General features: G+C 75.2%; 53 protein-coding genes and 1 pseudogene (2 of these 54 only partly in view). 24 read left to right on the top strand and 30 right to left on the bottom strand.

The features are described 5' to 3' along the window. From GCU56_RS17670 to GCU56_RS17660, 3 genes are all read left to right on the top strand, one after another. Positions 1-1,971: the 3' portion of a chemotaxis protein CheW gene (locus tag GCU56_RS17670; protein WP_163483042.1), read on the top strand. 477 nt of this gene lie to the left of the window's left edge; only the last 1,971 of its 2,448 coding nucleotides appear in the window; the start codon falls outside the window, past its left edge; it ends in the stop codon at positions 1,969-1,971. A 1-nt stretch (position 1,972) separates the two neighbouring features. Continuing rightward, positions 1,973-2,431 (top strand): chemotaxis protein CheW, encoded by a 459-nt coding sequence (locus tag GCU56_RS17665; protein ID WP_163483041.1) that lies wholly within the window; start codon positions 1,973-1,975, stop codon positions 2,429-2,431. Positions 2,432-2,733: 302 nt separating this feature from the next. After that, positions 2,734-3,615: a hypothetical protein gene (locus GCU56_RS17660; RefSeq protein WP_163483040.1), complete on the top strand. Its 882-nt coding sequence runs from the start codon at positions 2,734-2,736 to the stop codon at positions 3,613-3,615. Positions 3,616-3,726: 111 nt separating this feature from the next. Here GCU56_RS17660 and GCU56_RS17655 read toward each other — a convergent pair whose 3' ends face one another. Further along, the gene (locus tag GCU56_RS17655; protein ID WP_163483039.1) at positions 3,727-4,908 is read right to left on the bottom strand and encodes a glucose-1-phosphate adenylyltransferase family protein; all 1,182 of its coding nucleotides are present in this window, start codon (positions 4,906-4,908) and stop codon (positions 3,727-3,729) included. A gap of 301 nt (positions 4,909-5,209) precedes the next feature. Between GCU56_RS17655 and GCU56_RS17650 the strand changes: the two genes are divergently transcribed. Genes GCU56_RS17650 through GCU56_RS17625 form a run of 6 tightly spaced genes read left to right on the top strand, consistent with a single transcriptional unit; the run spans position 5,210 to position 8,896 of the window. Then, positions 5,210-6,334 carry a protein-glutamate methylesterase/protein-glutamine glutaminase gene (locus GCU56_RS17650; protein ID WP_163483038.1) on the top strand — a complete coding sequence of 375 codons (1,125 nt, stop codon included), beginning with the start codon at positions 5,210-5,212 and terminating at the stop codon, positions 6,332-6,334. Continuing rightward, the gene (locus GCU56_RS17645) at positions 6,331-7,155 is read left to right on the top strand and encodes a CheR family methyltransferase (RefSeq protein WP_163483037.1); all 825 of its coding nucleotides are present in this window, start codon (positions 6,331-6,333) and stop codon (positions 7,153-7,155) included. The genes GCU56_RS17650 and GCU56_RS17645 overlap by 4 nt, the downstream gene beginning before the upstream one ends. A gap of 1 nt (position 7,156) precedes the next feature. After that, the gene (locus GCU56_RS17640) at positions 7,157-7,540 is read left to right on the top strand and encodes a response regulator (protein WP_163483036.1); all 384 of its coding nucleotides are present in this window, start codon (positions 7,157-7,159) and stop codon (positions 7,538-7,540) included. Next, positions 7,537-8,040 (top strand): chemotaxis protein CheX, encoded by a 504-nt coding sequence (locus GCU56_RS17635; protein WP_163483035.1) that lies wholly within the window; start codon positions 7,537-7,539, stop codon positions 8,038-8,040. Before GCU56_RS17640 ends, GCU56_RS17635 begins: the two co-directional genes overlap by 4 nt. Next, the gene (locus GCU56_RS17630) at positions 8,037-8,399 is read left to right on the top strand and encodes a response regulator (protein ID WP_163483034.1); all 363 of its coding nucleotides are present in this window, start codon (positions 8,037-8,039) and stop codon (positions 8,397-8,399) included. The genes GCU56_RS17635 and GCU56_RS17630 overlap by 4 nt, the downstream gene beginning before the upstream one ends. Next, positions 8,396-8,896 (top strand): hypothetical protein, encoded by a 501-nt coding sequence (locus tag GCU56_RS17625; protein WP_163483033.1) that lies wholly within the window; start codon positions 8,396-8,398, stop codon positions 8,894-8,896. The genes GCU56_RS17630 and GCU56_RS17625 overlap by 4 nt, the downstream gene beginning before the upstream one ends. A 144-nt stretch (positions 8,897-9,040) precedes the next feature. On the opposite strand, the gene GCU56_RS17620 is transcribed toward GCU56_RS17625, so the two are convergent. Together GCU56_RS17620 and GCU56_RS17615 are read right to left on the bottom strand one after the other, a co-directional pair. Beyond that, positions 9,041-9,502, bottom strand: a complete 462-nt coding sequence (locus GCU56_RS17620; protein WP_163483032.1) for an ATP-binding protein — start codon at positions 9,500-9,502, stop codon at positions 9,041-9,043. A 136-nt stretch (positions 9,503-9,638) separates the two neighbouring features. After that, positions 9,639-11,348 (bottom strand): SpoIIE family protein phosphatase, encoded by a 1,710-nt coding sequence (locus GCU56_RS17615; protein ID WP_345771910.1) that lies wholly within the window; start codon positions 11,346-11,348, stop codon positions 9,639-9,641. 222 nt (positions 11,349-11,570) lie between these two features. On the opposite strand from GCU56_RS17615, the gene GCU56_RS17610 reads away from it, so the two are divergent. Further along, on the top strand, positions 11,571-13,343 hold the full coding sequence (locus tag GCU56_RS17610; RefSeq protein ID WP_163483031.1) for a SpoIIE family protein phosphatase: 1,773 nt from the start codon (positions 11,571-11,573) through the stop codon (positions 13,341-13,343). Positions 13,344-13,346: 3 nt separating this feature from the next. Here the strand turns inward: GCU56_RS17610 and GCU56_RS17605 are convergent, their stop codons facing one another. The 3 genes from GCU56_RS17605 to GCU56_RS17595 all read right to left on the bottom strand — a co-directional run bounded on the left by GCU56_RS17605 (position 13,347) and on the right by GCU56_RS17595 (position 16,374). Further along, positions 13,347-14,273 carry an alpha/beta fold hydrolase gene (locus GCU56_RS17605; protein ID WP_163483030.1) on the bottom strand — a complete coding sequence of 309 codons (927 nt, stop codon included), beginning with the start codon at positions 14,271-14,273 and terminating at the stop codon, positions 13,347-13,349. Positions 14,274-14,316: 43 nt separating this feature from the next. Then, a complete protein-coding gene (locus GCU56_RS17600; protein ID WP_163483029.1) occupies positions 14,317-15,072 on the bottom strand; it encodes a ZIP family zinc transporter in 756 nt (251 codons plus the stop codon). A gap of 117 nt (positions 15,073-15,189) precedes the next feature. Then, positions 15,190-16,374 carry an ATP-binding protein gene (locus GCU56_RS17595; RefSeq protein WP_163483028.1) on the bottom strand — a complete coding sequence of 395 codons (1,185 nt, stop codon included), beginning with the start codon at positions 16,372-16,374 and terminating at the stop codon, positions 15,190-15,192. A 141-nt stretch (positions 16,375-16,515) separates the two neighbouring features. On the opposite strand from GCU56_RS17595, the gene GCU56_RS17590 reads away from it, so the two are divergent. The 3 genes from GCU56_RS17590 to GCU56_RS17580 all read left to right on the top strand — a co-directional run bounded on the left by GCU56_RS17590 (position 16,516) and on the right by GCU56_RS17580 (position 23,397). Then, on the top strand, positions 16,516-16,884 hold the full coding sequence (locus GCU56_RS17590) for a phage holin family protein (protein ID WP_163483027.1): 369 nt from the start codon (positions 16,516-16,518) through the stop codon (positions 16,882-16,884). 103 nt (positions 16,885-16,987) lie between these two features. Further along, positions 16,988-21,946, top strand: coding sequence for an NAD-glutamate dehydrogenase (locus GCU56_RS17585; RefSeq protein WP_163483026.1), 4,959 nt, complete (start codon positions 16,988-16,990; stop codon positions 21,944-21,946). A 92-nt stretch (positions 21,947-22,038) separates the two neighbouring features. Then, positions 22,039-23,397, top strand: coding sequence for a glucose-6-phosphate dehydrogenase (locus GCU56_RS17580; protein ID WP_163483025.1), 1,359 nt, complete (start codon positions 22,039-22,041; stop codon positions 23,395-23,397). 10 nt (positions 23,398-23,407) lie between these two features. On the opposite strand, the gene GCU56_RS17575 is transcribed toward GCU56_RS17580, so the two are convergent. Next, positions 23,408-24,031: a TIGR03086 family metal-binding protein gene (locus GCU56_RS17575; RefSeq protein ID WP_163483024.1), complete on the bottom strand. Its 624-nt coding sequence runs from the start codon at positions 24,029-24,031 to the stop codon at positions 23,408-23,410. Positions 24,032-24,073: 42 nt separating this feature from the next. Beyond that, the gene (locus GCU56_RS17570) at positions 24,074-25,495 is read right to left on the bottom strand and encodes an amidase (protein ID WP_163483023.1); all 1,422 of its coding nucleotides are present in this window, start codon (positions 25,493-25,495) and stop codon (positions 24,074-24,076) included. A gap of 218 nt (positions 25,496-25,713) precedes the next feature. On the opposite strand from GCU56_RS17570, the gene GCU56_RS17565 reads away from it, so the two are divergent. Continuing rightward, positions 25,714-27,402 carry a DEAD/DEAH box helicase gene (locus GCU56_RS17565; RefSeq protein ID WP_163483022.1) on the top strand — a complete coding sequence of 563 codons (1,689 nt, stop codon included), beginning with the start codon at positions 25,714-25,716 and terminating at the stop codon, positions 27,400-27,402. 55 nt (positions 27,403-27,457) lie between these two features. Here the strand turns inward: GCU56_RS17565 and GCU56_RS17560 are convergent, their stop codons facing one another. The 5 genes from GCU56_RS17560 to GCU56_RS17540 form a co-directional block, all read right to left on the bottom strand. Beyond that, positions 27,458-30,064, bottom strand: coding sequence for a SpoIIE family protein phosphatase (locus GCU56_RS17560; protein ID WP_163483021.1), 2,607 nt, complete (start codon positions 30,062-30,064; stop codon positions 27,458-27,460). Positions 30,065-30,215: 151 nt separating this feature from the next. Further along, positions 30,216-30,965 (bottom strand): peroxide stress protein YaaA, encoded by a 750-nt coding sequence (yaaA, locus tag GCU56_RS17555; RefSeq protein ID WP_163483020.1) that lies wholly within the window; start codon positions 30,963-30,965, stop codon positions 30,216-30,218. Positions 30,966-31,033: 68 nt separating this feature from the next. Continuing rightward, entirely contained in the window at positions 31,034-32,122 is a 1,089-nt protein-coding gene (locus GCU56_RS17550) for an SPL family radical SAM protein (RefSeq protein WP_163483019.1), read from the bottom strand. Between the two features lie 39 nt (positions 32,123-32,161). Then, complete coding sequence (locus tag GCU56_RS17545; protein WP_163483018.1) at positions 32,162-32,965, bottom strand: exodeoxyribonuclease III; 804 nt, start codon at positions 32,963-32,965, stop codon at positions 32,162-32,164. A gap of 80 nt (positions 32,966-33,045) precedes the next feature. Beyond that, positions 33,046-33,996, bottom strand: a complete 951-nt coding sequence (locus tag GCU56_RS17540) for an acyl-ACP desaturase (RefSeq protein WP_163483017.1) — start codon at positions 33,994-33,996, stop codon at positions 33,046-33,048. 241 nt (positions 33,997-34,237) lie between these two features. On the opposite strand from GCU56_RS17540, the gene GCU56_RS17535 reads away from it, so the two are divergent. Further along, on the top strand, positions 34,238-35,827 hold the full coding sequence (locus GCU56_RS17535; RefSeq protein WP_345771909.1) for an LCP family protein: 1,590 nt from the start codon (positions 34,238-34,240) through the stop codon (positions 35,825-35,827). Between the two features lie 51 nt (positions 35,828-35,878). Here GCU56_RS17535 and GCU56_RS17530 read toward each other — a convergent pair whose 3' ends face one another. Further along, complete coding sequence (locus tag GCU56_RS17530) at positions 35,879-37,477, bottom strand: ABC transporter permease (protein ID WP_163483015.1); 1,599 nt, start codon at positions 37,475-37,477, stop codon at positions 35,879-35,881. Next, positions 37,474-38,403 carry an ABC transporter ATP-binding protein gene (locus tag GCU56_RS17525; protein ID WP_163483014.1) on the bottom strand — a complete coding sequence of 310 codons (930 nt, stop codon included), beginning with the start codon at positions 38,401-38,403 and terminating at the stop codon, positions 37,474-37,476. Before GCU56_RS17525 ends, GCU56_RS17530 begins: the two co-directional genes overlap by 4 nt. Before the next feature lie 89 nt (positions 38,404-38,492). Here GCU56_RS17525 and GCU56_RS17520 point away from each other — a divergent pair, with 89 nt between their 5' ends. Next, entirely contained in the window at positions 38,493-39,014 is a 522-nt protein-coding gene (locus GCU56_RS17520; protein WP_204332297.1) for a GbsR/MarR family transcriptional regulator, read from the top strand. On the opposite strand, the gene GCU56_RS17515 is transcribed toward GCU56_RS17520, so the two are convergent. Both GCU56_RS17515 and GCU56_RS17510 read right to left on the bottom strand, forming a co-directional pair. After that, positions 38,992-39,375 carry a VOC family protein gene (locus GCU56_RS17515; protein WP_163483013.1) on the bottom strand — a complete coding sequence of 128 codons (384 nt, stop codon included), beginning with the start codon at positions 39,373-39,375 and terminating at the stop codon, positions 38,992-38,994. The two genes, GCU56_RS17520 and GCU56_RS17515, sit on opposite strands and share 23 nt — an antisense overlap. Positions 39,376-39,385: 10 nt before the next feature. Next, complete coding sequence (locus GCU56_RS17510; protein ID WP_163483012.1) at positions 39,386-39,661, bottom strand: metalloregulator ArsR/SmtB family transcription factor; 276 nt, start codon at positions 39,659-39,661, stop codon at positions 39,386-39,388. A gap of 53 nt (positions 39,662-39,714) precedes the next feature. On the opposite strand from GCU56_RS17510, the gene GCU56_RS17505 reads away from it, so the two are divergent. Beyond that, the gene (locus GCU56_RS17505; protein WP_163483011.1) at positions 39,715-39,921 is read left to right on the top strand and encodes a hypothetical protein; all 207 of its coding nucleotides are present in this window, start codon (positions 39,715-39,717) and stop codon (positions 39,919-39,921) included. A 71-nt stretch (positions 39,922-39,992) separates the two neighbouring features. Here the strand turns inward: GCU56_RS17505 and GCU56_RS17500 are convergent, their stop codons facing one another. From GCU56_RS17500 to GCU56_RS17475, 6 genes are all read right to left on the bottom strand, one after another. Then, positions 39,993-41,387 carry a hypothetical protein gene (locus tag GCU56_RS17500; protein ID WP_163483010.1) on the bottom strand — a complete coding sequence of 465 codons (1,395 nt, stop codon included), beginning with the start codon at positions 41,385-41,387 and terminating at the stop codon, positions 39,993-39,995. A 1-nt stretch (position 41,388) separates the two neighbouring features. Further along, entirely contained in the window at positions 41,389-41,901 is a 513-nt protein-coding gene (locus GCU56_RS17495) for a SigE family RNA polymerase sigma factor (protein ID WP_163483009.1), read from the bottom strand. 109 nt (positions 41,902-42,010) lie between these two features. Beyond that, positions 42,011-43,222, bottom strand: coding sequence for an acyl-CoA dehydrogenase family protein (locus GCU56_RS17490; protein WP_163483008.1), 1,212 nt, complete (start codon positions 43,220-43,222; stop codon positions 42,011-42,013). A gap of 120 nt (positions 43,223-43,342) precedes the next feature. Then, positions 43,343-43,810 (bottom strand): DUF4383 domain-containing protein, encoded by a 468-nt coding sequence (locus GCU56_RS17485; protein WP_163483007.1) that lies wholly within the window; start codon positions 43,808-43,810, stop codon positions 43,343-43,345. Between the two features lie 180 nt (positions 43,811-43,990). Then, a complete protein-coding gene (locus GCU56_RS25285; protein ID WP_163483006.1) occupies positions 43,991-45,634 on the bottom strand; it encodes a carbamoyltransferase C-terminal domain-containing protein in 1,644 nt (547 codons plus the stop codon). A 143-nt stretch (positions 45,635-45,777) separates the two neighbouring features. Further along, entirely contained in the window at positions 45,778-47,496 is a 1,719-nt protein-coding gene (locus tag GCU56_RS17475) for a RecQ family ATP-dependent DNA helicase (RefSeq protein WP_163483005.1), read from the bottom strand. Positions 47,497-47,631: 135 nt separating this feature from the next. Between GCU56_RS17475 and GCU56_RS17470 the strand changes: the two genes are divergently transcribed. The 7 genes and pseudogenes from GCU56_RS17470 to GCU56_RS17445 all read left to right on the top strand — a co-directional run bounded on the left by GCU56_RS17470 (position 47,632) and on the right by GCU56_RS17445 (position 51,754). Continuing rightward, positions 47,632-48,027, top strand: a complete 396-nt coding sequence (locus GCU56_RS17470) for a TOBE domain-containing protein (RefSeq protein WP_163483004.1) — start codon at positions 47,632-47,634, stop codon at positions 48,025-48,027. Beyond that, complete coding sequence (modA, locus tag GCU56_RS17465; RefSeq protein ID WP_345771908.1) at positions 48,024-48,866, top strand: molybdate ABC transporter substrate-binding protein; 843 nt, start codon at positions 48,024-48,026, stop codon at positions 48,864-48,866. Before GCU56_RS17470 ends, modA begins: the two co-directional genes overlap by 4 nt. Next, the gene (gene modB, locus GCU56_RS17460; RefSeq protein WP_345771907.1) at positions 48,863-49,660 is read left to right on the top strand and encodes a molybdate ABC transporter permease subunit; all 798 of its coding nucleotides are present in this window, start codon (positions 48,863-48,865) and stop codon (positions 49,658-49,660) included. The genes modA and modB overlap by 4 nt, the downstream gene beginning before the upstream one ends. After that, positions 49,636-50,136 (top strand): annotated as a pseudogene (locus GCU56_RS25875) (ATP-binding cassette domain-containing protein); the annotation flags it as partial. The gene modB and the pseudogene GCU56_RS25875, both read left to right, overlap by 25 nt. A gap of 120 nt (positions 50,137-50,256) precedes the next feature. Beyond that, positions 50,257-50,712 carry a TOBE domain-containing protein gene (locus GCU56_RS25870; protein ID WP_440588749.1) on the top strand — a complete coding sequence of 152 codons (456 nt, stop codon included), beginning with the start codon at positions 50,257-50,259 and terminating at the stop codon, positions 50,710-50,712. 53 nt (positions 50,713-50,765) lie between these two features. Continuing rightward, positions 50,766-51,347, top strand: a complete 582-nt coding sequence (locus GCU56_RS17450; protein WP_163483002.1) for a nucleotidyltransferase family protein — start codon at positions 50,766-50,768, stop codon at positions 51,345-51,347. Then, positions 51,344-51,754 (top strand): molybdenum cofactor biosynthesis protein MoaE, encoded by a 411-nt coding sequence (locus GCU56_RS17445; protein WP_163483001.1) that lies wholly within the window; start codon positions 51,344-51,346, stop codon positions 51,752-51,754. The genes GCU56_RS17450 and GCU56_RS17445 overlap by 4 nt, the downstream gene beginning before the upstream one ends. A gap of 3 nt (positions 51,755-51,757) precedes the next feature. Here GCU56_RS17445 and GCU56_RS17440 read toward each other — a convergent pair whose 3' ends face one another. The 7 genes from GCU56_RS17440 to GCU56_RS17410 all read right to left on the bottom strand — a co-directional run. Further along, positions 51,758-52,240: a GAF domain-containing protein gene (locus GCU56_RS17440; protein WP_163483000.1), complete on the bottom strand. Its 483-nt coding sequence runs from the start codon at positions 52,238-52,240 to the stop codon at positions 51,758-51,760. Between the two features lie 71 nt (positions 52,241-52,311). Then, positions 52,312-52,521 (bottom strand): hypothetical protein, encoded by a 210-nt coding sequence (locus tag GCU56_RS17435; RefSeq protein ID WP_163482999.1) that lies wholly within the window; start codon positions 52,519-52,521, stop codon positions 52,312-52,314. Between the two features lie 73 nt (positions 52,522-52,594). Next, positions 52,595-53,620, bottom strand: a complete 1,026-nt coding sequence (locus GCU56_RS17430; RefSeq protein ID WP_163482998.1) for a CNNM domain-containing protein — start codon at positions 53,618-53,620, stop codon at positions 52,595-52,597. Then, the gene (locus tag GCU56_RS17425; protein ID WP_163482997.1) at positions 53,617-55,002 is read right to left on the bottom strand and encodes a hemolysin family protein; all 1,386 of its coding nucleotides are present in this window, start codon (positions 55,000-55,002) and stop codon (positions 53,617-53,619) included. Before GCU56_RS17425 ends, GCU56_RS17430 begins: the two co-directional genes overlap by 4 nt. Before the next feature lie 60 nt (positions 55,003-55,062). After that, entirely contained in the window at positions 55,063-55,314 is a 252-nt protein-coding gene (locus GCU56_RS17420; RefSeq protein ID WP_163482996.1) for a MoaD/ThiS family protein, read from the bottom strand. 5 nt (positions 55,315-55,319) lie between these two features. After that, a complete protein-coding gene (gene moaA / locus GCU56_RS17415; RefSeq protein ID WP_345771906.1) occupies positions 55,320-56,372 on the bottom strand; it encodes a GTP 3',8-cyclase MoaA in 1,053 nt (350 codons plus the stop codon). A gap of 97 nt (positions 56,373-56,469) precedes the next feature. Further along, on the bottom strand, positions 56,470-56,698 hold the final stretch of the coding sequence (locus GCU56_RS17410; protein ID WP_163482995.1) for a hypothetical protein. Its footprint extends 668 nt past the window's final position; the window shows 229 of its 897 coding nt (coding positions 669-897); its start codon lies beyond the right edge, outside the window; it ends in the stop codon at positions 56,470-56,472.

The following is a 56,698-nucleotide window of genomic DNA, read 5'->3' as shown; positions in this document are numbered from 1 at the left end:
CCCGCGGCAGCGGTGGCGTCCCCGGCCGCCGCGCCCACCCCGCGGAAGGCCCCCGCCCGCAAGGCGCCGGCGGCGAAGGCGGCCGCGGCTGCCGTCCCGGTCGCCGAGGCCCTCGTCCCGAGCCCGGCCGTCCCGGTGCCGGCCCCGATCGCGGAGGTGCCCGCACCCGTGTCCCCCGTGCTGCCCTCTCCCCGGTCCGAGCCGATCGTCGAGTCGGCCGAGTCCGACGGCGCCCCTGCCGCCGAGGGTGCCGGCGGCCAGACCCGCCGCGCGGTCGCCGACAGCACCATCCGGGTGGACGTCGACCTGCTCGACGAGCTGATGCTGCTGGTCGGTGAGCTGGTGCTGACGCGCAACCAGATCGTCCAGTACGTCGGGCGCTCCAACGACACCGACCTGCTGCGTGCCTCCCAGCGGCTGAACCTGATCGCCAGCGAGCTGCAGGAGGGCGTCATGAAGACGCGCATGCAGCCGATCGACCACATCTGGTCCAAGCTGCCGCGCGTCGTCCGCGACCTGGGCATGCAGTGCGGGAAGTCCGTCCGGCTGGAGATGGAGGGCCGGGAGACCGAGCTCGACAAGACCCTGCTCGAGGCGGTCAAGGACCCGTTGACCCACCTGGTTCGGAACTCCGTGGACCACGGCATCGAGGCGCCGGCGACCCGCACGGGGGCGGGCAAGGCCGCCGAGGGCGTGCTGACCCTGCGGGCGAAGCACGAGAGCGGCCAGGTCGTGGTCGAGGTGGCCGACGACGGCGCGGGCATCGACCCGGCCCGGATCGGCGCCAAGGCCGTCGAGCGCGGGCTGGTCTCGCCCGACGCGCTGAGCCGGATGAGCCCGCAGGACGTCCTGCAGTTGATCTTCCTGCCCGGCTTCTCCACCGCCGCCGCGGTCACCAACGTGTCCGGCCGCGGTGTGGGCATGGACGTCGTCAAGACCAACATCGAGTCGATCGGCGGCACCATCGAGGTCGAGTCGGTCCCCGGCCGGGGCACCGTCTGCCGGCTGCGCATCCCGCTGACCCTGGCGATCGTCCCGGCGCTGACCGTGGAGTGCGCCGGTGACCGCTACGCCATCCCGCAGATCAGCCTGCAGGAGCTCGTGGCCCTCGACGCCGAGAAGGCCGCCACCGCGGTCGAGGAGGTCGGCGGCGCGCCGGTCTACCGGTTGCGTGGGGAGCTGCTCCCGCTGGTCCGGCTCACCGACGTCCTCGGCCTGACCTCCGACCGGCACGACGGCCACGTCGTCATCGCCGTCCTCCGCTCGGAGGGCCGCCGCTTCGGCCTGGTGGTCGACCGGGTGATCAACACCGAGGAGATCGTCGTCAAGGCCGTCGGGGGCCAGCTCAAGGCGATCGGGCTGTACTCCGGCGCGACCGTCCTCGGGGACGGCGCCGTCGCGCTGATCCTCGACGTGCAGGCCCTCGCCCGCCGCGCGCTGCGCACCGAGACCACCGACCGCCAGGACGCCCGCGAGGGCGCCGCCCTGGCCTCGGCGTCGGAGACCGAGCGGCAGCGGATGCTGCTGGCCTCCATCGGCGGCGGGCGGCGGGTCGCCATCCCGCTGGACACCGTCACCCGTCTCGAGCAGGTCCGCACCGAGTCGGTGGAGCGGGTCGGCAACCGGGAGGTCGTGCAGTACCGCGGGGCGATCCTGCCCATCGTGCGACTCGACCGGCACCTGGGCGCCTACGGCGAGAGCGACCGCGAGGTCCTGGAGGTCATCGTCTACAGCGACCACGGCCGCAGCGTCGCCATCGTGGTGGAGGAGATCCTCGACATCGTCGACGGCGAGGCGGCGGTCCGCAGCGACATCGACGACCTGGGGCTGCTCGGCTCGGCCGTGCTCGGCGACAAGGTCACCGAGCTGCTCGACGTCCGGGCGGCGATCCTCGCGGCCGACCCGGCGTTCTACTCGGCTCCCCTGCCCACGACGCCCGCTGGCGTCCCGGCCCCCCTCCTGGAGGTCTGACATGACCCTCGCTCCCCCGGTCGACGAGGCCGCTCCGGTCATCGGCGGCCAGCTGGCGACCTTCTGGCTGGACGGCGACCTCTACGGCGTCGAGGTGGCGCACGTGCAGGAGGTGCTGCGCAGCCAGGGGCTCACCCGGGTGCCGCTGGCGCCCACCGCCGTGGCCGGCCTGATCAACCTGCGCGGGCAGGTGGTGACCGCGATCGAGCTGCGCGAGCGGCTGGGCCGGCCGCCGCGCCCCGAGGGCACCGACGCGGTGGTGATCGTCGTCCGCCTGCACGGGGAGGCCGTCAGCCTCCTGGTCGACGCCATCGCCGACGTCGTGGACGTCGACCCGAGCGACTTCGAGGCGCCGCCGGACACCCTCGACGGATCGGCCCGGGAGCTGATCCGCGGGGCGTTCAAGCTGCGCGGCCAACTGCTGCTCGCCCTCGACGTGCACAAGGCGGTCTCCGCCTGAAGCGCGAGGGGCGGAGACGGCTCTCCCTGCCCCTCGGTGCGGCCGGACTCCCCCGGCGGCCGCGCCCCCCCTTCGGCCCCCGTCCCGGCCCTCCTCGCGAGGCGCCGAGCCGGGGGCCGACGCGCGTCCGTCCCCCGATGACGGTCACGCAGAGCGACGCTCCGCTGACACGAGCACGCCGGACACGCAGGTGGGGGCGCAGTGCCCTCCAGCGAACGGGTGACGGTCACGTGGCGCTGCCCCGTGATCACGGTCAGCATGGTCTGACCTCACCTCGGGGGACGTGAACGGGAGGCGCTGTCGTGCCCTACTCGCTGGTCAGTGCCGCCACTCTCGGTTTCGACCTGGTCCGGCTGCCCGCCGGTGCCGCCGTCGCCGACGCCCTCCTCGCCGGGCTCGCCGCCGACGCCCCGGCCCTCAGCGCGCTGGCCTCCGTGCACCCCGCGGTGGGTCGCGACCGCGACGACCGAGCGACGCTGGCCGTCCGGTCCCGGCGGGCCCGCGAGCTGGCCGCCGCCGTCCCGCACGTGCGCACCGCCGGCACGGGGCTGCCCGGGACCGACCGCGCCGCCGTGCTGGTCGCCCAGCTGGAGCGCAGCACGATCGGGGACGCCGCCGCCGTCGAGCGGGTGCTCCGCGAGGACGTGCTGGGCGCCGAGCACCCCGCCGTGGCGCTGGTCGACGAGGACACGCTGGCCGCGGCGGCCGACGTACTCGCCGACGCGGCCGTGGGGTCCTGGGCCGCCGCGGTGCTGCCCCCGCTGGTCCGCCGGCAGCTCACCGGCCCGTTCGCCGTCGCCACCGCGGCCGGGATGGTGCCCGCCCCGGCCCTCGACCTCGGCCCCGCCACCGGTGCGCTGACCGACCTGCTCGCCGGCATCCGCGGCCTCGACGGCCCCGGCCGCGACCGGTGGCGGGTGGCGGTCGACGAGGGCCGGGCCGCCCGCCGGCCGTGGGCCACGGCGATGCACGAGGCGTCGTGGGCCGCGCACGTCTCCGGCCGGACCCGCGCCCTGGCCACCGCCCAGCTGCTCGCCGTCCAGGCCTTCCTCGACGGTGGCTTCGACGCCCACGACGGTGCCGCGGGCGTCTGGAACGCGGTCGCCGGGTGCGTGCAGGGGATCGTCATGGGCGACCTGCTCGGCGCCGACTCGCTGGCCGTGCTGGGCGCTCCCCGCGGTTGATCACGGGCTCGTCGCGGGCGACCCGCGCGGACACGGCGCCCGCGCGGACACGCCGCTGGAACCGGCAACGACCCCGTGATCACGGCGGGGAGCGGGCCGCACCGCTGAGGCCTACTCCTCCTCGGGGTCGGGCAGCCGGGCGCCGGCGGCGACCTCGCTGCCGGCGGCCACGGCGGCCTCGCGGCCGACGAGGGTGATGTCGCCGTCCCCGCCGACCGTGGCCCGCTCCCCCACGTCCACCCGGTCGTCGAGGACGGCGCGGGTCACCGTCGCCCCGGCCCGCACGCGGGCCCCCGGCAGCAGCACCGAGTCCACGACCGTGGCACCGGCCTCCACCACGACGCCGGGGGAGAGCACCGAGCCGCTGACCCGGCCGGCCACCCGGGTGCCGCCGGAGACCAGGCTGCCGTCGACCTCCGCCCCGGGGAGCATCCGGGCTGCGCTGTGCCGTCCGCCGCGGGTGTGCACCGCCCACCGCGGGTCGTCGAGATCCAGGGGCGGGTCGGCGGACAGGAAGTCCCGGTGCGCGGCCCAGTACGCCGGGATGGTGCCGACGTCGCGCCAGTACCCGCTCAGCGGGTACGCGCGGGCCAGCCCGTCGGCGGCCTGCGCGGGCAGCAGGTGGCTGCCGAGGTCCTCCACGCCGGCCTCGCCGAGCTCGCCGGCCAGCGCCTCCAGGCGGTCCAGCGTGGGGCCCGGGGAGAAGACGAACACCTCGTTGGTGGCGGTGGTGGTCCGCGGTTCGTCGGGCTTGTAGGCGTAGTCCCGGACCCGGCCGCCGTCGCCGACCTCGACGATCCCGTAGCGGGGGGCGTCGTCCGCCGCGACCTCCGTGGTGACCATCGTGACCTCCGCGCCCGAGCCGAGGTGGGCGTCGACCACCTCGCGGTAGTCCAGCTCGTAGACGGCGTCGGAACTGACGACGACGAGCGCGTCGACCGCGGCGTCGCGGACCAGCGGGGCGTACCGCCAGAGCGAGTCGGCGGTGCCCGACACCCAGCCCTGCCGCTCGGTGCCCCGGTAGGGCGGGAGCATCAGCAGGCCGCCGTGGGTGCGGTCGAGGTCCCAGGGCCGGCCGTTGGCCAGGTGCTGGGACAGCGACGTCGGGTGGAACTGCACCGACACCCACACGTCGGCGATCTGCGAGTGCTGGCAGTTGCTCAGCGGGAAGTCGATCAGCCGGTACACCCCCGCGAACGGGACGGCCGGCTTGGCGCGCTGCTCGGTCAGCAGCTCCAGGCGGCCGCCCGCGCCACCGGCGAGGACGAGGACGAGGACACGGGGGAGAGCCATGTCCCCGGGCCTACCCCCGCCGGCGCCGGTCCACCCCGCCGGTGACCCCTCGTGCCACGGGGAACGTGTCGACAAGGGACCGGGAATGGTCGCCGACCGCCATTCATGATCGCCGGAAGAGGAGCGGGAATTCTCGCCGATCGGCTCAAGCACCGGTGGCGCGGAGCCGAGAACTCCGGGGACAGGCACCGCCCCTCGCGGCCGCCGGACTCCTGGTGGCACCGCGACCCGCGGGACGCCGACGGCCGGCTGCCGACCCGAGGACCACCCCGGTGGGCGGACCCACAGGACTGGAGGACGCATGGACCCGATCCGGGTGATGGTCGTCGACGACTCCGTCGTCGTCCGCAAGATCGTCACCGACGTCCTCTCCGCGGACCCGGCGATCGAGGTCGTCGGCACCGCGGTCAACGGGCGGATCGCCGTCGGCAAGCTCGAGCAGCTCAAGCCCGACCTGGTCACCATGGACATCGAGATGCCGGAGATGAACGGCATCGAGGCGGTGCGGGCCATCCGCAAGGGCGCCGGTGGCCCGGCACGCAGCCGCGTGCCGATCATCATGTTCAGCACGCTGACCGAGCGCGGTGCGGCGGCGACGCTGGACGCGCTGTCTGCCGGCGCGAACGACTACGTCACGAAGCCGGCCAACGTCGGCAGCGTCGCGCAGTCGATGGAGAGCGTCCGCGAACAGCTCATCCCCAAGATCAAGGCACTCACCGGGCGCCCGGTCGGCCTCGGCCCGGCGCGCGCCGCGGCGCCCGCCCCGGCCCGGGTGCGCCCCCCGGCGCCCCGCGTGGGCGCGGTGAAGCAGCCCGCCGTCCTGGTGATCGGCTCGTCGACCGGCGGCCCCGAGGCGCTGGCCAAGGTGCTCCCGGCGCTGCCGGCCACCCTGCCGGTGCCGGTCCTGCTGGTCCAGCACATGCCCCCGGTCTTCACCCGGCAGTTCGCCCAGCGGCTGGACCGGCTGTGCGGCCTCCGCGTCATGGAGGCCGTCGACGGGACACCGCTGGCCCCCGGCACGGTGCACCTCGCTCCCGGCGACCACCACCTGACCATCCGCAGCACCGCCCGCGGGCTGCACACCGCCCTCAGCCAGGGTCCGCCGGAGAACTTCTGCCGGCCCGCGGTCGACCCGCTGTTCCGCTCCGCGGTCGACGCGTTCGACGGCGCCGTCCTCGGCGTCGTGCTGACCGGCATGGGCGCCGACGGCCGGTCGGGCGCCGGGCGCATCCGGGAGGCCGGCGGCGCCGTCGTCGTCCAGGACCAGGCCACCTCGGTGGTGTGGGGCATGCCCGGCGCGGTCGCCGGTGCCGGCCTCGCCGACGAGGTGCTGCCGCTGGACCGGATCGTCGAGGCGATCTCCCGGCGGCTGGCTCCGCCGCGCACCGCTCCCCTCGTCCCGGCTACCGCCGGAGGCCGGCGATGACTCTCACCGCCACCGGTTTCGACTGGGTCCGTCAACTGGTCCACCGGGAGAGCGCGATCGTGCTCGCCCCCGGCAAGGAGTACCTGGTCGAGGCACGGCTGCTGCCGATCGCCCGGCAGATGGGGCTGCCCGACGTCGGCCAGTTCGTGGACTCCGTGCGGACCCGGCCGAGTCCGGAGTCGACCCGGCGCATCGTCGAGGCGCTCACCACCAACGAGACGTCGTGGTTCCGGGACGGCGACCCGTTCACCGCACTCACCTCGACGGTGCTGCCCGCCCTGCTGTCGGCCCGCGGACCGGTGGAGCGGCTGCACATCTGGTCGGCCGCCTGTTCCAGCGGGCAGGAGCCGTACACGATCGCGATGCTGCTCGAGGACGCGATGCCCAACGCCGGGACGCGCGTCTCGATCACCGCGACCGACCTCTCCCGCGAGATGGTGCAGCGCACCCGCGCCGGCCGGTTCAGCCAGCTCGAGGTCAACCGCGGGCTGCCCGCCCCCATGCTGGTCCGCCACTTCACGCGGGCGGGCACCGAGTGGGAGGTCGCGCCGACGCTGCGCCGGATGGTCAGCGCCAGTGAGTGCAACCTCGCCGCTCCACTCCCCCGGATCGGGCCGTTCGACGTGGTGTACCTGCGCAACGTCCTCATCTACTTCGACCTGCCGACGAAGCAGGCGATCCTCCGCCGGGTCCGCGCGCTGATGCGCCCCGACGGCTGGCTCTTCCTCGGCGCCGCGGAGACCACCCTCGGCGTCGACGACTCCTGGGAGCGGGTCGTCATCGGCCGCTGCTCCGCCTACCGCCCGCTGAAGGGGGCCTGACGTGCGTGCTCTGGTGATCGACGACTCACGCGCCATGCGGCGCATCGTGAGCGGGACCCTCGAGGGCTTCGGGTTCGAGACCCGCCAGGCCGGTCACGGTCAGGAGGCGCTCGACGTGCTGCACGAGGGCTGGGTGCCCGAGCTGTGCACGATCGACTGGAACATGCCGGTCATGGACGGGCTGCAGTTCGTCTCCGCCGTCCGGTCCAACCCAGGCTGGCGCGCGGTGACGCTGATGATGGTCACCTCCGAGGGCGAGCACGGGCAGATCGTGCGCGCCCTGGCCGCCGGCGCGCACGAGTACGTCATCAAGCCGTTCACCGCCGACGCCATCCGCGACAAGATCGCCCTGCTCGGCCTGCTCCCCCAGGAGATGGCGCTGTGACCTCGCCCGCCATCACCGAGCTGCTCGACGAGGCGATCGTCCAGGAGATCGCCGACCAGGCGTGGACGGCGCTCGTCGGGGAGGACGAGGTCCTCGTCCCCCTGCCCGGCGAGCTGCCGGCCGACACGCTCAGCGCCTGGGTCGCCGTCGTCGGCCCGTGGACCGGCAGCGTCGTCCTGACCTGCGGGCGCGAGACCGCCGAGCAGCTGACCCGCGCGCTGCTGCGTGAGCACGCGCCCGCGGTCCTCGACGACGAGGACGTCGCCGACGCCCTCGGTGAGCTCGCCAACGTGGTGGGCGGCAACGTCAAGGCCGTCCTCCCCGGACCGTCCGCCCTCGGCCTGCCCGAGGTCGGGGTCGCGCCGCGCGCCGTCGCGTCGGCCGACACCTGCCGCGTCGACGCCCTGTGGCGTGGCCAGCCGCTGACCATCTCCGTCCAGGGCGCCGTCCTGGACGCCGTGAACGCGGACCCCTCGTACGGAAACGGAGTGCCACTGTGAAGATCCTGGTCGCCGACGACAGCCGCGTCATGCGGCAGATCGTCATCCGCACGCTGCGGCAGGCCGGTTACGACGACCACGACATCGTCGAGGCCGAGGACGGCCGCGACGCCTACGACAAGGTCCAGGCCGAGAGCCCGGACCTGGTGCTGTCCGACTGGAACATGCCGAACATGACCGGCCTGGAGTGCCTCCAGGCGCTGCGCTCGGCCGGGTCCGGTGTCCCGTTCGGGTTCGTCACCTCGGAGGGCTCCCCGGAGATGCGGGAGAAGGCCGCCGACGCCGGCGCGCTGTTCCTCATCGCCAAGCCCTTCACCGCCGACACCTTCAGCGAGCACCTGGACGGGGTGATCGCATGACCACCCTGGTGCTGCCCGCGGCCAAGGACGTCCGCGAGATGCTCGTGGGCCTGCTCGGCAAGCCGGTGTCGGTGAACCCCGGCGCGCCGGTGACGCCGGGGGAGGAGCGGCCGGTGTCCGTGGCCGTGTACGTCGACCCGCACCTGGCGGTCAACGCGCTCTGCGTCATGGACCTGCCGCTGTCGGCGTGGACCGGTGGCGCGCTGGCCATGCTGCCCCCCGGCGGTGTCCAGGACGCGGTCGAGGAGGACGGCGAGCTGACCGCCATGCTCACCGAGGCGCTGCACGAGGTCGTGAACGTCCTCTCGGCACTGTTCAACGTGCCGGGGGCCCCGCACTCCAAGCTGTACAAGCTCTACGCCCCGGGCGACGACCTGCCGGCCGACCTCGTCGAGATGGCGGCCGCGTTCAACCGGATCGACCTGGCGGTCGACGTGCCCGGCTACGGCAAGGGCGCGCTCTCGCTGGTCATCCCCTCGGGCGGGGTCACCGCCTGACCCGACGGCGCGGCTCGCCCGCGCCGGCCGAACTGCCCCGGGACGGCGCCGGACCACCCGTTCCCGCCGTCCCGGGCGCACGACCACGACGGCCCCGGGGCATCCGCCCCGGGGCCGTCGTCGTGCGCGGGTCCGGGCGCCGGCTCAGGCGACCGCGGGGTGGCTGACGTCCTGGGCCGCGGGCAGGCAGGCCCAGACGTGCTTGCAGGAGCCGTCCACGTACCAGCCGTGCGCGACCGACAGGCGGGCCACCAGGTAGAGCCCCATGCCCCCCTGGGCGGGGTCGCGGTCGACCGCGGGGGCGGGCATCGTGTGCGGGTCCCTGTCGCTGACGTCGAGCAGCCAGCCGCCACTGCCGGCCACCACGGTCGCCGACACGGGCGACCGACCGTGCCGCAGGGCGTTGGACGCCAGCTCGTCGAACGCGAGGATCAGCCGGTCGGCGGCCTGGTCCTCGTCACCGCCCGCCCCCAAGCCGACGCCGTCGAGGCGGGCACGGAGGTCGGCGCGGGCGCCGGGGAGCTCGGCAACGGCCCCGAGGTCCCAGCGCCACACCTCGCCCCGGCCGTCCGGTAGTGGCCGCACCGGCCACGCGAGTCGACCCACTTGCCCTCACTCCGTCGTGGCTGTCCTCCGGTCGAGGACTGAGGTGCCCACCGGGTCCGGTGCTCAACCGTGTTCGGGGCGTTTCCGCCCCCGGGGAGTGACGAGGGTCTCGGCACCCGGTCGGCGCGTCCCCTGGTCAGCCGGCGTCCTCGTCGGCCGGTTGGAGGCAGACGGCCAGCAGGGCGACGTCGTCCTCCGGCGTGCCGGGCAGCATCCGCGCCAGCAGCTCGTCGCACAGCCGGTCCAGCGGCGACCCGGCGAGCTCCGCGAGGTGCCGCTGCAGCCGCTCCAGGCCCTCGTCCACCCCGCTGTCGCGCCGCTCCACCAGCCCGTCGGTGTAGAGCAGCACGGTGGCCCCCGGCGGCAGCGGCGCGGTGAACTCGCGGCGCTCGGTGGCCGGGTCCACCCCGAGCAGCAGGTCGCCGAGGCCGCGGGCCAGCACCGTCACCGTGCCGTCGGCGGTGACCACGACCGGCGGCGGGTGCCCGGCGTTGGCCCACCGGAGCACCGTGCCCCCGCGCTCGAGCCGGGCGATGGTGGCGGTGGCCATCGTGTCGGGGTGCATGTGCGCCATCGCGGCGTCCAGCCCGCGGAGGACGTCGGCCGGCCCCCCGCCGCCGTGGTGGGCGATGCCGCGCAGCAACCCGCGCAGCTGGCCCATCTCCGCGGCCGCCTCGGAGTCGTGCCCGGCGACGTCCCCGATCACCACCACCGGGTCCCCGTCGGGGTGCAGGAAGGCGTCGTACCAGTCGCCGCCGACGCGGACGGCCTCGGCGGCCGGGACGTAGCGCACCACGACCCGGGCGCGGTCGATGGCCGGGGGATCGGTCAGCAGGCTGCGCTGCAGTCCCTCGACCAACCGCGCCACCTGGCTCTGCCGGTGCACGCGGTCGACGGCCCGACCGGCCTGGACGGCGATCTGCCGAGCGGCGGCGAGGTCCTCCGCGGAGTGGGTCCGCCCCGGGTCCAGGTAGAGGGTGAGGACGCCGACGGGGCGGTGCTCGGCGGTCAGCGGCAGCACCACCGCCGACTCCGGGCCCAGGGCGGACAGCAGGTCCCGGGCGGGGCCCGGTGCCATCAGCCCCAGCACCGCCTCGGCCGACTCCCGCGCCGCCGTACCGTCCCGGAGGGCGCGGGCGACCGGGGAAGCCGCCGGCAGCGTGTCCAGCCGCACCTGCGCGTACCGGGCGAGCAGCTCCCGGCGGGCCGGGTCGGTGTGCCACGAGCTCACGTCACGGGGCCGTCCGTCCCGGTCGATGACGGTGACGATGCAGGCGTCGGCCAGCCCGGGCACCACCAGCCGGGCCAGCCGGCGCAGTGCCGTCTCGCCGTCCAGTGCTCCGGAGAGCTCGTCGGTCACCGTGGCGAGCAGGGCCATCAGGTCACCGGCCCGGTCGGCGTCGCGGCGGGCGCGCTCGGCGGCCTCCTGCGCCCGGCGGCGGGCGGTGACGTCGACGAGGGTGAACGCCGCTCCGACCGGGCCGCGCCAGGCCTGCAGCTCGAGCCAGCCCCCGCCCACTCCCGGTGACGGGATCTCCGCGGTGACCTGCCCGCCGGTGCGCAGGGCCTCCCGGCAGGCGGCCCGGACGGTGACGCCCATCCCGGCCGGGAGGACGTCGTCCACCGGCAGGCCGACCAGCCCGCTCGCCGGCCGGCCGAGCAACCGCGCAGCCGCCCCGTTGGCACTGGCGACCCGCTCGGCGACGTCGAGGCACACCAGCGCCGTGGGCATCGTCATGAGCACCTCGGCGGCCAGCCCACCGTCGGCCGGTGCACCGGCGGGCGGTGCAGCGGCCGCCGGGGCGGGCCACTGCGGGGGTTGCGGGTCGGCTCGCCGGTCCTCCACGCCGAACACCCCTTCGTCCGGTGCGCGTGACGCCCCTCTGCTGGAGCGCTCCTCCCGTCATCGGACCGGGACCGGGGAGGATCGTGCGGATCGTGGCAGCGGGGGGCGGGCGCTGCCAAGGAGCCGCGCCACGAGCCGGCGGCCGACCGGCGCGTCGTCCGATCCGGGGTGCCCCGTCCGCGGGGCTCGGGGGCGCGCCGGCGATGAGGCAGAGTGATCAGCATGACCGGGGACGCCACGGGCGCACCGCTCCACGACCTGCTCGTGCAGGCCGTGGAGGGCATGGACCGCCCGCTGTTCGTCCTCGACGACGACTGGCGGTTCCGCTACATCAACCCGGCGGGCGCCGCGGTGCTGGGCCGCACCGTGGCGGGGCTGCTCGGCCGGGAGGTGTGGGCGGAGTTCCCCGAGGCCCTCGGCGGCCCGTTCGAGGCCCTCTACCGGCGGGTGCGGGCGACGGGGGAGTCCGGCAGCACCGAGGCGTTCTTCACCCCCCTCGACCGGTGGTTCCGGGCCGACGCCTTCCTCACCGACGCGGGTCTGGTGGTCAGCTACGACGACGTGACCGCCCGGCGGCAGGTCGAGGACGACCGCGCCACCGCGGTCGCCGCCCGCGAGGAGGCGGCCTCGGCAGCTGCGGTGGCCGCGGCGAACGCCGAGCGGGCCGGTCGGCACCTCATGCTGCTGGGCGACATCAACCTGGCGATGACGTCCACCGTCGACGTGGACGAGGCCGTCGGCCGGTTCGCCCAGCTCGTCGTCCCCACGCTGGCCGACTGGTGCGTGGTCAGCGTCGTCGACCCCGACGGCACCCGCCGGGACGTCGGTCGCGCGCACCGGGACCCCGCGATGGTGGGCGTCATGCACCGCTACGCCGACGCGCGGGTGCGCACCAACGACGTCAGCGCCCCGGTGCCCACCGCCTTGCGCAGCGGCAAGCCGGTGGTCATCGGCGAGCTGACCGCCGCGCACCTCGACCAGATGGTCGCCGACCCGGCCACCCGTCAGGTCCTCGAGTCGCTGCGCCCGGCGGCGGTGGCCACGTTCCCGCTGCTGGCGCGCGGGGAGCAGTTCGGCGCGCTGACACTGGTCAACGGCCCCGAACGGGGCCCGCACACCGAGGCCGAGCTCAGGACGGCGGAGATCGCGTCCCGGCGGGCCGCGCTCGCGCTGGACAACGCCCGGCTGGCCGCGGCCAACCAGCAGGTCGCCGAACGGCTGCAGCTGAGCCTGCTCTCCCCGCCGGTCCAGCCCGACCGCCTCGAGCTGGCGGTGCGCTACCGGGCGGCGACCCGCGGCGTGGCCATCGGCGGCGACTGGTACGACTCGTTCCTCCAGCCCGACGGGGACACCGTCGTCGTCATCGGCGACGTCATGGGCCACGACATCGAGGCGGCCGCGGCGATGGGCCAGGTCAAGACCCTGGTCCGCGCGATCGCCTTCGACCGGCTGGAGGAACCGGCCGGTGTGCTGCGCCGGGTCGACCACGCCCTCGTGGGCCTCTCGGTGCCCACCATGGCGACGGCGCTGGTCTGCCGGATCGAGCAGACGCCGGCCGACCGGGCGGCGGGGCGGCGCCGGCTGCGCTGGTCCTCGGCCGGTCACCCCGATCCGCTGCTGCTGGGCCCCGACGGCTCGGTGAGCGACCTGTCCGCGCCGGTGGGGCCGCCGCTCGGCATCGGCTGGCGCGGCCCACGGGCCGACGGCGTCGCGCCGGTCCCGGACGGCGGCACCGTGCTGCTGTTCACCGACGGGCTCTTCGAGCGGCGCGGGGTCCCCCTCGACGAGGGCCGGGACCGGGTGCGCCGGCTGCTGGCCGCCTCCGTCGACGAGTCGCTGGACGCGCTGTGCGACCGATTGCTGGCCGAGATGCTCGGGGACGGCGTCGAGGACGACGTCGCGGTGCTCGCCGTCCGCGCCCATCCGGTCGGCTGGCAGCGACCGCCGTCCACCGCCCCGGTGCTGCACCAGCCCGTGGCCGGGCGCCCGGTCTGACCCTCAACCGCCCGCCGCGGCCTCCCGGACGGCGGCGGAGATCGCCTCGACGCCCTGGGAGGCCCACAGGATCGAGTAGTGGTTCGTGTCCGGCACCTCCCGCGTGGCGATGCCGGCCGGTTCCAGCCCGAGCTGGGCCAGCCGGAACTCGTCGTAGAGGCCCGGCGTCTGGTCGAACGTGCCGCGGGTCGCCCACAGCAGGGTCGCCGGCACCGGGAGGTCGGTGAGGGCCTCCAGGACCCGCTCGTTGAGCAGGACGTCACCGCCGTCCACCCGGACCGCCTCCGGGACGCAGGAGCTGCGCAGCGCGGGCGGCTCCCCGGTCACGTCCCGCGCCAGGTAGGCGGCCACCGAGGGGACGTCGACCCACGGGCCGACCGCCGGGTGCCGTGACCAGAACTCCCGCACCGCGGCCAGGTCGGGGAACGTCATGGACAGCCGGTCGAGGGCCGGGCCGAGGACGGCGGCGAGCATCGCGTCGACGTCGGCCCCGGGCGGCTGCGGGAGCGCCGGTCCACCGTCGACGAGCACCAGGCCGTGCACCCGGTCCCGCGCCGTCCCGGCGGCCGCCAGCGCGGCGACGAAGGCACCCATCGAGTGGCCGACGACGACGGTGGCTTCGGCGCCGCGGTCGGCGTCGGCCCCGAACCGGTCCAGGAGGGCGGCGAGGTCGGCGGCGTGCGCATCCAGGCCGTAGGGCCCCGGCAGTCCCGCGGAGGCGCCGCGGCCCCGGAGGTCGGGCGCGAGCACCTCGAACTCCCCGGCGAGCGCGCCGGCCACCCGCGCCCACGCCATCGCGTTGGCCGTGATGCCGTGCACGAGGACGGCGATCGGCGCGCCCGGGGAGTCCGCCGGCCAGTGCAAGGCGGCGAGGTCACCGCCCTCGACCGGGACGGCGATCTGCACGGGGTCGCGGACTGTGTCGGTCACCTCGCCCACCCTGCCCGGGGACCGGTCCCGGCGCAGCGCGGACTCAGGAGCCGGCGCGCTCGACGGCGAAGGCGACGAGGAAGCCGAGGGTGGTGATCACGCCGGTCCACGTCCGCGTCTGCTCGAACGCCTCGGGGATCATGGTGTCGGCCACCATCGTGAGGATCGCGCCGGCCGCGACGGCGGTGATGACCGCGATCGCCTCCGGGGGCGCCCCGCCGAGCGTCGCGTAGCCGACCAGCGCCGCCAGCCCGCTGGCCACCGCGATGCCGCCCCAGACGCCGAACACGTAGCGCGCCGACCGGCCACCGGCCTTCATGCCCGCCGCCGAGGACAGCCCCTCGGGCACGTTGGAGATGAACACCGCGGCGAGGACGGAGGCGCTCACGCCGCCACCGCCCAGCAACCCGAGGCCGAGCACCACCGACTCCGGGATGCCGTCCAGCAGCGCGCCGATCGCGATCGCCGCCCCGCTGCCGGCCTGCTCGCCCTCCGTGGGCTGACGGCGCCCCGAGCGCTTGCGGTGCCGTGCGCCGCGGCGGGCCAGCGCGGCGTTGGCCGCCAGGTAGGCCAGGGCTCCGCCGACGAAGCCGATCGCCGCCGGGAGCAGGCCGCCGGTGTCGGCGGCCTCCGTCATCAGGTCGAACGCGACCGCGGAGATGAGCACCCCCGAGCCGAAGGCCATCACCGAGGCGATGACCGTCTGCGGCACCCGGACGAACCAGGCCACGAGCGCGCCCAGCACCAGCGCGGCGCCGCCCAGCAGCCCCCACAGACCCGCCTCCACGACCACCGGCACGAGCCGATCGGTGCCCGACGCAACGGTCCCCGAACCCCGGCCCCGCCCGGCCCGTCCACAGGCTCGCCGCGAGCTCGCGAGCGGGGAGGGGGACGGCGTCCTCCCGGGGGTCCTCTCTCAGTCGGGGTGGGAGAGGAGGTAGCGGCCGAAGTGGGGGACGGTGAAGGCGATCTGGCCGCGCTCGGCGGAGTAGACCAGCCCCTTCTTGATCAGCGAGTCGCGGGCGGGGGAGAGGGACGCCGGCTTGCGGCCGAGGGACGTCGCCACCTCCGACGTCGCCACGGCCGCCCCGTGCGGACCGCCCAGCTCGGCCATCGCGTGCATGTACTCCCGCTCGGCCGGGGTGGCCCGGTCGTAGCGGGAGCCGAAGAAGCCGACGGCCAGCTCGGCCTCGGCGACCGGTGCGGCCATCGCGACGTCGGCGGCCGTGACGGGGGAGGCCGCCGCGACGTCCCAGGTGACCTTCCCGTAGGCCTGCACGAAGTACGGGTAGCCGTCGGCGGCCGCGTAGAGCGCGTCGAGGGCGGCGGGCTCGAAGCTGACGTCCTCGCGCTCGGCCGGGGCCAGCAGGGCGCGGTCGGCGGCCACGCGGTCGAGCCGGTCGATGCGCAGGTAGCGGAACAGCCGCTCGGAGTAGCTCTTGGACGCCGACAGCACCGCGGGCAGGTGGGGGAGTCCCGCGCCGACGACGATCAGCGGCGCGCCCTGCTGGGACAGCTCGTGGCAGGCGGCGCAGATCGCCGAGACGTCGTCGGCCTGCACGTCCTGCATCTCGTCGATGAACAGCGCGATGCCCCGGCCGACGTCGGCGGCCAGGCCGGCGGCGTCGCTGAGCAGTTCGACCAGGTCGATCTCCATGTCGCCGGAGTCCGCGCGCCCGGTCGTGGCCGCGACGTCGATGCCGGGCTGCCAGCGGTCGCGCACCTTGGCGTCGACCGTCTGCCGGAGCGCGAAGGCCTTGAGCACGCCGAGGACGGCGTCCATCGACTCCTGGTCGGGGTGCCGGAGCTCTCGCAGCGCCATGTGCAGCGCGGAGGAGACGGGGCGGCGCAGGGACTGGTCGGGGCGGGCCTCGATCTTGCCGGTGCCCCACCCGTGACCGATCGCCGCCGAGCGCAGCTGGTTGAGCAGCACCGTCTTGCCCACCCCGCGCAGCCCGGTGAGCACCAGCGAGCGCTCGGGGCGGCCGTGGGCGATCCGCTCCAGCACGACGTCGAAGGCCGAGAGCTCGGCGTCCCGGCCGGCCAGCTCCGGCGGGCGCTGGCCGGCGCCGGGGGCGTACGGGTTCCGCACGGGGTCCATGTCGAGCACGCTATGCCGCCGTCTAGCCACCCGCGTAGACATCCGTAGAACCGGGTAGCGCGTGTCCCGCCAGCACGACCGCGGACGAGGGCGGAGCGGCGCGTACAGGGAAACGTGATCTTCGGGCACTAGCGTGGGCGCGTGATCAGGTTCCTGCTGAAGGTCGTCCTCCTGGCCGGCGTCTTCTACGGCGTCGCCTACCTGCTGGACGGCATCGAGGTGATCCCCAACCCCGACGGACCGCTGGGCGAGCCGGGCACCTACCTGTGGATCGCGCTGATCTTCGCGGTGATCAACGCCGTCGTCGGGCCGATCCTGCGGCTGCTGTCGCTGCCCTTCGTGCTGCTGACGCTGGGCCTGTTCCTGCTCGTCGTCAACGCGGCGCTGCTCGGCATCACCGCGGCGCTCACCGACCGGCTCCAGGTCGACGGCTTCGGTGCCGCCGTCCTCGGCGGGCTGCTGCTCGCCGTCGGCGGCTGGATCGCCGACCAGCTGACCGAGAAGCGCTGAGCGCCGGAGCACGACAGGGGCCGCGCGCCGTCCCCGTCCGGGGGCTCGCCGCGCGCCCGTGAGCGGTGGGGAGGACCGGGTCGGTCGACTAGCGTCAGGCGGCATGGTCAGCACCACCGGCACGGTCCCGGCCACCCCGGGACCGGCCGCAGCGGACGACGACATCCCGGCCGCCGCGACTGAGCTGGCCGCCCTCGAGGCGGCTCGCGACGAGAAGCGCCGGCTGCTGGAACAGGCCGCCGCCGCGGCCCTCGACTCCGGCGCGGGGCTGCCGACCGGCTGCACCCCGGCCGACGTGCCGGCCCTGCTGCGCCGCTACTACTGGAGCGAGCCGGCGGCGGAGGTGCTCGACCACGACCTCGCCGACCTCGCCGACCTCGCCCTGGGGCACCTCCGGCTGGCCGAGGTCCGGCCGCAGGGCTCGGCCACCGTGGACGTGCAGCAGCTCCGGGCGCACGGCGACTCCGGGCCGCGCTCCATGCTGCTGGTGGTCACCGACGACATGCCGTTCCTCGTCGACTCCGTCACCGCCGAGGTGGTCCGGCAGGGGTTCCGGATCGAGCACGTCGTCCACCCGGTCCTGGTCATCCGCCGTGACCTGGCCGGCCGGATCCGCGCCTTCTGCGACAGCGCCGAACCCGGCGGCTGCGGCCCCGACGCCCTCGCCGAGTCCTGGATGGCCGTGGTGCTCGACGGTCCGCTGGACGACGAGGCGGCCGGTGACCTGGCCGCCGGGCTGCGCACCGTGCTCGCCGACGTCCGGGCGGTCGACGAGGACGCCGGCCGGATGCGCGACCGCGCGCTGGACCTCGCCGACCGGCTGGAGCGCATCGCGCTCCCGTCCGGCGCGGCCGCCGGCGACCCCGCCGGCGACCCCGCCGAGGCCGCGGCCCTGCTGCGGTGGCTCACCGAGGGCAACTTCGTCTTCCTCGGCGCGCGCGACGTCGAGCCGGCCGCGCAGCGGGGGCGGACGTCGTCCCGGCCGGTCCCGGGCAGCGGCCTGGGCGTGCTGCGCAGCGACGCCGGGGCGGGCGGTGCGCCGGAGGGGGCCGCCGCCTCGGGGACCGCGCTGGTCACCGTCACCAAGGCCGACAGCCGGTCGAGCGTGCACCGCCGAGCCTGGCTGGACCTGGTGACGGTGACGCTGCCGACCGACGAGGGCGGGCCGGCCCGCCAGCACCGCCTCGTCGGGCTGTTCCCGACCGCCGCCTACGCGCACGGCGTCCGCGACGTCCCCCTGGTGCGGCGGAAGGTCGCCGAGGTCGTCGACCGCTCCGGCGTGCCGGCCGACAGCCACACCGGCAAGGAACTGCTCGACGTCCTGGAGACCTATCCCCGCGACGAGCTCTTCCAGGTCGGCACCGACGAGCTGCTGCCGGTCGCCCTGGCCGTGCTCTACCTGCAGGAACGCCGGCAGACCCGGCTGTTCCTCCGTGGCGACCCGGGCAACCGGTTCTGGTCCGCGCTGGTCTACCTGCCGCGGGACCGGTACACGACCGAGGTGCGGCTGGACATCCAGCAGCTGCTGCTGGAGCGGCTCGGGGGCTCGAGCATCGAGTACACGGCGCGGATCACCGAGTCGGTGCTGGCCCGGCTGCACTTCGTCGTCCGCCCGCCGGTGGCCCGCCGCGGGCCGCCGACGCTGCCCGACGTCGACGTCCCGTCGCTGCAGGCCGCCCTGGCCGCGGTGGCGCGCAGCTGGACCGACGACCTCGCCGACGCCCTCGCCGTCCGCTACGGGGCCGACGCCGAGCGCCGGCTGGCCCGGGCGGGGGACGCGTTCCCGGCCGTCTACCAGGAGGACTTCCCCGCCTCGGCCGCGGTCGAGGACCTGGAACGGCTCGACGCGCTGGGGGAGGGGGAGATCGGCCTCGTGCTGCGCCGCGCGGCGGGGAGCTCGGCCACCGAACCCCGCCTGGCGGTCTACCGGGTGGGGGAGCGGCTGCTGCTCTCCGACGTCCTGCCGATGCTGCAGCACATGGGCGTGGACGTCATCGACGAGCGGCCCTACGAGATCGACCGGATCGGGGCGCCGCTGGCCTGGATCTACGACTTCGGGCTCACCTCGCCCGGCGGTGAGCTGCCCTTCCCCGGCTCGCTGCCCGAGCGGTTCACCGACGCACTGTCCGCCGTCTGGCGCGGCGACGCGGAGGACGACGGGCTGGGCGCGCTGGTGCTGCTGGCCGGGCTGAACTGGCGGCAGGTGTCGGTGGTCCGCGCCTACGTCCAGTGGCTGCGCCAGGCCGGGCTGCCCTTCGGCCAGCGGTACGTGGAGACGACGCTGGCCGCGCACCCGGACGTCGTCGCCCGGCTGGTCGCCCTGTTCGAGGCGCGCTTCTCGCCCGGCCGCGACGCCGGACGGGACGACCGCCAGCGGGTGCTGGTCGAGTCGCTGCGGGAGGCCATCGGCCGGGTGGAGTCCCTGGACGCCGACCGCGTGCTCACCGCCCTGCTGGCCGCCGTCACGGCCACCCAGCGCACCACGTACTACGTGGGCGGCCCCCTGGCGCTCAAGCTCGACCCGCACGCCGTCCCTGACGTCCCCGAGCCGCGGCCGGCCCGCGAGGTGTGGGTCAGCTCGCCGCGGGTGATGGGCGTGCACCTGCGCTTCGGCGCCGTCGCCCGGGGCGGGCTGCGCTGGTCCGACCGGCACGAGGACCTCCGCACCGAGGTGCTGGGGCTGGTCAAGGCGCAGATGGTGAAGAACACCGTGATCGTGCCGACCGGCGCCAAGGGCGGCTTCGTCGTCAAGAACCCGCCGGCTGTGACCGACCCCGCCCACCCGGCCTCCCGTGACGCCGTCCTCGCCGAGGGGCAGGCCTGCTACCGGCTCTTCATCGGCGCGCTGCTGGCGCTGACCGACAACCTGGTCGACGGCGAGCTGGTGCCCCCCGACCGCGTGGTCCGGCACGACGGCGACGACAGCTACCTGGTCGTCGCCGCCGACAAGGGGACGGCGACCTTCTCCGACCTGGCCAACTCGGTCGCGCTCGAGCGCGGGTTCTGGCTGGGCGACGCCTTCGCCTCCGGGGGGTCGGTCGGCTACGACCACAAGGCCATGGGCATCACCGCCCGGGGCGCGTGGGAGTCGGTGACCCGGCACTTCCGCGAGCTGGACCTCGACGTGCAGCGCCAGGACTTCACCGTGGTCGGGGTCGGCGACATGTCCGGCGACGTCTTCGGCAACGGCATGCTGCTGTCGCCGCACATCCGCCTGGTCGCCGCCTTCGACCACCGGCACGTCTTCGTCGACCCCACGCCCGACGCGCCCACCTCCTACGACGAGCGGCGCCGGCTGTTCGACCTGCCCCGCTCGTCGTGGGCGGACTACGACGCGTCGCTGATCAGCCCGGGCGGCGGCGTGTGGCCGCGGACGGTCAAGTCCATCCCGGTCAGCGAGCCGATGCGCGCGGCCCTGGGGCTGCCCGACGACGTCGAGGCGCTGCCGCCGGTCGAGCTCATCCGCGCCGTGCTGCTGGCCCCGGTCGACCTGCTGTTCAACGGCGGCATCGGTACCTACGTCAAGGCCGCGGCCGAGAGCGCGCTGGACGTCGGGGACAAGGCCAACGACGCGGTGCGGGTGGACGGCCGTGACCTGCGGGTCCGCGTGGTGGGGGAGGGCGGCAACCTGGGGCTGACCCAGCGCGGCCGGGTGGAGTACGCCCTGGCCGGCGGCAAGGTCAACACCGACGCCATCGACAACTCCGCGGGCGTGGACACCTCCGACCACGAGGTGAACATCAAGATCGCGCTCAACCGCGTGGTGGACGCCGGCGAGCTGGACGCCGGGAGCCGCGCCGAGCTGCTGGGCCAGATGACCGACGAGGTGGCCGCCGCCGTCCTCACCGACAACCACGCGCAGAACGCGACGCTGGCCGCCGAGGTGACCGCCGCCCGCAGCCTCCTCGACGCCCACCAGCGGTTCCTCCGCGCTCTCGAGCGCTCCGGCCGCCTGGTGCGCAGCGTCGAAGCCCTGCCCGACGACCGGGCTCTGGGCGAGCGGCGCCGCGACGGGCACGCCCTCACCGGTCCGGAGCTGTCGGTGCTGCTGGCCTACGCCAAGCTCGAGACGGGCGACGCCGTCCTGGCCGGTGACCTGCCCGACGACCCGGCGCTGGAGGGGCTGCTCGAGGCGTACTTCCCGACCGAGCTGCGCCGGCGCTTCCCGTCCGCTGTCGTGAGCCACCCGCTGCGCCGGGAGATCGTCGCCACGGCGCTGACCAACCGGGCGGTCAACACCGCCGGGGTGACCGGCCTGTTCCGGCTGGTGGAGGAGACCGGGGTGCCGCTGGCCGGGGTGGTCCGGGCGCACGCGGTGGCCCGTGCCGTCTTCGAGGTGGACCGGCTGTGGGACGCCGTCCGCCCGCTGGACAACCAGGTGTCGGCCGGCACCCAGGTGGAGCTGCGCACCGAGGCCACCCGGCTGGCCGAGCGGGCCACCCGGTGGCTGCTGGCCCTCCCCGAGCTGGCCGCGGACCAGGCCGCCCGGATCGGGGAGGTGACGGACCGGTTCGCCGCACCGGTGGCCGCGGTCCGCGACGGCCTGCCGTCGTGGCTGCTCGGCGCGGAGGCCGCCGGCTACTCCGAGCGCGCGAGCCGGCTGGAGAGGTCCGGTGTGCCGGGGCCGCTGGCCGCCGAGGTGGCCGCCGCACCGCTGCTGCCGGCCGCCCTCGACCTCGCCGTCGTCGCCGAGCGCACCGGCGCGCCGATCGACCTGGCCGGCCGGGTGCAGCAGTGCCTGGCCGAGCGGCTGGCGCTGGTGCCGCTGCGCGAGCTCGTCATCGCCCTGCCCCGTGATCGCCGGTGGCCCTCGATGGCGCGAGCCAGCCTGCGCGACGACCTGGCCACCGAGCAGGCGGCGCTCACCGCCGACGTGCTGGCCGGCCGGCGCGGCGACGCCGAACCCGCGGACGAGCTGGTGGCGCGCTGGGCCGGTGGCTGGGACGGCACCCAGCAGCGGGCTGCGGCACAGCTGGTCGACATCGCCTCAGGGGACCGCCAGGAGCTGGCCGAGCTGCTGGTCGCCGTCCGGACCCTGCGCGGCCTCCGACGGCGCACCTAGCCGCGTCTGCGGTTCTCTGGCCTGAGCACTAGAGAGCCGTAGACGCCGGCAGAGCGGTTTGCGGGCCGGTGCCGACGGGGGAGGGGAGGGCCATGACCCGTCCCCTCGTCGTCCTCGGCGGATCCGGCGACCTCACCGGCCGCTTCCTGCTGCCCGGCCTGGCCGAGCTCGACGACGCCGGCGAGCTGGCCGACGACCAGACGGTGCTGGCGGTCGGGCGGCACGACGGCTCCGACGACGACTACCGGTCGTGGGCCCGCGAGCAGCTCGGGGAGCACGCCGACCACGTGCCCGAGGAGTCCCGTGCCCGGCTGGTCGGCCGGCTCGGGTACCAGCAGGGATCGGTGACCGAGGCCGACGACCTGCGCCGGGCGCTGGAGCGGGCGGGCGGGGTGCCCGTCGTCTACCTGGCGCTGCCCAACACGGTCTTCCGCGACACCCTCGAAGCCCTGGGCCAGGTCGGTCTGCCCGAGGGAGCGGCGGTCGCCGTCGAGAAGCCGTTCGGCACCGGGGTCGAGGACGCGCGCGAGCTCAACGCCGTCCTGCACCGGCTGCTGCCCGAGGACGCCGTGCACCGCGTCGACCACTTCACGGCCACCCAGACGGTGCTGAACCTGCTCGGACTGCGCTTCGCCAACCGCCTGTTCGAGCCGGTGTGGAACGCGGGGCACGTGGAGCGCGTGGACATCGTCTTCGACGAGACCCTCGGCCTGGAGGGCCGGGCCGGCTACTACGACACCGCCGGTGCGCTGCGCGACATGCTGCAGAACCACCTGCTGCAGCAGCTGGCACTGGTCGCGATGGAGCCGCCGGCGGCGATCGACGGGCCGAGCCTGGCCGCGCGCCGGGCGGACGTGCTGCGTGCCGTCCGCCCGCCGGCCGACATGGCCCGCGACACGCTGCGGGCCCGGTACACCGCCGGCACCGTCGCGGGCCGCGAGCTCCCCGACTACACCGCGGAGGAAGGCGTGGACCCCGACCGGGGGACCGAGACCTACGCCGAGTACACGGTGACCATCGACAACTGGCGCTGGGCGGGGGTGCCGTTCCGGCTGCGGTCGGGCAAGGCCCTGGGGGCCGACCGGCAGGAGATGGTGATCCGCTTCAAGCCCGTGCCGCACCTGGCGTTCGGCGACGGCGCTGCCGAGCCCGACGTCCTGCGGCTCACCTTCGACCCGGACGGGGTCTCCCTGGAGCTCAACCTCAACGGGGCCGGCGACCCGTTCGACCTGGAGCGGCGCGCGCTGGCGCTGGAGCTGCCGACGCGCCGGCTGTCGGCGTACGGACTGCTCCTGCGGGAGCTGCTGGCCGGGAACCGCGTGCTGTCGGTCAGTGCCGCGGAGGCCGAGGAGTCGTGGCGGATCGTGGAGCCGATCCTGGCCGCCTGGGCGGCCGGGGAGGTGCCGCTGCGGGAGTACCCGGCCGGCTCCGACGGCCCCGTGCCGGGGTGAGGGCCGCCGCTCAGCGCGCCGGTGGGGTCCAGGCCGGGTCGCGACCGATCAGGCCGAGGGCGCGGTCCTGCAGCGGAGCGTCCTCGGGCACCTCCACCGCCGGGCCGAAGACGACGACGCCCGGCCCGAACGCCTCGGGCACCCGCATGACGTCCGGGATCTCCTGCAGGCCCGGCCACATGGCGGCCAGCTCGTCGGGGTCGATGGTGTCGTCCTGCCCGGTGGCCCGGGCCAGGTCCCAGCGGTGCAGCACCAGGTCGGCGCTGGCCACCCGGTCGACCAGGTCGACACCGGGCATCGAACCCGCGGGGGTCTCGGTCGGCCGGGCCGACAGCTCGGGGTCGGCGAGGACGGCCTCCACCGCGGTGCGGGCCGCGCGGAAGGCGGCGAGCGGGTCGTCGTCCACGGACGGCGTGGCCGGGACCGACCGGCCGTGCGGGCGCAGCGCCACGCCCTGCATCTCCACGATGTGCCGGACGACGTCGCGGGCGTCCCACTCCGCGCACGGCGACTGCCGCGACCAGTCGGCCGGGTCGACGGCCGCCACGGTCGCCTCGAAGACGTCGGCGCGGCGGCGGTAGCGCTCGGTGACCTCGGTGCGGTGGCGTTCGTCGATCCCAGCGTCGGCAGTCATGGAGGGAAGACCCCCGCCGCCGCCCGGACTCATCGCCGTCCGTCAGAGCGGCGGACGGCGGCTGCCGAAGCGGGTCGCCTGCTCGAAGGCGTGCCCCACCTCGAGCGCCCGGCGGTCGGCGCGGGGTGCGGTGACGACCTGGAGCCCGACCGGCAGGCCCTCGGGGGTGAACCCGCCCGGCACCGACAGCGCGGGGCACCCGGTGGGCGTGATCAGCGTGCAGGCCCGCATCCACTCGAGGTAGTCCCCCAGCTCGACTCCGTCGATCGAGGTCGGGTACTCCTGCTCCACGGGGAAGGGCACCACCTGGGTCGCCGGCGCCAGCAGCGCGTCGTAGCGCTCGAAGAACGCCACCACCCGCTCGTACAGCGCCGTGTGGGCGACCTCGGCCCGGGCGATGTCGGCGCCGGAGAGCCGCGCGCCCAGCTCGGCGTTCCACCGGATGGACTCCTTCACCTGGTCCGGGTGCTGCCGGGCGAGCTCGGTGAACGAGGCGTCGAACAGCCAGGCGCGCAGGGTCCCGAAGACGTCGTCCGCGCCGGACAGGTCGGGGCAGTCGGGCTCGACCGTCGCCCCGAGCTCCTCGAAGACCCGCACCGACTCGGCCAGCACCGCGGTGATCGCCGGGTCGACCCGCACCCGGCCGCCCAGATCCGGCGCCCAGGCGACCCGCAGGCCGTCGAGGCGCTCGGGCAGCGGGGCGGCGAACGGCGCTCCCGGGTCGCCGAGGGAGATGGGCACCCGCGGGTCCGGGCCGGCCACCGCCGACAGGGTCAGCGCGACGTCGGCGACCGTGCGGCCCATGGGGCCCTGTACCGACAGCTGCGACCAGCCGATCGCCGCCGGCCACGTGGGCACCCGGCCGGGTGTGGGCCGCAGGCCGACGACGTTGCAGAAGGCCGCCGGGTTGCGCAGCGAGCCGCCCATGTCACTGCCCTCGGCGACCGGGACGAAGCCCGCGGCCAGCGCGGCGGCCGCGCCTCCGCTGGACCCGCCGGCCGACAGCCCGTGCCGGTAGGGGTTGTGGGTCGCGCCGAACAGGGAGTTGAACGTGTGCGAGCCGGCCGCGAACTCCGGCGTGTTGGTCTTGCCCAGCCGGATCGTCCCTGCCGCCCGCAGCCGGCCGACGACCAGCTCGTCCTCGGCGGGCACCGTGCCGGCGTGCAGGGGCGAGCCGTAGGTGGTGCGCATGCCACCGGTGGCGTGGGTGTCCTTGTGCGCGACCGGCAGCCCGTGCAGCGGGCCGACGTCCTCCCCCGCCGCCAGGGCCGCGTCGGCGGCGTCGGCCGCGGCGCGGGCCCCGTCGGCGTCCAGGGTGACGATCGCGTTGACCCGCTCGTCCAGCCGCTCGATCCGCTCCAGGCAGGCGTCGGTCAGCTCCCGGGCCGAGAGCTTCCGGGTGCGGATCAGGGCGGCGAGCTCCGTGGCCGGGCGCAGGCAGAGCTCGTCAGTGGGCGCGGTCACCGCACGAGGTTGCCACAGTGTTCGACGTCGTCCTCCGGACGACACCGCGGCCAGGTGCCGTCCCCCGGCTGCGTGGAGCACCACCGTCGCGCCTGCGCGGAGGCCTCCGGCCCCCACTCGGCCCGACCGCGGCCAGGTGCCGTCCCCCCCTGCGTGGAGCACCACCGTGCGTGCCCCGGGGGAGCGCGCGGCCGGCGGCGGGGGAACGATGTCCCCCGATGAGCGACGAGCGATCGACCGACCCCGACCCGGCCGCGGACGGCGTCACCTTCCCGGCCCTGGGACTGCGACCGGAGCTGGTCCAGGCCCTCACCGCCCTGGGCTACGAGGAGCCCACGCCGATCCAGCAGGAGGCGATCCCGCCGCTGGTGGCCGGGCGCGACCTGCTCGGCCAGGCGGCGACGGGCACGGGGAAGACCGCCGCGTTCGCGTTGCCGGTGCTGCAGCGCCTCCCCGCGCACCGCACCGACCGCGCACCGGTGGCGATCGTCCTGGTGCCCACCCGGGAGCTCGCCATCCAGGTGTCCGAGGCGCTGCACCGCTACGGCCGGGAGATCGGCGCCCGGGTGCTGCCGGTCTACGGCGGAGCCCCCATCGTCCGCCAGCTCAAGGGCCTCCAGTCCGGGGTCGACGTCGTCGTCGCCACCCCCGGCCGGGCGCTGGACCTCCTCCAGCGGGGCAGCCTGCACCTGGGTGACGTCGCCACCGTCGTCCTGGACGAGGCCGACGAGATGCTCGACATGGGCTTCGCCGAGGACCTCGAGGCCATCCTCGACGAGACGCCGGAGACGCGGCAGACCGTGCTGTTCTCCGCGACGATGCCCCGCCGGCTCGACGCCCTCGCCCGCCGGCACCTCGACGACCCGGTCCGGATCACCATCGCCCGCGAGAAGGCCGCCTCGGGCGAGTCGCCGCGGGTCCGCCAGACCGCCTACGTCGTGCCGCGCGCGGCCAAGGCGGCCGCGCTCGGGCGGGTGCTCGACATCGAGGCCCCCACGGCGGCGATCGTCTTCTGCCGCACCCGCGAGGAGGTGGACACGCTCACCGAGACGCTCAACGGCCGCGGCTACCGCGCCGAGGCGCTGCACGGCGGGATGAGCCAGGAGCAGCGCGACCGCGTCATGGGCCGGCTGCGCGGGGGGACCGCTGACCTGCTGGTGGCGACCGACGTCGCCGCCCGCGGCCTGGACATCGAGCAGTTGACGCACGTCGTCAACTACGACGTCCCCTCCGCGCCCGAGTCCTACGTGCACCGGATCGGGCGGGTGGGTCGCGCGGGCCGGGAGGGCGTGGCGATCACCCTGGCCGAGCCGCGCGAGCACCGGATGCTCAAGACGATCGAGAAGGTCGCGGGCGCGCCGATCACCGTCGAGAAGGTACCGACCGTCGCCGACCTGCGGGCCCGTCGGCTGGAGCTCACCCGCGCGGCGCTGCGCGAGAGCCTCCTGGAGGACGACCTGGAGCGCTTCCGGGCGGTCGTCGAGACCCTCACCGACGAGTTCGACCTGTTCGAGGTCGCGCTGGCGGCGGTCAAGCTCGCCCACGAGGCCGGCGGTGGCACCGACGACGACGAGGAGCTCCCGCAGGTCACCTTCCGTCCCGACAGCGGGGGGCGGCCCGACGCCCGGGGCAGCCGCGGTGCGGCACCGCGGGGCGGGCGTCCGGCCGGTGGCCCGGGCGCGCGGCTGTTCGTCGGACTCGGCCGGGAGGCCGGGATCCGCCCCGGCGATCTTGTCGGGGCCATCACGGGGGAGACCGGGCTGACCGGCCGGGACATCGGTGCCATCGAGATCCACCAGCGGTTCGCGCTGGTGGAGGTCCCCGAGCCCGCGGCGGACGAGGTCGTCCGCGCCCTGCGGGCCACGATGATCAAGGGCCGGAAGGCGACCGTCCGCCGCGACCGGTGAAGGACCCCGCTGCCCCACCGCCGGCCAGCTCGCGGCGGGACCCTGCAGCAGGCCCTCAGGCGGTGCCGTGCTCGGCGGGCACGACGTCCGGGACGTCGTTCGGGCCCGCCTCGGCGGGGCGCGGTCGGCCCTGGGGGTGCAGGCGGACGGCGACGAGCGCGACGTCGTCCTCCGGCCGTCCCTCCACGAGCCGCTCGAGCACCTCGTCGAGCATCTCCTGCAGCGGCCGGTCGGCGAGGTCGACGAGCGCCTCGCGCAGCCGGACCAGGCCGGCGTCGAGGTCGGCGTCCCGCCGCTCGACCAGACCATCGGTGAACAGCAGCACCGTCGCGCCGCGGTCGAGGGTCACCACCGACTCCTGCCGGCGTGCCGCGGCGTCGACGCCGAGCAGCAGGTCGCCCTTCCAGGCCGCCAGCTCGGCCACCGACCCGTCGGGGTTGATGACCATCGGCGGCAGGTGGCCGGCGTTGGCCCAGCGCATGCGGGTGACGCCGCGCTCCCGCTCGTCGTCGGTCTGCTCGAAGCGGGCCACCGCCGCGGTCGCCAGGACCCGCGTCTGCAGCAGGGCCATGGACGCGTCCAGCCCGCGGAGCACCTCCACCGGAGGGGCGTCGCTGTAGGTGGCGATGCCCCGGAGCAGACCGCGCAGCTGACCCATCGCGGCGGCCGCCTCGGTGTCGTGCCCGACCACGTCCCCGATGACCAGCATCGTCGCCCCGCAGGGCTGCAGGAACGCGTCGTACCAGTCCCCGCCCACCCGTGCGGCCTCGACGGCCGGCAGGTACCGGACGGCGATCTCCGCGTGGTCGGGCTCCGGCGGCTCGGTGAGCAGACTGCGCTGCAGGCCCTCGGCCAGTTGCTGCTGCTGGGTGTAGAGCCGGGTGTTGTCCAGGGCCAGCCCGGCGCGGTCCGCGACGTCCTGCGCGGTGGCCAGGTCCTCGTCCGACACCGGCTCGCCCCGGCCGTAGTACAGGGTGAGCACGCCGAGGGTGCGGCCGCGCCCGCGCAGCGGCAGCGCGACGGCCGACCCGGGGTCCAGTGCGGTGAGCAGGCTGCGGGCCTCGCCCGGCGGCAGCAGGGCGGCCACCTCGCCGGCGTGCGAGCGCACCGGCTCACCGACGAACAGCGCGCGGGCCACCGGCGAGGTCGCCGGCATGGCGTCGAGCCGGACGGCGGTGTAGCGCTCCACCAGACTGCGGGCGGACGGGTCGGCGTGCCACCAGCCGACGTCCCGGGGGCGGCCCTCGGCGTCGACGACGGTGACGATGCACCACTGGGCCAGCGCCGGGACGACCAGCCTCGGGAGCCGGCCGATCGCCGTCCGGGCGTCCAGCGTGCCGGCCAGCTCGGCGCTCACCTGGGCCAGCAGGGCCAGCCGCTGCGCGGACCGCTCGGCGCGGGCACGCGTCCGCAGCCGCTCGGTGACCTCGGTGAAGTACACCGACAGCCCCTCCGGGCTCGGCCAGGCGCGCAGCTCGTACCAGCCGTCCAGGGGAGCGGGGTAGTAGGCGTCGAAGTTGACCGGCTGGCCGGTCCGGACGGCGCTGCGGTAGCTCTCCTCGAAGGCGCTGTCGACCGCGCCGGGGAAGCAGTCCCAGAGGACCTCGCCGAGCAGTTCCTCCCGGTTGCGGCCCAGCAGCCGCTCGGCCTCGGCGTTGACGTGCGTGAACCGCCACTGCCGGTCCAGCGAGTAGAAGCCGGCCGGCATGGCCTCGAGCACCCGCGCGACCCGGGCCTGACCGTCGCGGTCATCGGTGGTGTCGTACGCGGCGCCGACCACCCGCACCGCGCGGCCCTCGGGGTCGCCCAGCGCCCGCCCCCGGGCCTGCACCCAGCGCGTCTCGCCGTCGGGCCGGAGGACGCGGTACTCGGCCTCGTACTCCCCGACCGTCTCGATGGAGACCTGCAGCGCCTCGGCCACCCGGTCGACGTCGTCGGGGTGCACCCGCGCCGAGAACCCCCGGATCGTCGAGTCGAACTCACCGGCGGTGTAGCCGAACATCGCGAGCAGGGGCTCGTCCCAGTTCAGCTCGCCGGTGTGCAGGTCCCAGTCGAAGGTGCCGACCCGGCCGGCGTCCATCGCCAGGCGCCAGCGCAGGTGCTGACGCTCGTACTCGCCGCTCAGCGCCGCGTACTCCAGCTCGGTGACCACCGACGCCGCGAGCTGGCGCAGCGTGGCGACGTCGCCGTCGGACCAGGCCCGGGGAGCCGGGTCGAAGACGCACAGCGCGCCGACCACGTGGGCGGTGCTGTCGGTGAGCGGTATGCCGAGGTAGGCGCCGACGGCCCCCGACGCGACCGGCGGGAGGCTGCGCACCCGCTCGTCGGCCGCCGCGTCCGCCACGACCAGAGGCGCACCGCCGGCGGCGGTCACCGTGCACAGCGAGTCGGTGAGCGCGGTCTCGCCGAGCGTGCCGCCCGGGGCCATTCCCGCGGCGCCGGCGATGGTCTGGACGTCGTCGAGGATCGCGATCTGCCCCGCCCCCGCGCCGAGCAGCCGGGTGGCCAGTTCCACGAGCCGGTCCAGGACCAGGCTGCCGCCGTCGACCGCGCGCAGCCGTCGGGCGGCGCGGACCCGCGTGGGGTCACTGCTCAGCTCGGCGGCCGCCTGCTCGACGTCGGCCGCGCGCACGGCGCCGTCACGCCGCGGGGATGTCTCCACCGGAACCCTTCTGCCCGGCACCGGCCGGGGGCCTCGAGACGCGGGCCGCCGTTGTCCGGGCTCCGGGCGTCCCCGCAGTTATGTCACGCCCGGTCCGTTGCGGGCAACAGGCCTGACACAGATCACTTTCGAGATGACTCTCCGTGCCCGGTCATCCGGCCCGCAGCACCAGCGTGAGCGCCGCCCTCCCGTCGTGTTCTACGTGCAACCCCGCCCGGCGCAGCAGCGCCCGGAGCCGGACGACGTCCCCCGGCTCGGCCGTCGTGGTGGCCAGCAGCCGGGCGACCCGGCCCTTGTGCGCCTTGTTGGCGTGGCTGACCACGGTGCGGGTGCCGTCCGGACGCTCGCTCTGCACGTCCACGGTGACGGCGCCGGGGACCGGGGCCAGCGCGGCGTACGCGCCGCTGCGGAGGTCGACGACCAGCTCGTCCACCGCCGCCAGCACCGGGCCGAGCACGGGCCGCCAGAGCTGACGCAGGGGCGGCAGGCCGGGGAGGGCGGAGCCGGCCGAGAGCCGGTATGCCGGGATGGCGTCGGTGCCACGGACCAGTCCGAACAGCGCCGACCCGACGGCCAGCCGCCGGTCCGCGCGCGCCCGTTGGGCCCGGGTCAGCGAGCGGACGTCGAGGGCGTCGTAGAGCACCCCGGTGTAGCGCTCCAGCCCGGCCATCGTGGGGCTCGTGGTGAGCGCGGCGTTGCGCGCGATCTCGTCGTCCTGCGTCGCGGACAGGCCGAGGGCGGCCCGCGACGCCGGCACGTCGATGGCCAGGTCGGCCAGCGTCTTGGTCAGCTCGGTCCGCACGGCGGTCAGCTCGGGAGTGGCGAGCCGCTCGAGGTCCAGCGGCGCGCCGTCCCCGCCGGTGGCCTTGGTCTCCGACGGTGGCAGCAGCAGGAGGACCACGTCCTACCCACCCTTCACGAGCTCAGGGCACGGCCCGCGACGTGGCCGCACGACCGTACGAGGTGTCGTCATGTCCAGTAGAGGAGGCGGGCACCGGGCAGGCGGTCGGTCACCGCGTCCTGGAACCAGCCGCGCAGCTCGGTCATCGTCTGTCTCGGGTAGACGTGCTTGACCGCGCCGAACTTGCCACGCTTCGTCGTCCGCTGGTCCTCGTCCATCTCGAGCCTGCTGCGGGGGTACCACTCGGTCAGCGTCGCCTTGCTGCCCGGCGTGAAGCGATGGGTGATGCACTCCACCGTCAGGTCGGTCCCCTCGGGGACGGCGGCGGCGATCCCGTCCAGGAGGTCCCCGTACCCCTCCCGCCACCGGTCGACCGGCATGATCGGCGCGATGGTGACCCCGACCGGATAGCCGGCTGCCGCGACCGCCCCCAGGGCGGCGAGGCGGCCGTCGACGGGGCTGGTCGCAGCCTCGAAGCGCCGGGCCACCGAGGCGGCGTTGAGCGAGAAGCGCAGCCGGGTGCGACCGGCGTGCGGCAGGTCCAGCAGGGCGCCGACGTCGTCGAACTTGGTGGTCGCCCGCAGTTGCACCGGGCCGGCCCAGTCGTGCGTGCCGAAGTACGTGATGGCCCGCGCCAGGCCGCCGGTGAGGTGCTCCAGGGCCAGCGGGTCGGTGTAGCAGGAGGCCTCGAACGTCGTCCCCTCGGCGCCGCGCTCCGCGGTGCCGGACGTGACCGACCCGCGGCCCACGTACGTGTCGAGCCCGTCGAGGACGTCGTCGAGGTCGGCGAACACCCGGGTGATCGGCGGGCCGCTCAACGACCCGGCCAGGTAGCAGTACTGGCAGTGGGCCGGGCACCCCTCGGCGAGGTCGAACCGCCAGTCGGCCGACGGGGGGATCGGCTGCAGCCGGCGCCGGGACGGCGCCCCCACGACGAGGGCCAGCGTGTTCTTGGCCCGCATGAACGCGGCACGGTCGCCGTCCCCGCGCAGGTTGGGGAGGCGGTCACCGCGGAGGAGCTCGACGTCGGTCACCCCGGCCCGCTCCAGCCGTTGCAGGACGTGCTGCCCGTACGGGCGCTCGGCGGCCGAGCGGGTGACCAGGGCGCGGTCGGGGGTCCAGAGGCGGGTGGGAGCGGGAGCGACGACGGGAGGCATCGACCCGTACAACACCGTGCCGGGGCGGAGGTGGCCCGCTCAGGGGGTGAGGTCGACCACGACGGGGGCGTGGTCGCTGGCGCCCTTGCCCTTGCGCTCCTCGCGGTCGATCCGGGCGCCGGTCACCCGGCCGGCCAGGGCGGGGGAGCCGAGCACGAAGTCGATCCGCATCCCCTCGCGGCGCGGAAAGCGCAGCTGGGTGTAGTCCCAGTAGGTGTAGACGCCGGGCCCGGGCGTGTACGGGCGGACGACGTCGGCGTACCCGGCGTCGACGACGGCCCGGAACGCGGCCCGCTCGGGGGGCGACACGTGGGTCGAGTGGGAGAAGACGGCCATGTCCCAGACGTCGTCGTCCTCCGGGGCGATGTTCCAGTCGCCGACGAGGGCCACCGGGGCGGCCGGGTCGTCGGCCAGCCACGCGGCGGCGGTGCTGCGGAGCGCGGCCAGCCACTCGAGCTTGTACTGCAGGTGCGGGTCGGTGAGCGTCCGGCCGTTGGGCACGTAGAGGCTCCACACGCGGACACCGCCGCAGGTGGCCCCGAGCGCGCGCGCCTCGGGAGCGGGGTCCTGGCCCTCCTTGGCCGACCAGGACGGCATGCCGGGGAAGCCGATCTCGACGTCCTCGATGCCGACGCGGGACAGGATGGCGACGCCGTTCCACTGCGAGTGGCCGACGTGGGCGACCTCGTACCCCAGCGCGCTGAAGACCATCTCGGGGAACTGGTCGTCGCGGCACTTGGTCTCCTGCAGGGCCAGGACGTCGACGTCCGAGCGCTGCAACCAGGCCGCCACGCGGTCGGCGCGGGATCGGATCGAGTTCACGTTCCACGTTGCCAACCGCATGCCGCCCGACCCTACGGAGGTGCACGTCCGGCCCCGTCCCGGGGCCCGCCCTGCGAAGGGTGGGGAGGACGGGCCCTCTCTCAGACGTGGACCGGGACCTGGCCCTTGGCCGCCATGCGGGCCCGCATGCGCTCGCGGCTCTCGACGAACCGGGTGGCCTGGGCGTCGAGGCCGGTCAGGAACTCGGCGAGCTCCTCGCGGGCCCGCTCGCCCTCGGGGCCGAGGTCGGTGCGCTCGAAGACCTTCCAGGCGCGCAGGACCGGGCTGACCACCTCGTCGTGGTGCAGCCGCAGGTCGTAGATGCCGGCCTTCGCGATGATCATCGAGTTCTTCCGGAACCCGGTCATGGTGGCGCCGGGCATCTCGAAGCCGACCACCTCGGCGGTGACCGCGCGCATCGCCAGGTCGGGGTCGATGTCGAAGGCCGCGGCCATGAGGTTCCGGTAGAAGACCATGTGCAGGTTCTCGTCGGTCGCGATGCGGGCCAGCAGCTTGTCGGCCACCGGGTCGCCGGTGGCCCGGCCGGTGTTGCGGTGCGAGACCCGGGTGGCCAGCTCCTGGAACGAGACGTAGGCCAGCGCCTCCAGTGGCGTCTTGTCCCCGGAGTCGTAGCCGGTGGTCATGTAGTCCATCCGCGCCCGTTCGAGCTCGACCGGGTCGACGCCGCGGGTGACCACCAGGTAGTCCCGCAGCGCCACGCCGTGCCGGTTCTCCTCTGCCGTCCAGCGGCCGACCCACTGACCCCAGGCCCCGTCGCGACCGAACCGGGTGGCGATCTCCCGGTGGTAGCTGGGCAGGTTGTCCTCGGTCAGCAGGTTGACGAACATCGCCGCCTGGGCCGACTCGTCGAGCCGGGACTGCTCTGGCGACCAGTCCTCCCCGCCCAGGAAGGCGAAGTTCCGGCCCTCGTCCCACGGGACGTAGTCGTGCGGGTGCCACTCCTTGGCGATGGCGATGTGGCGGTCGAGGTTCTCGGCGACCACCGGCTCCAGCTCCGTGAGCACCGCCGCGTGCGGGGACGTCTGTGCCATGCGGACCTCCGGGGACGGGATCGGCGAGCGCCGGGGTGGCCTGGTCGGCCTCCGGCGGGGTGACCTGCGCCGCCGTGACGTGGCGACGACGTCCCCCACTGTGCCCACGGACCCCAGCTGTCACGCATCTCACGGCTGCGCGGATCGTCCGCGCAGGTGGAGCGGGCGCCGAGGCGGTGTCGACCGCCCGGGAGTGGGACCATGGCCGGATGACCGGGATCCGGCCCGCGGAGGCGCGCGCGTGACCGACGACTGGGACCACACCCGGCCGATCGGCGCCTCGCGTCCACTGCCGCCGATCCCGCCGTCGGCGCACGGCCGGCAACCGGGTGGCCGGCGCTTCCGGTCGGCCCTGGCGCTGACCGCCGTCGGCGCCGTGGTCCCGGGCACCGCGTTCCTCGCCGCCGGTCGGCGGCTTCTCGGCGGCGTCACCCTCGTGCTGTTCCTGCTGCTCGTGGGCGGCGGGGTCTGGCTGGCGACCGGGGGCCGCCGGACGGCGCTGCAGATCGCCGTGGACTCCGGCTCGCTGACCTGGCTGGTCGTCGGCGTGGTGGTCGTGGCGCTGCTGTGGATGGCGATCGTGGTCGCCGGCTACCGCATGCTGCTGCCGCACCGGACCTCAGCCGGGCGGCACGTCCTGGGCGGGGTGGTCGTGCTGGCGCTGCTGGCCGGCATCGGCTATCCGGCCTACCGGGTGACCGAGGTGGCCAGCGCCCAGCGCGGGCTCATCGACGAGGTCTTCGCCGACCGCGACTCGGCCACGGTCGTCGACACCCCCGACCCGTTCGGCGACCAGGAGCGGGTCAACGTGCTGCTCCTCGGCGGCGACGGGGGTGCCGGCCGCGACGGCGTCCGCACCGACACCGTCATCGTCGCGAGCATCGCCACCGACACCGGCCAGACGACGCTGTTCAGCCTGCCCCGCAACCTGCAGGACCTGCCCTTCCCCGCGGACAGCCCGCTGGCCGAGGTCTACCCCGACGGCTTCGAGTCCGGCAGCGAGAGCGAGAGCCTGCTCAACGCCGTCTACCGCAACGGGCCGACGGACAACCCCGACGTCCTCGGCCCGACCGCCGACCCGGGCGCCGACTTCCTCAAGCTCGGGGTGGGTGAGGCGCTCGGGCTGCCCATCGACTACTTCGTGCTGGTCAACCTCGACGGGTTCAGCCGGCTCGTGGACGCGCTCGGCGGCGTCACCGTCAACGTCAACTACTACGTGCCGATCAACGGGGACCCCGGCACCGGCGAGCTGCCCGACGACTACATCGAGCCCGGCCCGGCCCAGCACATGGACGGCCGGCGGGCGCTGGACTTCGCGCGGGGCCGCTTCGGGCTCAGCGACTACGACCGGATGGCGCGGCAGCGGTGCACCATCGACGCGATCATCGACGCCGCCGACCCGGTCACCCTGCTGCAGCGGTACCAGGACCTCGCGGCGACGACGCAGGACATCGTCAGCACCGACATCCCCCGGTCCGCCCTCGACGACTTCGTCGACCTGGGGCTGCTGGTGAAGAACACGCCCGTGCGCAGCGTCGTCTTCGACACCCACCTGATCGACCCGGCCTATCCCGACTACGACCGGATGCGGCAGATCGTCCAGGAGGCGATCGCACCACCGGTGGCCGACGACTCCCCGTCCAACGGGTCGCCGGCACCGTCGACCCCCGTGCCGTCGGTCCCGACGCCGGCCCCGACGGTGCCGCCGACGGGCGGTGCCCCCGCGACGGACCCGGTGGCCGTCACCGACGTCGGCGACGTGTGCGCCTACGACCCGGTGCAGGCCGAGGCGGCCCGGCAGGAGGGCGAGCCGCCCAACAAGGCCGACTGACGGAGGACCCGTCGTCGCACGGAGGCCGGTCGGGGCCGCCGGGTCTCCTGCTCAGCCGACGAGCAGGTCCCGCCGGCGGAACCCGGCCAGAGCCAGCGTGACCAGCGCTGCCGCCACCACCGCGAGGGTGGCCAGCGGAGCGATCCGGAGGGTCTCGATCGGCACGGTCGGGGTCCAGGCCAGCGGCGAGAGGTCGTCGACCCAGCCGGGCCAGTCCAGGGACTCGGCGAACACGGTGGTCACGACCACGTAGGCCACCGCGGCCCAGGCCACGGCGGCGGCCGCCCGCGGCAGCAACCCGGAGAGGGCGAGGGCCACCCCGGCCAGGACCCAGACGGCGGGCAGGTGGGCCAGTGCGGCCCCGGTCAGCCGGGGGAGCTGCCCGACGTCCCCGGTGGCGGCCGCTCGCACCGCCCCGGTGGCTGCGCCCGACAGCACCACCAGGACGGCGGACCCCAGCAGTGCCATGGTCGCGTGGCTGCCCAGCCACGCAGTGCGGCTGGTGGCGGTGGACAGCACCGGCTCGGCCCGGCCGGCCGCCTCCTCCCCCCGCGCGCGGAGCACCGAGGAGACCGCGTACGCGCCGGCGAGCAGGGCGTTTATCGCCAGCGTCGTCGCCAGGTAGGCGTCGACCAGGCTGGCGGCGTCGGGGAGGAAGGCCCGGGCCTCCGGGTTGTCCGCGAACAGCGTCTCCACCGACTCGGCGAGCGCGCCGTAGACCAGGCCGAGGAGGGTCAGGCCGACGGCCCAGCCGGCGAGGGCGCCCCGCTGGAGCCGGAGGGCCAGGCCGAGCGGCGAGTGCAGACCGCGCGGCGCGGTCGCGGGCCCCGGCCGGGGGGCGACCAGGCCCGCGCCCAGGTCCCGGCGGTCGAGCAGCGCGACGGCGAGGGCGAACAGGGTGACCCCGGCGACCAGGCACAGCACCAGCGGCGCCACCCGGTCGCCCGAGTAGGGGTGCACGGCCTGCGCCCAGCCGATGGGCGAGGTCCAGACCAGCCCGTTGCCCTCGATGTCGCCAACCGCCCGCAGCACGAAGGCGACGCCGAAGACGGCGCCGACGATCCCGTAGGTGGCCCGGGTGGAGCCGGTGACCTGGGCGACGACCGCGGTCACCCCGGTGAAGACCAGGCCGGCGGCCCCCACCGATGCGCCGAGGAGCACCGACCCGCGGGCGGGCAACCCGGTGGCGGTCGCGGCGGCACCGATGCCCAGCGCCGTCACCACGCAGGCCATCCCGCTGAGGAGGACGGCGGCCAGCAGCGGCGCGTGCCGGCCGACCCGGGTCGCGCGGACCAGCTCGGTGCGCCCGGCCTCCTCGTCGGCGCGGGTGTGCCGCGCCGTGGTCGACATGGCCATCAGGGCGACGACGAGGACGACGAAGGCGGAGATCTCGAACGCGACGGCGCCGGCCACGGTGTCCAGCCCGACCGGGGGCCCGGCCAGCGCGATCGTCGCGGCGTTGCTGCCGATCGACGCCCGGTAGGCCGCCAGGTCCTCCGGGGAGTCGTAGAGCGTCTGGCTGGAGATCGACTGGGTCACCACGAGCAGGGTCGCCACGGCCACCCACACCGGCAGCCGCAGGCGGTCCCGGCGGAGGCCGAAGCGGAGCAGCGTGCCGGTGCCCGCCAGGGCAGGGCCGCGCGGGCTCACGACCGCACCGCCTCAGGCGTGCGCACCAGCCCGTTCTCGGTCAGGTCCTCGCCGTAGTGGCGGAGGAAGAGCTCCTCCAGGGTCGGCGGCGTGCTGGTGAGCGACCGGACGCCGAAGCCGCCCAGGTGCCGGACGACGGCGTCCAGCGCGTCGGTGTCGACGTCGAAGTGCACGCGGCCGTCGTCGGACCGCAGGTCGTGCACGCCGGGCAGGTCGGCCAGGCCGGTGACCGGGCGGGCGGTCTCCACCGCCATCGAGGTGCGGGTGAGGTGGCGCAGCTCGCGCAGGCTGCCGCTCTGCACCGTGCGCCCGTGCCGGATGATGCTCACGCGGTCACAGAGCGCCTCCGCCTCGGCGAGGATGTGGCTGGAGAGCAGCACCGTGCGCCCCTCCGCCCGCAGCCGGCGCACCTCGTCCTGGAACAGCGCCTCCATCAGCGGGTCCAGGCCCGACGTCGGCTCGTCGAGGACGTAGAGGTCGGCGTCCGAAGCCAGGGCTGCGACGAGGGCGACCTTCTGGCGGTTGCCCTTCGAGTACGTGCGTGCCTTCTTGCGCGGGTCCAGGTCGAACCGGTCGAGCAGCTCCGCGCGGCGGGCCGGGTCCAGGCCGCCCTGCAGCCGGCCGAGCAGGTCGATGGCCTCTCCGCCGGTGATGCCGGGCCAGAGGGTGACGTCCCCGGGTACGTAGGCCAGCCGGCGGTGCAGGGCGACGGCGTCCCGCCACGGGTCCCCGTCGAGCAACCGGACCCGGCCTGCGTCGGCGCGCAGCAGTCCCAGCAGCACCCGGATGGTCGTGGACTTCCCCGAGCCGTTGGGACCGAGGAAGCCGTGCACCTCCCCCGTGGACACCTCCAGGTCGAGGCCGTCCAGGGCTCGGGTGTCGCCGAAGGTCTTGACCAGTCCGGCGACGGCGATCGCGCTCTCCATGTCGTCAGAAGCTACACACCCTTCACGATGTTGTGAATGTTCTTCACGCTGCTTACCGTGATCGTCTGCATCGGAGTACGGAGGCGCGCGTGGCGGACGACGGAGACGGCGAGCGGATCGCGCTGCTGCGGTTCGTCGAGCGTTTCGCGCTCACCCTGCGAGAGGCCGGGCTGGCGCCCATGCCGGCCCGGGTGCTGGCCTACGCCCTGGCCGACGACGCCGACCGGTACACCGCCGGCGACCTCGCCCGCGGTCTGGGGGTCAGTCCCGCCGCCATCAGCGGCGCCGTCCGCTACCTCGTCCAGGTCGGCTTCTTCGTCCGGGAACGCGAGCCCGGTACCCGCAGCGACCTCTACGTGCTCGACGACCAGGACCTGTGGTCCCGGTTCGTGTCGGCCGAGCTGACCAGCCTCGACCGGTTCGTCCAGGCCATCGACAGCGGCGTGGAGGTGCTCGGTGTCGAGCGTCCCGGCGGCCGCCGGCTGGCCGAGACCCGCGACTTCATGGCCTTCCTCCGGGTGGAGATGACCGGCGTGCTGGCGCGGTGGCCGGCCGAGCGGGCGCGGCTCGCGGCCGACCGGGGCGAGGTCACATCGCGGCGATCTGGATGAGGTTGCCGCAGGTGTCGTCGAGGACCGCCGTCGTCACCGGGCCCATCGCCGTCGGCTCCTGGGTGAAGGTGACGCCGAGACTCCTCAGCCGGTCGTACTCCGCCTGTACGTCGGCGACGGCGAAGGACGTGACCGGGATGCCGTCGGCGACCAGCGCGTCCTTGTACGGGTCGACGGCGGGGTGGTCGCTGGGCTCCAGCACCAGCTCGACGCCGTCGGGCTCCTCGGGGGAGACGACGGTCAGCCACCGGTGCTCGCCCAGGGGGACGTCGTTCTTCTTCACGAAGCCGAGGACGTCGGTGTAGAAGCGCAGCGCCTTCTCCTGGTCGTCGACGTGGATGCTGGCCAGGTTGATCCGCATGGGGTCCTCCTCATCCGGTGGGCAGCTGCCACCGGTCGGTGATGGTCCGGAGGGGCGTGGTGTCCAGGTCGTGGAACTTGTAGCGACCCTCGCGGCGGGTCCGCACCAGGCCGGCGTCCTCGAGCACGCCCAGGTGCTGGGAGACGGCCTGCCGGGACGAGGTGGACCCGTGCTGGCTGATCAGCCGGGTGCACAGCTCGAACAGGGTCTGGCCGTTCCGTTCCTGGAGCTCGTCGAGGATCGCGCGCCGGGTCGGGTCCGCGAGGGCCTTGAACACGTCGCCCACGGGGCCACCATAGGCAAGTGAGCACTTGCCTGACAAGGGCCTAGGGTCGCCGTGTGACCTCTCCGGAGCCGGCGGGGCGGGCGGCGCGCCGCGAGCGGCTGGTCGCGCTCCTCCTCGCGGGCGTGGCCGCTGTCCTGCTGTTCTCCTCACCCACCTGGTTCGCCAGCGACCAGGCGGTCGTCGGCGGCGCCCAGCTGTTCCTCGGCGTCGTCCTGGCGGGGGTCGCGGCGGTGCTGTACCGGCGGGCCACCCGCGCCTGACCACCGCTCTGGCCGCCGCGTCCGCGCCTCGGCGGCCAGCTGCCGCATCGCGATGACCGACGGCGGCTCGGTCACTCGGACACCACGGTCGCCGGTGCCTCTGCCAGCACCGAGCCCGAGCCGTCGCGGATCCGCACGGACGCCGCGTCGAGGTCGGGACCGGGGTCGGCGAGGCTGCCGACCCCGCCGCCGGCCACCAGCGGGATGGTCGTCAGCACGCTGCCGTCGGCGCGGAGGACCTCCGCCGACCGGCCCGCCGCGGGGCCGCTGACCGCCGCGGCGCCCGCCGCGACGACGGTCACGACCCGGTCGAGCAGCGCCGTCCCGGCCGGTGCCGGGTCGTCGTGGGTCAGCGAGCTCGTCGTGGCGCCGTCCGGCCCGTCGCCCAGTCGGTAGCCGAGCAGCAGGGTGGCCGTCGCACCGGACGGGAAGGTGACGCCGAGCAGCACCGCTGAGCTGCCGGAGCCCCCCGCGACCGGCCCGGCCGCCAGGATCGTCGGGTGCAGCGCCTCCGCCGGCCGGCCGTAGACGGCGAGCAGCGACCGGGCCGCCCACTGCAGCTGCGCCGCGTCGACGCTCGTGGCCAGCCCGCGGGGATCGGCCAGGCCGACCGGCTGCTCGGTGCGGGCGTCCAGCTCGTCGGTGGTCTGCGTGCGCGGGAACAGTGGCTGCGTCTGGCCCGCGCGCCGCACGGAGACCCCGGTGGTGCCGGGCCACGCGGCCGGCAGGTCGACGAGCAGCGCACCGGCCCCGTCGGTCATGGCGACGGACGTGGTCTCCGGCTCGGTCGTGCCGTCGGCGGACACCGTGCGGCCGGTGAGCACCTCCACCTCGTCCCCGGGCAGGCCGACGACCACCAGCAGCGCCTCGTCGCCGACGGCGTCCCACAGGGCGGTCGGCTCGAAGCGCGGCGCGTCGGAGGTCCCGGCCAGGCTCATCTCGCCCGGCTCGGCGCCTGCCGGGCCGGTGAACCAGGCCTGCACGAGCCGGGAGTCCGCCAGCCGGCCGAGGACCAGCGCCACCCGCCCGCCGGGGGTGTCGCCGGCGAAGGCCACCCGCCGGTCGGCCACCGGCGGATCGGGCAGCTCCACCCCCGGGGGGAGTGTCGCGGCGTCGTCGGGCAGCCAGCTCCGGGCGGCCACGTCCGCCAGCCACTCGTCGTCCCCTGCCAGGGAGCCCCGCGTCGGGACGTCGTAGAGCGTGGGCCGAGGGGCCAGCGGCGGCCGTTCCGAGGGGCGGGCCACCTCCCCCGAGCCGCTGGTGGCGAGGTTGGAGCCGATCACCGGCACCCCGACGAGCACCAGCGCGGCGGCCAGCCCCGCCCCCGCCACGGCGAGCCGGGCACGCCGCTGCTGCCGGGCCCGCTGCCGGACGCGGGCGGCCAGGTCCCGCGGGGCCGGCGGCGCCTGTGCGGCACGGGCCTGCAAGCCGTTCCGCAGCCGGGTCTCGAGTTCGGGCAGGGCCATGTCAGCACTCCTCGAGCAGGGCCGCCGGGGCGGGATCGGCGAGCAGCACCCGCAGGCGGGCCAGGCCGCGGACGGTCTGGCTGCGCACGGTGTGGACCGAGCAACCCAGCGTCTCGGCCGTGGCCGCCTCGCTGAGGTCCTCGGCGTAGCGGAGGACGAGCACGGCCCGCATGCGCGGCGGCAGCGTGGCCAGCGCGTCGGCGACCAGCTCCCGCTCGGCGACGTCCTCGGTGGCGTCCGGGCCGGCCGGGTCGTGCGGGGGCAGCGCGACGATCTCCTGCGTCGTCCGCAGCCGCCACCAGCTCGCGGCGCTGGTGACCAGGACCCGCCGGACGTAGGGGTAGGGGTCGGCCGCGTCGATGCGGGACCAGCGTCGGTAGGCCGTGACCAGCGCGGTCTGCACCAGGTCCTCGGCGTGCCCGGGGTCGCGGGTCAGCAGCACGGCGGTGCGCAGCAGGTCGCCCGACCGCGCGGCCACGAACGCTTCGAAGGCCGCCTCGTCGCGTGCTGCCACTGGATCTCCCCCCGTTCCTCACCCCCTATGACGCCAGGGGAGCGGGGGGACGAACGCCGTCGTGACCCGATCGTGACCCTGGCGTGCGAGGGGGGAGTGGGGTCCTTCTTCAGCCGGTGAAGGGGCGCTCGCGGGCGAGTTCCTCCTTGGCGACCCCGCGGACGTGCACCGCGTCGGGGCCGTCGACGATGCGCAGCGTGCGGGCGCTGGCGTAGAACCGGGCCAGGACGGTGTCGTTGCTGACCCCGGCCCCGCCGTGCAGCTGGATGGCGCGGTCGATGACGTCGAGTGCCACCTTCGGGGCGGCCACCTTGATCGCCGAGATCTCGGTGCGGGCGCCCTTGGCGCCGAACCGGTCGATCAGGTCCGCGGTCTTGAGCACGTAGAGGCGCACCTGGTCGATCTCGATCCGCGAGAGCGCGATGCTCTCGCGGACGGTGCCCTGGTCGGCCAGGGGACGGCCGAACGCCACCCGCTCCCGCGCCCGCGCCACCATCAGCGCCAGCGCCCGCTCGGCCATGCCGATGGCGCGCATGCAGTGGTGGATGCGACCCGGGCCCAGGCGGGCCTGGGCGATCATGAAGCCGTCGCCCTCGCCGGACAGGATGTTGGTCACCGGCACGCGGACGTCGGTGAACCGCAGCTCCGAGTGCCCGTGCTGGTCCTGGTACCCGAACACCGGCAGGTGCCGGACGATCTCCAGGCCGGGGGTGTCGCGGGGGACCAGCACCATCGACTGCTGCCGGTGCGGCGCGCCCCCGGGGTCGGTCTTGCCCATGACGATGAAGACCTGGCAGCGCTCGTCGGCCGCGCCGGTGGTCCACCACTTGCGGCCGTTGATCACGTACTCGTCGCCGTCGCGGACGATCGACGTCTGGATGTTGCGGGCGTCGGAGGAGGCGACGTCCGGCTCGGTCATGGCGAACCCGGACCGGATCTCACCGGCGAGCAGCGGCTCGAGCCAGCTCGACTTCTGCTCGCCGGTGCCGAAGAGCATGAGCGTCTCCATGTTGCCCGTGTCAGGCGCGCCGCTGTTGGTCGCCTCCGGTGCGATGGTCGGCGACCAGCCCATGATCTCCGCGACCGACGCGTACTCGAGGTTGGAGAGCCCGCCGAGCTCGTGGTGGAAGAGGTTCCACAGCCCGCGCTCGCGCGCCTCCGCCTTCAGCTCCTCCAGGACCGGCGGGTGCCCGTGGTCGTCGTGACCCCGCGCGGCCCGCCAGGCGTCGTACACCGGCTCGGCGGGGAAGACCTGCTCGCGCATGAAGTCCCACATCCGGCCGCAGACGTCCTCGGCCCTGGCGGAGAGGGTGAAGTCCATGCCCGGACGCTAGCGCCCGGCCAGGGCCCGGCGCGCGGCCGCGTAGACACACGACCGCCCGGACACCAGGCGGTGTCCGGGCGGTCGGAGGTGCGGCGGGTGCGCAGACCCGGCGGGTGCTCAGACCCGGTCGGTGCGCCCGCCGACTGCGGTGCGGACCGGCCCCAGCGCGATGACCAGACCGACGACGGCGGTCAGCAGGTGCAGGATGTTGTCGGCCCAGTTCAGGTTGAGGAAGTCCCACTCCTTGCCGACGGCGAACAGGCCGTACAGGAACGCGGCGCCGTAGCCGACCGCCAGCAGCCAGCCGTAGGTGCGGGCCCCGCTCAGCGTGCGGGCCAGGGCGAGCCCGGCCACGCCGATGAGGATGTGCACGACGTTGTGCATCGGGTTGATCATGAACCCGAGCAGGTTGGCGTCGACGTGGTGCGGCGTCCCGGCCTCGTTGCCGAAGAAGTTCTCGAAGCCGGTGATGAAGAATCCGATGATGCCGATGAGCAGGTAGACGGCCCCGACGGCCAGGGCCAGCATCTGAGGCCAGGTCATGGCTCCCCGGCCGGCACCGGTGCGGTTCGAAGCTGCGGACATGGGGGTCCTCCCAGTGGGGTTCGCGGCGCGCCCTGTTCTGGACGCTCCACACCCGGAATACCCCAGGTCGTCGGCGCGTAACGGTGTTGCCCCGTTCGGGGGACGACCGTTGCCGAACCGTCACCTGCCCCGGGGCGGCCGCGGCCACCCGCCGGGCCCGCAGCCGGCCCGCCGCGGGGTTCAGCCCAGCGTGGAGCGCGGACGGCGGACGACGAACGGACCGATGGCCAGCAGGTCCACCGGCGCGGAGCCGAAGCACTCCAGCGCGTCCCGGGGGTCGTCGACCATCGGCCGGCCGGCGGTGTTCAGGCTGGTGTTGACCACGATCGGCAGGCCGGTGCGCCGCTCGAAGCACTCCAGCATCCGGGCGACCAGTGGCTCCTCGGTGCGGTCGACGGTCTGGATCCGCGCCGTCCCGTCGACGTGGGTGACCGTCGGGATCCGCTCGCGCCACTCCGGGGCGACGTCGTGCACGAACAGCATGTACCGCGAGGGGATCGGTCCCCGGCTGAAGATCTCGGGGGCCCGCTCGGCCAGCACCATGGGGGCGACCGGGCGGAACTGCTCGCGGCCCTTCACGTTGTTCATCCGCTCGAGGTTGGCCTCGTGGCCGGGGTGGGCCAGCAGCGAGCGGCGCCCCAGCGCCCGCGGGCCGTACTCGCTGCGGCCCTGGAACCAGGCGACGATGCCGTTGGCCGCCAGCACCTCGGCGACGGCGTCCGCGACGTCCCGCGGGCGCTCGTAGTCGATGGCGGCCACCCGCAGCCACTGCTCGATCTCGTCGTCGGTCCAGCCGCGGCCCAGGTCGGCGCCGGGCATCGGTTCGGTCTGCTCGCCGAGGACCCGGGCCACGTGCAGCGCGCTGCCCAGGGCGGTGCCGGAGTCGCCCGCGGCCGGCTGCACCCACACGTCCTCGAACGGCGTCTCGGCGAAGATGCGGGTGTTGGCCACGCAGTTGAGCGCGACGCCACCGGCGAGGGTGAGCGTGCGGTCGCCGGTCTGCGCGTGCAGCCACCGGGCGAGGTCGAGCAGCACCTCCTCCACGCGCTGCTGCACGCTGGCGGCGAGGTCGGCGTGGTCCTCGGTCCAGTCGTCGCCCTTGGTCAGGCGCGGGGCGTACTCGGAGAAGTCGATCTCCGGCGTCCGGAAGCCGCCGTCCTCGGTGGCGACGACCAGCTCGGACAGCTCGCCGAGGAACCGCGGCTTGCCGTAGGAGGCCATCGCCATGACCTTGAACTCGTCGCTGCTGCGCAGGAAGCCGAGGTGGTCGGTGAGGTCCTCGTAGAGCAGGCCGAGGGAGTGGGGGAGCGCCTGGCCGGCCAGGATCTCCAGCTGGCCGTCGACGTAGCGGCCGGCGAGGTGGCTGTGCGCCTCGCCGCGGCCGTCGAGCACGAGCACCGAGTTGTCCGCGGTGGGGGCGGCCAGGCCGGCGGACGCGGCGTGCGCCACGTGGTGCTTCACGAAGCGGACCTTCGCCGGGTCCAGGCCGGGCAGGGCATGGGCGAGGAACTCGGGCGCCTTCTCCGCGTACATCTTGCGCATCACGTCGCCGGGGTCGTTCAGACCCGACTCCTCCGGCGTCCCCATGAGGGCGGGGTCGAAGGAGTAGGCGACGGCGTCGAGCTCCTCGGGGTGGATCCCCGCCTCGGCCAGGCACCACGCGGCGGACAGCTCCGGCAGCTCCCAGGCGCTCCAGGGCAGCGGGCGCTTGCCGTGCTTGCGGCGGCTGAAGCGCTCTTCCTCCGCGGCGGCCACGACCCTGCCGTCGACGACGAGCGCCGCCGCCGGGTCGTGGTAGATCGCGTTGATGCCGAGGACCTTCACCCGTGTACTCCTCCCGCCGGACCGGTCCGTCCGGTTCCAGGTCGATCATGATCGGGATCCCGTGCTCCCGCAGCTCCAAGCTCCGGCCCTGCTGCAGGGGCCCCCCGCGCGTCCGCGAGCGGTGGGGGCAGCAGGGTCCTCCCTCAGGTGTCCCGGCGCTCCAGCAGGTCGTTGGCGACGACGGCGGCCACGCCCAGCGTCTTGTAGCCGACCTCCTCGAACAGGACGACGACCCGGTCGTCCTCGACCCGCATGACGACCCCCGGCCCCCACTCGGCGTGCTGCACCGGTGTCTGCGCCGGGAACGGGGTGTCCGCGTCCGCCGCGCCCGGCTGCTGCCGGGACAGCCCGGCCGAGCAGTTGTCGCAGTTCCCGCACGGCTGCGCGAGCTGCTCGCCGAAGTAGCCGAGCAGGAACTGCCGCCGGCACTCGGTCGTCTCGGCGTAGCCGCGCATCATCTCCACCCGGCTCTGGTCGACCTGCTCGTGGTGCTCGGCCAGCTCACGGGCGGCCGCGGCCGCCTCGGCCGGGCTCGGCGCGCCGTCGGCGGCGTGGACGGCGCCCTCCTCGTCGAGGACCACCGCCGAGACCTGCTCGAGCAGGTTGAGGTCGCGGGCGAGCGGGGTGGCGGCCCGCCCGGTCTCCTCGCGCAGCTGCCGGACGTCGACGCCGTCGTCCAGGCCCGCGGCCTCGGCGGCGCTCACGAGGCCGGCAACCTGCTGGAGCTCCTCCTCGGCGGGGACGCCGGCGGCGAAGAAGCGGCGCAGGCCGAGGTCCTCCTGCCGGTAGACGAGCACGGCCAGCGCCGGTTCGCCGTCACGGCCGGCGCGGCCGATCTCCTGGTAGTAGCTGTCCACGGAGTCGGCCGGCTCGGCGTGGACGACGAACCGGGTGTCGGGCTTGTCGATCCCCATGCCGAAGGCGGTCGTGGCGACGACGACGTCCAGCCCGTCGTCCATGAAGGCCTGCTGGGTCTCCTCGCGCTCGGCCTTGCGCAGGCCCGCGTGGTACGCCCGGGCCCGCAGCCCGCGGTCGGTCAGCTCGGCCGCGAGCTCCTCGGTGCCCTTCCGGGTCGCGCTGTAGACGATCCCCGGCACGTGGCCCTCGCCGATCTGGGCCAGCACCCGGTCGAGTACCGCCTTCTGCTTGCCGTGCGCGTCGGCGTGCTGCTCGACCTCCAGCCGGATCTCCGGCCGGTCGAAGCCGGCGACCACGACGACGGGTTCGCGCATCGCCAGCCGCTCGACGATCTCGGCACGGACCGGCGGGGCGGCGGTGGCGGTGAGGGCGAGCACGGTCGGGTGCCCCAGCTGCTCGACCACGGCGCCCAGCCGCAGGTAGTCGGGGCGGAAGTCGTGGCCCCACGCCGACACGCAGTGCGCCTCGTCGACGACGAACAGCGCCGGGCGCGCGGCGGCGATCGCGTCCACGACCTCGGGCTTGGCCAGCTGCTCGGGGGCCAGGAACAGGTAGCGGACCGTTCCGTCCGCCAGGCCCTCGAGTGCGGCCCGCTGGTCCGCGGCCGAGAGGGCGGAGTTGAGCTGGGCCGCCTCGCCGTCGAGCCCGTCGAGGTCGTCGAGCCGGTCGACCTGGTCGCGCTGCAGGGCGATGAGCGGGGAGACGACGAGCACCGGCCCGTCGGTCAGCTGCCCGGCGACCTGGTAGACGGCGGACTTGCCGGCGCCCGACGGCAACACCGCGAGCGTGTCCCGCCCGCCGACGACCGACTGCATCGCCTCCTCCTGGCCGGGCCGGAAGTCCTCGAAGCCGAGCAGGTCCCTGGCGACCTCGCGGAGGCGGCGGGTACGGACGGAGGCGGACGCCCCGGCGGGGCTGGTCTTCGCGGCGCGGGGCACCGGCACCCACTCCCCGGGCCGGGAGGCCCCCAAACCGCCGCACCACGATCGGGACTCTCGGCGCCGCAAGTCCGGAAGCTCCCGCACTCGCGGAGACCGGTCGCTTGCCGCTTCCGCGTCTGCGGACCTATGGTGCCGCCCGTGTCCGCTTCCTACCGCATCGCCGAGGCCGCTGCGCTGCTCGGCGTGAGCGACGACACCGTGCGCCGCTGGATCGACTCCGGCCGGCTGCCGGCGCGCCGGGACGGCGGCGGGCCCGCGCACGTGGCCGGCGCCGACCTCGCCCGGGTGGCCACGCAGCTGCACGAGCCGCCCGAGCCGGGGACGACCCGCGGCTCCTCCGCCCGCAACCGGCTCACCGGCCTGGTCACCCGGGTCGTGCGGGACACCGTGATGGCCCAGGTGGAGATCCAGGCCGGGCCGTTCCGGGTGGTGTCGCTGATGTCGCGCGAGGCCGCCGACGAGCTGGGGCTGGACGTCGGCGTCCGGGCGGTGGCGACCGTCAAGGCCACCCAGGTCAGCGTGGACGTGCCGTGACCCGGCGCCTGGCCGGCCCCGTCCTCGCCGTCCTGCTGTTCTGCCTCGCCGGGTGCACCGCCGCCTCCGGCACCGACGGAGCCGACGCCGCGCCCGGGGCCGCGGAGGGCGCGCCGGCGGAGGCGGGGGACCCGGGGCTCACCGGGACGCTCACCGTCTTCGCGGCCGCCTCGCTCACCGACGTCTTCACCGACCTCGGGCAGCGGCTGGAGGAGGAGAACCCGCAGCTCACCGTCCGGTTCAGCTTCGCGGGCAGCTCCGCGCTGGCCACCCAGCTGCTGCAGGGGGCCCCGGCCGACGTCTTCGCCTCCGCGGACGAGGCGCAGATGGCCCGGGCCGAGGACGCCGGGCTGGTGACCGACCCCGAGGTGTTCGCCGAGAACCCCCTGATGCTCGCCGTCCCGCCCGAGGACCCGGCCGGGGTCGCCCCGCCCGAGGAATCGGGGGGCATCCCCGGGCTGGCCGAGCTGATCCGGGAGGACCTCACCCTCGCCGTCTGCGCGCCGGAGGTGCCGTGCGGGGCGGCCGCGGCGGAGGTGCTGGAGTCCGCGGGCCTCACCGACGTGCCCGACACCTACGAGGACGACGTGCGGGCGGTGCTCACCAAGGTGCAGCTGGGTGAGGTCGACGCCGGGCTGGTCTACCTCTCCGACGTGCACGCGGCGACCGACACGGTCCTGGCCTACGCCTTCACCGAGGCCGCGCGCGCCGTCAACCGCTATCCGGTCGCGGTCGTCGAGGACGCCGCCAACCCGGCCGCCGCCCGGGCCTTCGCCGACCTGGTGCTCTCCGACGAGGGCCGGACGGCGCTGGCGGACGCCGGGTTCCTCGAACCGTGAGTGCCCGCCGGGAGGGCGCCGGCGTCCCGGTGCCGCTGATGGTCCCGGCCGCGCTCGGGGTGGTCTTCCTCGTCCTGCCCGTCGTCGGCCTGCTCGTCTCCACGCCGTGGGCGCAGCTGGGGCCGCGGCTGGCCGAGCCCGGGGTGGGCGAGGCGCTGCGGCTGTCGGTGGTGTCGGCGACCCTGGCCACGGCGGTGTCCCTGGTGCTCGGCGTCCCGCTGGCCTGGGTGCTGGCCCGGTCCCGGCTGCGCGGGCGGTCGGTGCTGCGGGCCCTCGTGACCGTGCCCCTGGTGCTGCCCCCCGTCGTGGGCGGCGTGGCGCTGTTCCTCGTCCTGGGCCGGCAGGGGCTGGTCGGGCAGTGGCTGGACGCGGCGTTCGGGCTGACCATCCCGTTCACCACCACCGCCGTCGTCATCGCCGAGACGTTCGTGGCGATGCCGTTCCTGGTCATCAGCGTCGAGGGGGCGCTGCGCGCCGCCGACGCCCGCTTCGAGGACGCCGCGGCCACCCTGGGCGCCGACCGCTGGACGACGTTCCGCCGGGTCACCCTCCCCCTCGTCGCCCCCGGCATCGCCGCCGGGGCGGTGCTGTGCTGGGCCCGCGCCCTGGGCGAGTTCGGCGCCACCATCACCTTCGCCGGCAACTTCCCGGGCACGACGCAGACCATGCCGCTGGCCGTGTACCTGGCGCTGCAGCGGGACCCGGACGCCGCGATCGTGCTGTCGCTGGTGCTGCTGGCCGTCTCGCTGGCCACGCTGCTCCTGCTCCGGGACCGGTGGCTGGGCCGGGTGTGAGCCTCTCCGCGCAGGTGGCCGTCCGGCGGGGCGCCCTGGACCTCGCCGTCGACCTCGAGGTGGCCGACGGCGAGGTGCTCGCCGTCCTCGGGCCCAACGGCGCGGGCAAGTCGACGCTCCTCCGGGTGCTGGCCGGCCTGCTGCCGCCCGACGGTGGCCGGGTGGTGGTGGACGGCGCCGAGGTGTGGGACGACGTCGCGGCCGAGGTGCGCGTCCCCGCGCACGCCCGGCACCTCGGCATGGTGTTCCAGGACCACCTGCTGTTCCCGCACCTGTCGGTCACCGAGAACGTCGCCTTCGGGCTGCGCACCCGCGGTGTGCGCCGGGCCGACGCGCGGGCCGCGGCCGGGGAGTGGCTGGAACGGGTGGGCATCGCCGAGCTGGGCGACCGGCGGCCCGGCCGGCTCTCCGGCGGCCAGGCGCAGCGGGCGGCGCTGGCCCGCGCGCTGGTCGGCGACCCCGCGCTGCTGCTGCTCGACGAGCCGCTGTCCGCGCTCGACGCCCGCACCCGGCTGACCGTCCGGGCCGAGCTGCGCCACCACCTGGCGGGCTACGCCGGCAGCACCGTGCTCGTCACCCACGACCCGGTGGACGCGATGGCGCTGGCCGACCGCGTCGTGGTGGTCGAGGACGGCCGGGTGGTCCAGGCGGGGACGCCCGCCGACGTCAGCCGGCACCCGCGGACGGACTACGTCGCGCGGCTGGTCGGCCTGGCCCTCCTGCCGGGCACCGCCGCGGGCAGCACCGTCCGGCTGGACGGCGGGGGCACGGTCGCGGTGGCCGAGGAGAGCACGGGGCCGGTGTTCGTCGCCGTCCGACCGGAATCCGTGGCGCTCTGGCTCAGCCGTCCCGACGGGAGCCCGCGCAACGTCTGGCCGGCCCGGCTGGTGTCGGCCACGCCGCACGGGTCGACGGTGCGCTGCGAGCTCGACGGCGAGGTGCCGGTGCTGGCCGACGTCACCGCGACCGCGTTCGCCGAGCTCGGCCTGGCTCCCGGAGCGGCGGTGTGGGCGACGGTGAAGGCCTCCGAGGTCGCCGTCTACGCCCGCTGAGCGGCTCCGACCGGCCTGCGTGGCCACGAAGGCCGCTTTGGGAGGGTGGGGGCATGACGTCGGTCGCCGGGCTGGTCCTCGCCGCGGGGGGCGGCCGCCGCTACGGGATGCCCAAGGCGCTGGTCGAGTACGAGGGCAGCCTCCTGGTCGAGCGGGCGGTCCGGACGGCGGCGGCGGTGTGCGACCCGGTGCTCGTCGTCCTCGGCGCGCGGGCGGTCGACGTCTGGCGGACGGCGGACCTCGACGGCGCGACCGTGCTCGCCAACCGCGACTGGGAGACCGGCATGGCCTCCTCCCTGCGGACCGGGCTGGACGGGCTGCGTGGCTGGCCGGGGGTCGTCGACGCCGCACTCGTGCAGCTGGTCGACATGCCCGGGATGACGCCGGCGGCGCTGGCACGGATGGCCGAGCACGCGGCGCCGGACGCGCTGGCGGTGGCGACCTACGACGGCGTGCGCGGCCATCCGGTGCTGCTGGGTCGCGAGCACTGGGCCGGGGTGGTGGCCACCGCCACCGGCGACGAGGGGGCCCGCCGGTACCTGGCCGGGCGCGCGGTCACGGAGGTCGACTGCACCGGGCTGGCCGATCCGGCCGACCTCGACGTGCCACCGGGCGGGGTACCTTCGGCGCCGTGATCGCCCGGGTAGTCGATGCGCCGCTGTCGGTCGCCGAGCACGAGGAGGCCGTGGCCGACAAGGCCGCCGGCGCCGTGGTCTCCTTCGCCGGGGTGGTCCGAGACCACGACGGCGGCCGGTCGGTGACCGAGCTCGAGTACGTCGGCCACCCGAGCGCCCAGGACGTGCTGGTGGAGCTGGCCGCGGAGTTCGCCGCCCGCCCCGACGTGCACGCCGTCGCCGTCTCCCACCGGGTGGGCATGCTCGGCATCGGCGACGTGGCGCTGGCCTGCGCGGTCAGCTCCTCGCACCGCGGCCAGGCCTTCGCCGCCTGCGCCGAACTCGTCGACGAGGTGAAGCATCGGCTGCCGATCTGGAAGCGTCAGCTGTTCACCGACGGCGAGGAGGAGTGGGTGGCCTGCCCCTGAACGTCAGCCGCCGGCCGCGGGCACGAGCGCGGGCGGATCGGGCGGTTCCAGGCCGGCGGCCATGAGGGTGCTGAGCATCCGTGCCACCAGCTCGACCAGGGGCAGGTCGCGGGCGGCGCTGCGGGGCCGGGCCCGGTAGGCCACCCCGCAGAGCGTGCCGAACAGCTCGCCGCGGGCGGTGACCAGCGGGACCCCGATGTAGGCCGCCACGCCGGCGCCCGGGCCGGTCGCCCTCGCCGCGTACGCCGGGACGGCGGCCGTCACCGTCGCCGCCCGCGGCCCCTCACCGGCGATCATCTGCCGGCAGAAGCTGTCCGCCCACGGCAGCCAGGTGCCCGGGCGAACGAGGTCGGCGGGATGGGCCTGGAGGACGATCTGCCGGTCGTCCTGCACCCGGGTCACCGACCACACGTCCCAGCCGAGCCGGCCGTGCAGGAACTCCAGGGCGCCGCCGGTCGCGGCCGTGAAGTCGCGCCAGGGGGCCATGTCGGCGATCCCTGCCTGGACCGTGCCGTGCGTCGTGCCGAGTCCGCTGATGATGCAGTCCCCCTCCGTGCTCAGGAGCCGGTGGGCGGGTGCTCGCCGCCGGGTGCCGGGCGCTCGCCGTCCGCCCGGCGATCGGCGGCCTCCTCCTCGGCCTCGGCCTCGAGGCGCCGCGCCTCGCCGTCGAGCTGGGCGGCGGCGTCGCCGTGCGCCTCGCCGTAGACCTCCTCGGCCCGGCCGAGCAGTTCCTCGGCCTTCGCCTTCGCCTTGCCCCAGATGCTCACGGGACCATCCTCCCGGATCGGCGCCCTCCAGATCGACTCCTCGATCGGCTGGTCCCTGCCCGACCGGGGCGCCTCAACGGTGCACCGAGTCGCGGATCTCGCCGACCAGCTCCTCGAGGATGTCCTCCAACGCGACCACGCCCAGCACCCCGCCGTCCTCGATGACGGCCGCGAACTGGGCGCCGTCGGCCTGCATGGTCTGCAGGGTGGAGCGCAGGTCGCCGCCGGCCGGGACGCGCGGCAGGGGCCGGGTGATGTCGGCGACCCGGACGTCGGGGTCGCCGTCGACGTCGAGCACGTCCTTGACGTGCACGTAGCCGGTGAACTCCCCGCCGGAGACCACGGGGAAGCGGGAGAAGCCGGTGGCCGCAGCCGCGCGCTCGACCGCGAGCGTGGAGTCCGCGGGGGCCACCGTGGTCAGCGCCGCCCGCGGGATGAGCACCGAGCCGAGGGTGCGCTCCTCGAGCATCAGCGCGCCGGTCAGCAGGTCGTGCTCCCGCTTGTCGAGCAGACCGCCGGCGCGGGACTGGTCGAGCAGTCCGGCCACCTCGTCGCGGGTGAAGGAGCTGGTGACCTCGTCCTTGGGCTCCACCCGCAGCAGCCGCAGCACCCCGTTGGCCAGGGCGTTGAGGGCGAGGATCACCGGCTTGAGCACGGTGACCACCGCGGAGAGCGGGGGAGCCAGCATCAGCGCGGCGCGATCGGGACCGGCCAGCGCCAGGTTCTTCGGCACCATCTCGCCGATCACCACGTGCAGCGCCACGACGAGCGTGAGCGCGATGACGAACGAGATGGGGTGCACGAGCCCCTCGGGCACCTGGACGGCGTCGAACACCGGCTCCAGCAGGTGCGCGACGGCGGGCTCGCCGATGGCCCCGAGGCCCAGCGAGCACACGGTGATGCCCAGCTGGGCGCCGGCCATCATCAGCGACACCCGCTCCATCGCGGCCAGCGTGGTGCGGGCCCGGCGTGACCCGGCCTCGGCCAGCGGCTCGATGGAGGACCGGCGCGCGGAGATCAGCGCGAACTCCGCGCCCACGAAGAAGGCGTTGGCCAGCAGCAGGACGACGGCGACGACGACGCCCACCCAGTCGCTCACGAGGGCTCCCCGTCGTCGGACCCGTCGCCGGCCGGGATCGCCCCGATCCGGGCCCGGTCGACGCGGGTGCCGTCGAGGCTCTCCACCTCGACCCACACGCCGCCCGGGTGCCCCTCGGCCTCGCCGGCCAGTTCCGGTGGCAGCTGGCGCAGGGCGGTCACCCGGTCGCCGGGCTCGGGGATGCGGCCGAGGTGGTGCAGCACCAGGCCGCCGATCGTCTCGTAGTGCCGGTCGGAGGGGACGGTCAGCCCGGTCACCGCGCTGACCTCGTCGGGGCGCAGCAGGCCCGAGACCGACCAGGTGCCGTCGCCGCGGCCGACGACCTCCTGCTCGATCTGCTCGTCGTGCTCGTCGGAGACCGCGCCGACCAGCTCCTCGACGAGGTCCTCGACCGTGACGACGCCGTCGGTCCCGCCGTACTCGTCGACGACGACCGCCATCTGCAGCCCGCCGCGCCGCAGGTCGACCAGGAGGTCGTCGAGCTGGCGGGACGTCGGGACGAACAGCGCCGCGATCATCACCTGCTCGACGGAGACGGTGGACCGCTGGTCCCGTTCGACGGCGAGGGCGTGTTTCACGTGGACCATCCCGACCACGTCGTCGGCGCCCGAGCCGGCCACCACGGGGAACCGGGAGTGACCGGACTCGCGGGCGGCGGTGAGGACGGCGGCCACGGGCGCGTCCACCGGCACGGTCGTCATGCGGATGCGCGGCGTGGCCACGTCGCTGGCCCGCAGTTCCCCGAAGGCCAGCCCGCGCTCGAGCAGCGCGGCGGTGCCGGCCGGCAGCGTGCCCACCGTGCCCGAGCGGCGCACCAGGGACGTCAGCTCCTCGGGGGACCGGGCCGAGGCCAGCTCCTCCTGCGGTTCGACGCCGAACACGCGGCGCAGGATCGCGTTGGCCCAGCCGTTGAGGAGCCGGATGACCAGCGACGTCGCCCGGGTGAAACCGCGCTGGAAGCCCGACACCCGCTTGGCCACGGCCAGCGGCGCGGAGATGGCCAGGTTCTTCGGCACCAGCTCCCCGAACACCATGGTCAAGACGGTGGCGAGGACCAGGGCGAGGGTGATCGAGACCGACCGGGCGGCCGCCCCGGACAGGCCCAGCGAGGCCAGTGGCCCCTGGAGCAGGGCGGCGATCGAGGGCTCGGCGACGAAGCCGATGGCCAGGTTGGTGACGGTGATGCCGAGCTGGGCGCCGGAGAGCTGGGTGGACAGCGTCCGCATCGCGGCCAGGACGCCGTCGGCCCCGCGCTCACCGGACTCGGCCTCCCGCTCCACCGTGGCGCGGTCGACGGTGACCAGGGAGAACTCGAAGGCGACGAAACCGGCGCAGGCGACGATGAGCAGGACCCCGACGAGGACGAGCAACCACTCGATCATCGGGCGGAGGAGGGGTCAGGGTGCGGACAACTGTGAGGCAACGAGCTCACGGGGGGACGATCAACCTCCGGCGAACGGGGGCAGCACGTCGACGACCGCCCCGGGTTCCAGCACCAACGCCCGGTTGCGTGTCTGCGTTCCGTCGACGAGGAACGAGCAGGCGGTGAGCACCCGCGCGAGGCGCTCGCCGTGCGCGTCGACGAGCTGGCCGACGAGCTCGTCGAGCGTGCCCGCCGCGCGGGTCTCGGTGTCGACCCCCGCGGCCGCGCGGGCCCCGGCGAAGTAGCGCACCGTGACCGGCGTCGCGCTCATGGTGCTCAGCCGCCGATGGCCGACATCGGCCGGGTGGGCTGCAGGAAGCTCGGGTCGTCGATGCCGTGGCCGGGCAGCTTGGCCAGCGTGGCGATCCGCCAGCGGTCGGCGAGTTCGGCGTCGGTGGCGCCCTCGCGCATCGCCGTCCGCAGGTCGGACTCCTCGCGGGCGAACAGGCAGTTGCGGATCTGCCCGTCGGCGGTGAGCCGGGTGCGGTCGCAGGTGCCGCAGAACGACCGGGTCACCGACGCGATGACGCCGACGGTCGCGGGGCCGCCGTCCACCAGCCAGCGCTCGGCCGGTGCGGAGCCGCGCTCCTCGGTGTCGGGGGTGAGCGTGTGCGCCGCCGACAGCCGCTCGAGGATGTCCTCCGCCGTCACCATCCGGCCGCGGGTCCAGGCGTGGTGGGCGTCGAGCGGCATCTGCTCGATGAACCGGAGCTGGTAGTCGTGCTCGAGGCAGAAGTCGAGCAGCGGGACGGCGTCGACGTCGTTGATGCCGTGCAGGAGGACGGCGTTCACCTTGACCGGCGTCAGCCCGGCGCGCTGGGCGGCCGCCAGACCGGCCAGGACGTCGTCGAGCCGGTCCCGGTGGGTGAGCTGCTTGAACCGGGCGCGGTCGATCGTGTCGAGGCTGACGTTGATCCGGTCCAGGCCGGCCTCGGCCAGCGCGGGGGCGACCCGGGCGAGACCGATGGCGTTGGTGGTCAGGCTGACCTCGGGGCGTGGCCGCAGCGCCGTCGCCGCCTGCACGATGCCCACCAGGCCGGGCCGCAGCAACGGCTCACCTCCGGTGAAGCGGACCTCGCGGATGCCGAGCTCCTCGACCCCGATGCGCACCAGACGGGCGATCTCCTCGTCGGTCAGCACCTCGACCTTGGGCAGCCAGTCCAGCCCCTCGGGGGGCATGCAGTACGTGCAGCGCAGGTTGCAGCGGTCGGTCAGCGACACCCGCAGGTCGGTGGCCACCCGGCCGTGTCGGTCCACCAGGCCGCCCGTGCCGGGGGCGTCGTCGGCCGGGCGCACCCAGGGCTCGGGCAGCGGGCTCGTCGAGGTCACGTCTCGAATGTAGTGGCGGGAGGCGACGTCGCGCCGCCCCCGGACGTGCGACGGGGGCGACCGGAGACCCGGCCGCCCCCGTCGGGGGAGTGCTGCGTCAGCCGATCGGGGTCGGCGACACCGGCTCCGGCGGCACCGGGACCGAGCCGCGGATCTGGTTGCGTGCCTGGCAGTCGCTGGTGCAGTTGGTGGCGCCGGCGGACAGCTCGATCGCGTCCTCGCCGAGCACGCCGCCCATCCGGCCACCGGAGGCGACCGACCAGCGGGTGGTCGTCCCGTCCTGGTACAGCTTCGTGGCGACCTGCGGGCTGTCCTTGCCCAGCAGC

The organism is Geodermatophilus sabuli (assembly GCF_010686765.1).
In the GTDB taxonomy this organism is placed as follows: domain Bacteria; phylum Actinomycetota; class Actinomycetes; order Mycobacteriales; family Geodermatophilaceae; genus Geodermatophilus; species Geodermatophilus sabuli_A.
This window is presented reverse-complemented; position numbering and strand designations above follow the sequence as displayed.

Bases quoted from the DNA above. Each gene is read 5' to 3' on its own strand.
- GCU56_RS17665 (WP_163483041.1), top strand. From the start codon at position 1,973: ATGACCCTCGCTCCCCCGGTCGACGAGGCCGCTCCGGTCATCGGCGGC.
- GCU56_RS17655 (WP_163483039.1), bottom strand. From the start codon at position 4,908: ATGGCTCTCCCCCGTGTCCTCGTCCTCGTCCTCGCCGGTGGCGCGGGC.
- GCU56_RS17650 (WP_163483038.1), top strand. From the start codon at position 5,210: ATGGACCCGATCCGGGTGATGGTCGTCGACGACTCCGTCGTCGTCCGC.
- GCU56_RS17645 (WP_163483037.1), top strand. From the start codon at position 6,331: ATGACTCTCACCGCCACCGGTTTCGACTGGGTCCGTCAACTGGTCCAC.
- GCU56_RS17625 (WP_163483033.1), top strand. From the start codon at position 8,396: ATGACCACCCTGGTGCTGCCCGCGGCCAAGGACGTCCGCGAGATGCTC.
- GCU56_RS17610 (WP_163483031.1), top strand. From the start codon at position 11,571: ATGACCGGGGACGCCACGGGCGCACCGCTCCACGACCTGCTCGTGCAG.
- GCU56_RS17595 (WP_163483028.1), bottom strand. From the start codon at position 16,374: ATGGACCCCGTGCGGAACCCGTACGCCCCCGGCGCCGGCCAGCGCCCG.
- GCU56_RS17585 (WP_163483026.1), top strand. From the start codon at position 16,988: ATGGTCAGCACCACCGGCACGGTCCCGGCCACCCCGGGACCGGCCGCA.
- GCU56_RS17580 (WP_163483025.1), top strand. From the start codon at position 22,039: ATGACCCGTCCCCTCGTCGTCCTCGGCGGATCCGGCGACCTCACCGGC.
- GCU56_RS17575 (WP_163483024.1), bottom strand. From the start codon at position 24,031: ATGACTGCCGACGCTGGGATCGACGAACGCCACCGCACCGAGGTCACC.
- GCU56_RS17565 (WP_163483022.1), top strand. From the start codon at position 25,714: ATGAGCGACGAGCGATCGACCGACCCCGACCCGGCCGCGGACGGCGTC.
- GCU56_RS17550 (WP_163483019.1), bottom strand. From the start codon at position 32,122: ATGCCTCCCGTCGTCGCTCCCGCTCCCACCCGCCTCTGGACCCCCGAC.
- GCU56_RS17545 (WP_163483018.1), bottom strand. From the start codon at position 32,965: ATGCGGTTGGCAACGTGGAACGTGAACTCGATCCGATCCCGCGCCGAC.
- GCU56_RS17540 (WP_163483017.1), bottom strand. From the start codon at position 33,996: ATGGCACAGACGTCCCCGCACGCGGCGGTGCTCACGGAGCTGGAGCCG.
- GCU56_RS17525 (WP_163483014.1), bottom strand. From the start codon at position 38,403: ATGGAGAGCGCGATCGCCGTCGCCGGACTGGTCAAGACCTTCGGCGAC.
- GCU56_RS17515 (WP_163483013.1), bottom strand. From the start codon at position 39,375: ATGCGGATCAACCTGGCCAGCATCCACGTCGACGACCAGGAGAAGGCG.
- GCU56_RS17500 (WP_163483010.1), bottom strand. From the start codon at position 41,387: ATGGCCCTGCCCGAACTCGAGACCCGGCTGCGGAACGGCTTGCAGGCC.
- GCU56_RS17490 (WP_163483008.1), bottom strand. From the start codon at position 43,222: ATGGACTTCACCCTCTCCGCCAGGGCCGAGGACGTCTGCGGCCGGATG.
- GCU56_RS17485 (WP_163483007.1), bottom strand. From the start codon at position 43,810: ATGTCCGCAGCTTCGAACCGCACCGGTGCCGGCCGGGGAGCCATGACC.
- GCU56_RS25870 (WP_440588749.1), top strand. From the start codon at position 50,257: ATGGCGCTGGCCGACCGCGTCGTGGTGGTCGAGGACGGCCGGGTGGTC.
- GCU56_RS17450 (WP_163483002.1), top strand. From the start codon at position 50,766: ATGACGTCGGTCGCCGGGCTGGTCCTCGCCGCGGGGGGCGGCCGCCGC.
- GCU56_RS17440 (WP_163483000.1), bottom strand. From the start codon at position 52,240: ATGGCCCCCTGGCGCGACTTCACGGCCGCGACCGGCGGCGCCCTGGAG.
- GCU56_RS17425 (WP_163482997.1), bottom strand. From the start codon at position 55,002: ATGATCGAGTGGTTGCTCGTCCTCGTCGGGGTCCTGCTCATCGTCGCC.
- GCU56_RS17420 (WP_163482996.1), bottom strand. From the start codon at position 55,314: ATGAGCGCGACGCCGGTCACGGTGCGCTACTTCGCCGGGGCCCGCGCG.